The 57,671-nt window shown below is 48.7% G+C and carries 53 protein-coding genes and 1 riboswitch (2 of these 54 cut by a window edge); of the genes, 43 read left to right on the forward strand and 10 right to left on the reverse strand.

Translation table 11 applies throughout. The annotated features are described in order from the left end of the window. The 5 genes from ppsA to EV210_RS11390 all read left to right on the forward strand — a co-directional run. Positions 1-1,203, forward strand: partial view of a phosphoenolpyruvate synthase gene (gene ppsA, locus EV210_RS11370; RefSeq protein ID WP_132080250.1) — the end only. 1,416 nt of this gene lie to the left of the window's left edge; 1,203 of the gene's 2,619 nt are visible here — the last part of the coding sequence; its start codon lies beyond the left edge, outside the window; the stop codon is at positions 1,201-1,203. 96 nt (positions 1,204-1,299) lie between these two features. Next, positions 1,300-1,605, forward strand: a complete 306-nt coding sequence (locus EV210_RS11375) for a hypothetical protein (protein ID WP_132080253.1) — start codon at positions 1,300-1,302, stop codon at positions 1,603-1,605. Between the two features lie 180 nt (positions 1,606-1,785). Continuing rightward, positions 1,786-2,910 carry a radical SAM protein gene (locus tag EV210_RS11380; protein WP_132080256.1) on the forward strand — a complete coding sequence of 375 codons (1,125 nt, stop codon included), beginning with the start codon at positions 1,786-1,788 and terminating at the stop codon, positions 2,908-2,910. Positions 2,911-3,041: 131 nt separating this feature from the next. Next, positions 3,042-3,359 (forward strand): TIGR04076 family protein, encoded by a 318-nt coding sequence (locus EV210_RS11385; protein ID WP_132080260.1) that lies wholly within the window; start codon positions 3,042-3,044, stop codon positions 3,357-3,359. Positions 3,360-3,734: 375 nt separating this feature from the next. Further along, positions 3,735-4,613, forward strand: coding sequence for a damage-control phosphatase ARMT1 family protein (locus EV210_RS11390; protein ID WP_165898880.1), 879 nt, complete (start codon positions 3,735-3,737; stop codon positions 4,611-4,613). 70 nt (positions 4,614-4,683) lie between these two features. Here the strand turns inward: EV210_RS11390 and EV210_RS11395 are convergent, their stop codons facing one another. Continuing rightward, the gene (locus EV210_RS11395) at positions 4,684-5,481 is read right to left on the reverse strand and encodes an HAD-IIA family hydrolase (protein ID WP_132080266.1); all 798 of its coding nucleotides are present in this window, start codon (positions 5,479-5,481) and stop codon (positions 4,684-4,686) included. A gap of 32 nt (positions 5,482-5,513) precedes the next feature. Next, positions 5,514-6,866, reverse strand: coding sequence for an MFS transporter (locus EV210_RS11400; RefSeq protein WP_132080269.1), 1,353 nt, complete (start codon positions 6,864-6,866; stop codon positions 5,514-5,516). A gap of 196 nt (positions 6,867-7,062) precedes the next feature. Between EV210_RS11400 and EV210_RS11405 the strand changes: the two genes are divergently transcribed. The 8 genes from EV210_RS11405 to EV210_RS11440 all read left to right on the forward strand — a co-directional run bounded on the left by EV210_RS11405 (position 7,063) and on the right by EV210_RS11440 (position 17,739). Continuing rightward, positions 7,063-7,668 carry a dienelactone hydrolase family protein gene (locus EV210_RS11405; protein WP_165898881.1) on the forward strand — a complete coding sequence of 202 codons (606 nt, stop codon included), beginning with the start codon at positions 7,063-7,065 and terminating at the stop codon, positions 7,666-7,668. Positions 7,669-7,745: 77 nt separating this feature from the next. Next, positions 7,746-7,943 carry a hypothetical protein gene (locus EV210_RS11410; RefSeq protein WP_132080275.1) on the forward strand — a complete coding sequence of 66 codons (198 nt, stop codon included), beginning with the start codon at positions 7,746-7,748 and terminating at the stop codon, positions 7,941-7,943. Positions 7,944-7,972: 29 nt separating this feature from the next. Continuing rightward, positions 7,973-8,896: a GGDEF domain-containing protein gene (locus EV210_RS11415; RefSeq protein ID WP_132080278.1), complete on the forward strand. Its 924-nt coding sequence runs from the start codon at positions 7,973-7,975 to the stop codon at positions 8,894-8,896. Between the two features lie 120 nt (positions 8,897-9,016). Beyond that, the gene (locus EV210_RS11420) at positions 9,017-10,066 is read left to right on the forward strand and encodes a DUF2939 domain-containing protein (RefSeq protein ID WP_132080281.1); all 1,050 of its coding nucleotides are present in this window, start codon (positions 9,017-9,019) and stop codon (positions 10,064-10,066) included. A 552-nt stretch (positions 10,067-10,618) separates the two neighbouring features. Beyond that, on the forward strand, positions 10,619-13,876 hold the full coding sequence (gene hsdR, locus EV210_RS11425; RefSeq protein WP_132080284.1) for a type I restriction-modification system endonuclease: 3,258 nt from the start codon (positions 10,619-10,621) through the stop codon (positions 13,874-13,876). Positions 13,877-13,879: 3 nt separating this feature from the next. Continuing rightward, complete coding sequence (locus EV210_RS11430) at positions 13,880-15,298, forward strand: class I SAM-dependent DNA methyltransferase (protein WP_132080287.1); 1,419 nt, start codon at positions 13,880-13,882, stop codon at positions 15,296-15,298. Continuing rightward, complete coding sequence (locus tag EV210_RS22875; RefSeq protein WP_132080290.1) at positions 15,298-16,803, forward strand: restriction endonuclease subunit S; 1,506 nt, start codon at positions 15,298-15,300, stop codon at positions 16,801-16,803. Before EV210_RS11430 ends, EV210_RS22875 begins: the two co-directional genes overlap by 1 nt. 57 nt (positions 16,804-16,860) lie before the next feature. Next, entirely contained in the window at positions 16,861-17,739 is an 879-nt protein-coding gene (locus tag EV210_RS11440; protein ID WP_132080293.1) for a GIY-YIG nuclease family protein, read from the forward strand. Between the two features lie 223 nt (positions 17,740-17,962). Here EV210_RS11440 and EV210_RS11445 read toward each other — a convergent pair whose 3' ends face one another. Together EV210_RS11445 and EV210_RS11450 are read right to left on the reverse strand one after the other, a co-directional pair. Next, positions 17,963-18,190, reverse strand: coding sequence for a helix-turn-helix domain-containing protein (locus tag EV210_RS11445; RefSeq protein WP_132080296.1), 228 nt, complete (start codon positions 18,188-18,190; stop codon positions 17,963-17,965). A 154-nt stretch (positions 18,191-18,344) separates the two neighbouring features. Further along, entirely contained in the window at positions 18,345-18,674 is a 330-nt protein-coding gene (locus tag EV210_RS11450; RefSeq protein ID WP_243650523.1) for a helix-turn-helix domain-containing protein, read from the reverse strand. Between the two features lie 106 nt (positions 18,675-18,780). Between EV210_RS11450 and EV210_RS11455 the strand changes: the two genes are divergently transcribed. The 11 genes from EV210_RS11455 (at position 18,781) to EV210_RS11505 (ending at position 30,670) form a co-directional block, all read left to right on the forward strand. After that, positions 18,781-18,981, forward strand: coding sequence for a hypothetical protein (locus EV210_RS11455; RefSeq protein ID WP_132080299.1), 201 nt, complete (start codon positions 18,781-18,783; stop codon positions 18,979-18,981). A 48-nt stretch (positions 18,982-19,029) separates the two neighbouring features. Continuing rightward, a complete protein-coding gene (locus EV210_RS11460) occupies positions 19,030-20,268 on the forward strand; it encodes an aconitase X (protein ID WP_132080302.1) in 1,239 nt (412 codons plus the stop codon). 37 nt (positions 20,269-20,305) lie between these two features. Next, positions 20,306-21,661 carry a C4-dicarboxylate transporter DcuC gene (gene dcuC / locus EV210_RS11465; protein ID WP_243650524.1) on the forward strand — a complete coding sequence of 452 codons (1,356 nt, stop codon included), beginning with the start codon at positions 20,306-20,308 and terminating at the stop codon, positions 21,659-21,661. A gap of 12 nt (positions 21,662-21,673) precedes the next feature. Then, the gene (locus EV210_RS11470) at positions 21,674-22,267 is read left to right on the forward strand and encodes a DUF1847 domain-containing protein (RefSeq protein ID WP_132080308.1); all 594 of its coding nucleotides are present in this window, start codon (positions 21,674-21,676) and stop codon (positions 22,265-22,267) included. 31 nt (positions 22,268-22,298) lie between these two features. After that, positions 22,299-23,480 (forward strand): MalY/PatB family protein, encoded by a 1,182-nt coding sequence (locus tag EV210_RS11475; RefSeq protein WP_132080828.1) that lies wholly within the window; start codon positions 22,299-22,301, stop codon positions 23,478-23,480. A 267-nt stretch (positions 23,481-23,747) separates the two neighbouring features. Continuing rightward, positions 23,748-25,226: an Lsa family ABC-F type ribosomal protection protein gene (locus EV210_RS11480; RefSeq protein ID WP_132080311.1), complete on the forward strand. Its 1,479-nt coding sequence runs from the start codon at positions 23,748-23,750 to the stop codon at positions 25,224-25,226. 189 nt (positions 25,227-25,415) lie between these two features. After that, complete coding sequence (gene hpdB / locus EV210_RS11485) at positions 25,416-28,112, forward strand: 4-hydroxyphenylacetate decarboxylase large subunit (protein ID WP_132080314.1); 2,697 nt, start codon at positions 25,416-25,418, stop codon at positions 28,110-28,112. A gap of 12 nt (positions 28,113-28,124) precedes the next feature. Then, positions 28,125-28,388, forward strand: coding sequence for a 4-hydroxyphenylacetate decarboxylase small subunit (gene hpdC, locus EV210_RS11490; RefSeq protein ID WP_207900712.1), 264 nt, complete (start codon positions 28,125-28,127; stop codon positions 28,386-28,388). A 4-nt stretch (positions 28,389-28,392) separates the two neighbouring features. After that, positions 28,393-29,331, forward strand: a complete 939-nt coding sequence (gene hpdA / locus EV210_RS11495; protein WP_132080317.1) for a 4-hydroxyphenylacetate decarboxylase activase — start codon at positions 28,393-28,395, stop codon at positions 29,329-29,331. Positions 29,332-29,422: 91 nt separating this feature from the next. Further along, positions 29,423-29,779 (forward strand): DsrE family protein, encoded by a 357-nt coding sequence (locus EV210_RS11500; RefSeq protein ID WP_132080320.1) that lies wholly within the window; start codon positions 29,423-29,425, stop codon positions 29,777-29,779. Positions 29,780-29,884: 105 nt separating this feature from the next. Further along, positions 29,885-30,670: a C39 family peptidase gene (locus EV210_RS11505; protein ID WP_243650525.1), complete on the forward strand. Its 786-nt coding sequence runs from the start codon at positions 29,885-29,887 to the stop codon at positions 30,668-30,670. Between the two features lie 93 nt (positions 30,671-30,763). Here the strand turns inward: EV210_RS11505 and EV210_RS11510 are convergent, their stop codons facing one another. The 3 genes from EV210_RS11510 to EV210_RS11520 all read right to left on the reverse strand — a co-directional run bounded on the left by EV210_RS11510 (position 30,764) and on the right by EV210_RS11520 (position 34,888). Beyond that, the gene (locus EV210_RS11510) at positions 30,764-31,102 is read right to left on the reverse strand and encodes a phage holin family protein (RefSeq protein ID WP_132080323.1); all 339 of its coding nucleotides are present in this window, start codon (positions 31,100-31,102) and stop codon (positions 30,764-30,766) included. 117 nt (positions 31,103-31,219) lie between these two features. Continuing rightward, entirely contained in the window at positions 31,220-34,117 is a 2,898-nt protein-coding gene (locus EV210_RS11515; protein WP_132080326.1) for a collagen-like protein, read from the reverse strand. Between the two features lie 168 nt (positions 34,118-34,285). Beyond that, entirely contained in the window at positions 34,286-34,888 is a 603-nt protein-coding gene (locus tag EV210_RS11520) for a nitroreductase family protein (RefSeq protein WP_132080329.1), read from the reverse strand. A gap of 165 nt (positions 34,889-35,053) precedes the next feature. Here EV210_RS11520 and EV210_RS11525 point away from each other — a divergent pair, with 165 nt between their 5' ends. Further along, positions 35,054-35,401 carry a winged helix-turn-helix transcriptional regulator gene (locus EV210_RS11525; protein ID WP_132080332.1) on the forward strand — a complete coding sequence of 116 codons (348 nt, stop codon included), beginning with the start codon at positions 35,054-35,056 and terminating at the stop codon, positions 35,399-35,401. A 31-nt stretch (positions 35,402-35,432) separates the two neighbouring features. Here the strand turns inward: EV210_RS11525 and EV210_RS11530 are convergent, their stop codons facing one another. Then, positions 35,433-36,335, reverse strand: a complete 903-nt coding sequence (locus EV210_RS11530) for a LysR family transcriptional regulator (protein ID WP_132080335.1) — start codon at positions 36,333-36,335, stop codon at positions 35,433-35,435. 128 nt (positions 36,336-36,463) lie between these two features. Here EV210_RS11530 and EV210_RS11535 point away from each other — a divergent pair, with 128 nt between their 5' ends. The 6 genes from EV210_RS11535 (at position 36,464) to EV210_RS11560 (ending at position 41,580) form a co-directional block, all read left to right on the forward strand. Beyond that, positions 36,464-37,150, forward strand: coding sequence for an epoxyqueuosine reductase (locus tag EV210_RS11535; protein ID WP_132080338.1), 687 nt, complete (start codon positions 36,464-36,466; stop codon positions 37,148-37,150). Positions 37,151-37,325: 175 nt separating this feature from the next. Next, positions 37,326-38,171, forward strand: coding sequence for a transporter substrate-binding domain-containing protein (locus EV210_RS11540; protein ID WP_132080341.1), 846 nt, complete (start codon positions 37,326-37,328; stop codon positions 38,169-38,171). Between the two features lie 13 nt (positions 38,172-38,184). After that, complete coding sequence (locus EV210_RS11545; protein ID WP_132080343.1) at positions 38,185-38,880, forward strand: amino acid ABC transporter permease; 696 nt, start codon at positions 38,185-38,187, stop codon at positions 38,878-38,880. Between the two features lie 26 nt (positions 38,881-38,906). Next, positions 38,907-40,115: a M20 metallopeptidase family protein gene (locus EV210_RS11550; RefSeq protein WP_132080346.1), complete on the forward strand. Its 1,209-nt coding sequence runs from the start codon at positions 38,907-38,909 to the stop codon at positions 40,113-40,115. After that, positions 40,112-40,828, forward strand: coding sequence for an amino acid ABC transporter permease (locus tag EV210_RS11555; RefSeq protein ID WP_132080349.1), 717 nt, complete (start codon positions 40,112-40,114; stop codon positions 40,826-40,828). The genes EV210_RS11550 and EV210_RS11555 overlap by 4 nt, the downstream gene beginning before the upstream one ends. After that, on the forward strand, positions 40,825-41,580 hold the full coding sequence (locus tag EV210_RS11560) for an amino acid ABC transporter ATP-binding protein (RefSeq protein ID WP_132080351.1): 756 nt from the start codon (positions 40,825-40,827) through the stop codon (positions 41,578-41,580). Before EV210_RS11555 ends, EV210_RS11560 begins: the two co-directional genes overlap by 4 nt. Positions 41,581-41,636: 56 nt before the next feature. Here EV210_RS11560 and pdxR read toward each other — a convergent pair whose 3' ends face one another. Then, positions 41,637-43,034, reverse strand: coding sequence for a MocR-like pyridoxine biosynthesis transcription factor PdxR (gene pdxR, locus EV210_RS11565; RefSeq protein ID WP_132080354.1), 1,398 nt, complete (start codon positions 43,032-43,034; stop codon positions 41,637-41,639). A gap of 114 nt (positions 43,035-43,148) precedes the next feature. Between pdxR and EV210_RS11570 the strand changes: the two genes are divergently transcribed. The 4 genes from EV210_RS11570 to EV210_RS11585 all read left to right on the forward strand — a co-directional run bounded on the left by EV210_RS11570 (position 43,149) and on the right by EV210_RS11585 (position 48,107). Next, a complete protein-coding gene (locus EV210_RS11570) occupies positions 43,149-44,066 on the forward strand; it encodes a DMT family transporter (RefSeq protein WP_132080357.1) in 918 nt (305 codons plus the stop codon). An 80-nt stretch (positions 44,067-44,146) separates the two neighbouring features. Beyond that, positions 44,147-44,330: riboswitch (cobalamin riboswitch) on the forward strand. Positions 44,331-44,457: 127 nt separating this feature from the next. Continuing rightward, positions 44,458-46,428, forward strand: coding sequence for a TonB-dependent receptor plug domain-containing protein (locus EV210_RS11575; RefSeq protein ID WP_132080360.1), 1,971 nt, complete (start codon positions 44,458-44,460; stop codon positions 46,426-46,428). Positions 46,429-46,532: 104 nt separating this feature from the next. Continuing rightward, positions 46,533-47,444, forward strand: coding sequence for a 5'-nucleotidase (locus EV210_RS11580; protein WP_132080363.1), 912 nt, complete (start codon positions 46,533-46,535; stop codon positions 47,442-47,444). A gap of 24 nt (positions 47,445-47,468) precedes the next feature. After that, complete coding sequence (locus EV210_RS11585; protein WP_165898882.1) at positions 47,469-48,107, forward strand: tetratricopeptide repeat protein; 639 nt, start codon at positions 47,469-47,471, stop codon at positions 48,105-48,107. Positions 48,108-48,228: 121 nt separating this feature from the next. Here the strand turns inward: EV210_RS11585 and EV210_RS11590 are convergent, their stop codons facing one another. Next, on the reverse strand, positions 48,229-49,536 hold the full coding sequence (locus tag EV210_RS11590) for an MFS transporter (protein WP_132080369.1): 1,308 nt from the start codon (positions 49,534-49,536) through the stop codon (positions 48,229-48,231). Between the two features lie 700 nt (positions 49,537-50,236). Here EV210_RS11590 and EV210_RS11595 point away from each other — a divergent pair. The 8 genes from EV210_RS11595 to EV210_RS11630 all read left to right on the forward strand — a co-directional run. Continuing rightward, complete coding sequence (locus EV210_RS11595; RefSeq protein ID WP_132080372.1) at positions 50,237-51,316, forward strand: ABC transporter substrate-binding protein; 1,080 nt, start codon at positions 50,237-50,239, stop codon at positions 51,314-51,316. Beyond that, complete coding sequence (locus EV210_RS11600) at positions 51,316-52,329, forward strand: FecCD family ABC transporter permease (RefSeq protein ID WP_132080375.1); 1,014 nt, start codon at positions 51,316-51,318, stop codon at positions 52,327-52,329. Before EV210_RS11595 ends, EV210_RS11600 begins: the two co-directional genes overlap by 1 nt. Continuing rightward, positions 52,326-53,132, forward strand: a complete 807-nt coding sequence (locus EV210_RS11605; protein ID WP_132080378.1) for an ABC transporter ATP-binding protein — start codon at positions 52,326-52,328, stop codon at positions 53,130-53,132. The genes EV210_RS11600 and EV210_RS11605 overlap by 4 nt, the downstream gene beginning before the upstream one ends. Next, positions 53,125-53,868, forward strand: coding sequence for an ABC transporter ATP-binding protein (locus tag EV210_RS11610; protein ID WP_243650526.1), 744 nt, complete (start codon positions 53,125-53,127; stop codon positions 53,866-53,868). Before EV210_RS11605 ends, EV210_RS11610 begins: the two co-directional genes overlap by 8 nt. Next, entirely contained in the window at positions 53,868-54,602 is a 735-nt protein-coding gene (locus EV210_RS11615) for an ABC transporter permease (RefSeq protein WP_132080381.1), read from the forward strand. Before EV210_RS11610 ends, EV210_RS11615 begins: the two co-directional genes overlap by 1 nt. A 29-nt stretch (positions 54,603-54,631) precedes the next feature. Continuing rightward, entirely contained in the window at positions 54,632-55,153 is a 522-nt protein-coding gene (locus tag EV210_RS11620; RefSeq protein WP_132080384.1) for a flavodoxin family protein, read from the forward strand. After that, positions 55,150-56,556, forward strand: a complete 1,407-nt coding sequence (gene hutW, locus EV210_RS11625; RefSeq protein WP_132080386.1) for a heme anaerobic degradation radical SAM methyltransferase ChuW/HutW — start codon at positions 55,150-55,152, stop codon at positions 56,554-56,556. The genes EV210_RS11620 and hutW overlap by 4 nt, the downstream gene beginning before the upstream one ends. Before the next feature lie 195 nt (positions 56,557-56,751). Beyond that, a protein-coding gene (locus tag EV210_RS11630; RefSeq protein ID WP_243650527.1) for an ABC transporter substrate-binding protein crosses the window boundary here: on the forward strand, positions 56,752-57,671 show its 5' portion. The gene runs 43 nt beyond the window's last position; the window shows 920 of its 963 coding nt (coding positions 1-920); its start codon is at positions 56,752-56,754; its stop codon lies off the right edge, out of view.

Genomic DNA, 57,671 nt, shown 5'->3' on the forward strand with positions numbered 1-57,671 from the left:
CTGGAAGATCTGGAGCAGCTAAAGAAGTGGATAACAGATCCGCAAAATTTGGGTGTAATTATGGCGGCTATCGATGCTTCAACCTGGATCAATGAAAAAATGCACCTGTGGCTGGGAGAAAAAAACGCAGCAGACACGCTTTCCCAATCGGTACCGAACAATATTACGTCGGCAATGGGGCTGGAGCTATTGGATGTGGCAGATGTGATTCGTCCGTATCCGGAAGTCATTGCCTATTTGCAGCAGGTAAAAGAAGAGGGCTTCTTAGAACAATTAGATAAGCTTAAAGGCGGACCGGAAACCCGGAAGGCTATCGAAGCCTATCTCACTAAATACGGCATGCGCTGTGCCGGAGAAATTGATATTACAAAACCGCGCTGGCGGGAAAAACCAGCGACCCTTATTCCTATGATTCTGAGTAACCTGAAAAACTTTGCGCCTAATGCCAGCAAGCGGAAGTTTGAGCAAGGGCGGCAGGAAGCTTTACAAAAGGAACAAGAGCTAGTCGAACGGCTGAAACAGCTGCCGGAGGGGGAGCAGAAAGCCAAAGAAACTAAACACATGATTGACTTAATCCGGACGTTCATCGGCTATCGGGAATATCCCAAATACGGCATGATTAACCGCTACTTCGTCTATAAGCAGGCTTTGCTGCAAGAAGCGGAACAACTGGTGCAAGCAGGCGTCCTTCGTGAAAAAGAAGATAGCTATTACCTCACTTTTGAAGAACTGCGCGAAGCAGTACGCTCAAGGAAAGTGGATTACCAGGTCATTAGCAAACGGCAGGAAGAGTACCAAGGCTATGAGAAACTAACTCCTCCGCGTGTTCTCACATCGGATGGGGAAGTCGTTACCGGTAAGTACAAGCGGGAAAACCTTCCCGCTGAAGCGCTGGCCGGGCTAGCTGTTTCTGCCGGTGTGATAGAGGGACGGGCCCGTGTCATAGTCAACATAGCGGATGCTGACCTGTCAGAAGGCGATATATTAGTCACTGCCTTTACAGACCCCAGCTGGACCCCGTTGTTTGTATCGATAAAGGGCCTGGTCACCGAAGTGGGCGGACTGATGACCCATGGTGCCGTTATTGCCCGGGAATATGGGCTGCCGGCAGTTGTGGGAGTGGAAAATGCTACTAAGCTGATCAAGGATGGACAGCGCATCCGGGTGAATGGATCTGAAGGCTATGTAGAGACGTTAGGATAAAATAAAAGCGGCAGGCTTGGCTCCCGTGCTGAAAAATAGGTTATCCATTGGGGTAAGTCATCATATAGTTATAGAAACGGTTTATGGTGGGTTGCCATGGAAGAATCAATTTTCTATTCTCTGGACTCTGAACAGCAGGTACTGCTCGCAGCTTTACTCGCGATCATCGTATCGGAAAACCTTAACGAAAACCAGCTCAATATTTTGGGCAACTTTGTGGAAGCAGTGGGGCAGAACATTTTGCTGATCCAAGCGATTGTATCATCGAATCCGTCCACGACAGAACCGGATAGTTCTTCAACGACAGAAGTGCAAAATCTGCAAGAAAACATGAACCGGTTACAGCAGGAATTAGAAACTATGAAGTGCAAGTTAGCCGCCTTAGAAGGAAAACAGGAATAAGGTAGGTTGCTGCCAATCATGGAATATGGTTGGCAGCATTTTTTATACAATTGCAGGCAAATCAGGGGCTTTTTTGACATTACTGGCAACATTGTTGAAAACTGCTGCATAACCCAGTATAATTTAAAATGCTATAGAGATTGGTTAGCTACGTATATTAAATAGATAGGCGGATACATAATGAAAATTTCTAAGAATGATGCATTAATCTGGTTTGATTATTTTTCCCAAATGCCTGAGGATGAGGAAATTACCGTAAAACATGAAGAAATCATTTTCGCTACTTTTGCGCAGATTGAAGCAGCAGTTGAGCATAGAAATGAATTGCTAATAGCAGAAATTAAAGGCTTAAAGACGTTAGAAAACCGAACTTACTATGTGGGCAATGAAAGCAAATTCGCCCAGGGCTGTCGTTCCTGTCTGCTGGGCACTGGTTTGAGTGCCATCAGAAAAACGAACAAATGCAATTTAGAGTGCAAGTTCTGTTATAACTACGGCGAACTGGATGCCATTCATCCGGTTGGTGAAGGCATGTGGGAAATTGGCGGCACAAAGTTTTACGAGAAAGATATTGATCTGCTGCTGTCCATTCATCAAAAGCCTACCGGCATTTCTTACGTCTACTTAGAACCGTTTATGGAAATTGAAAAGTACTATTCGATGATAAAGAAGTTTCATGCTGCTGGCATTCATCAGCACTTATACACCAATGGCACATTAGCCACCGAAGAAACCTTGAAAGCCTTAGGCGAAGCCGGTTTGGATGAGATCCGTTTCAACCTGGGTGCTTCCAACTGTGCGGACAAAGTAATAGAGAATATTGGTTTAGCGAAAAAATACATTAAGAGCGTAGGAATTGAAACCCCGATGACGCCTGAGTTTTTCAAAGCGTTTTTTAAGAAACAGCAAGCCATCTTTGCAACAAAGCTTGATTTTATCAACTGTGCGGAATTGCATTTAAATGAGAATAACATCAACAATTACTATGGCGAGAACATGTATATTGCGCGCCAAGGCTATATATCGCCAATTTGGAGTCGGGAATTGACCCTGAAATTCATGAAAATAGCGGCAGAAGAAAACTGGGATATAGCAGTCCATGACTGCTCAAACTACACGAAGTTTGCCAGAAGCTTAAATCTGAGCAGCAAAACGGGCATGTGGTTTGGCGCCAGCAACTATGCCTGTGAATTCTCGATGATTCCTTACGAAATATTTTTACCGACCCTGAACGATGATGAGTTCGAATTTTTAGAGGAAGAAGAATTGCCTGAGGGCTATAAGCCGGAGCTTATGGAGTTTTAGCAGGGCAGCGTCACCCTGTACGCAGATGGGGTGACGCTTTTTTTGTTCAGAAGGAGCTTCAGTAGTCAGCAAAGAAATAGATATTCAGAATTCAGACATCAGTATAAAGAAGAGAAAAGGGGTAGTACATAATGGCAAGCACGACATACCGGGATGTAAAAATAACGGTGCTCAAAAAACTGGAAGTCCCAGATATTCATAAAGAGTATGCTGCTGAGGGGGTTCATACTCAATGTGCTAAGTATAAAGAAGGCCATGAGTATATCTGTAAAAACGTTGTCAAACCCGAAGGCTTTTGCTCCTGGGCCTGGGTGGCTGTGCAGGATAAGGTCGTCTTTTTAGCTTTAGGGCATGATTATCCCTGGGTAAAACAAGCCGGTACCGAGATCGTCTGCTGTGCTGACGGGCTGCATCCTGTTCTTTATAAGTTAGAGCGCATAGATAACTAAGTGGCGGTAACGACTTCTAGAAAATCCTAGTAAAGCTAGGATTTTTTTGTTTATCCCGCTGCGTTCCGGACATACTGGGAGATAGGAGCGTGAACGTACTCCAATTCGATGAGTAAGAAGGAATGCTAAGATGCTGACTGCCAGCAATGATACGGAACTCAGAGTATGTGATTCGTGTGGGAAAGAAAGAGAATGCTATGTGGAACGGAAGCTGGACACCGAACAGGCGCTGTGCGTATATTGCTTATCGACAATGTATTGCTTCTTCTAAGCTAGAGGAAAAGTGAAGTTCCTGCAAAGGCAAATGCCGCTTTGCAGGAACTCTTTTCTTGGATGGTAAATAGTGCATATATGCCAAAGAGGGAGAGTGGTAGGATGAACCTCAATCTGGAGTGCATTGTTTGCAATATCAGGCAAGTGCTAACGGTAACCGATCTGCTTGAATTAGATGCCGCTGCCAAAGAAAGCATTATGCGGGAGGTATTGGGCTATCTGCATTCAACCAACTATCAACGGTCGAATCCGGAAGTGATCCGCGGGACCTGGGAGATCATCACACGCCATATCAATGATCCTAATCCCTACAGGGAGATCAAGTGCTTGTACAATACCAAACTGCAGGACCTGGCTGCTAAAATCAGAACGCAGATTGACCTGTCACAAGATAAGCTGGATACGGCGCTCAAAATCGCGATCACGGCCAATCTGATTGATTTTGCCGCTAACCATACTGTGGATGAAGCGATGCTGCTGCAGAAAATCGCTGACGCCAACGAACAGCAGCTGGCGATTGATGATAGTAAACCATTGCTGGAGAGCTTGAAAACTGCCCGCACGCTTCTCTATTTGGGGGATAACTGTGGTGAGATCGCAATAGATAAGATCTTTATTGCCTACATAAAAGCAGCCTATCCTCATATCAAAGTGTATTTCGGGGTAAGAGGCAAGCCCATTGTCAATGATGTAACAGAAGATGACGCTGCGATGGTACAAATGCACGAAGCAGCTGAGGTGATCAGCAACGGCGACGGTTCGCTGGGGACGGTTGTAGCCAGGACGTCACCGGCTTTTCGGGAAGTTTTTTATCAGGCAGATGTAATCATTGCCAAAGGGCAGGGGAACTTTGAAAGCCTGAGCGAAATAGACCGGGGCAATATCTTCTTTCTGTTTATGGCCAAATGTGATGTCGTCGCAGGTTTGCTCCAGATACCAAAGCTATCCATTGTCTGTGCAAAAAATACCTACGATGCATGATTATCAAGATAAATACATAAATAGAACGGGCCAATTCTCCTGGAGAATTGACCCGTTTTTTCTATAAGCGCTATTCTTGCTGCAAAGCGGCAGCCAGTTCGCGGACACCGGCAAACACATAATCCGGCTGAACATCGGAACCGGTTAAATCAGCTTGCTTTGTTTCGCCGCTCAGGACTAGTATGCCGCAGATGTCGGCGTTTGCCGCCAGCTTGATATCCGTATACAGCCGGTCGCCCACCATGGCCGTTTCTTCGCGCGGGCAGTTTAGTTTGGCCACCAGGACATCGATAATTTCCTGATACGGTTTGCCAATAATCTTCGCCCGTTTGCCTGTGGAAGAGTAGATTAATTCCAGCATGGCCCCCACATCGGGAATGTAGCCGGACCGTTCATCAGTCGGGCAATTAATATCCGGATGAGTGGCAATGAGCGGCACACCTTCGCGAATCAAATGACAAGCTTCGGTCAGCTTGGCGTAGTTCAAAGTCTGATCAAAGCCCAGTACGACAAAATCAGGGGTAGAATTCGTCAGAGTAAAGCCGTGGGCGAGAAATTCCTGCTCCAAATCCGGTGTACCTAATAAAAAGATCCGGGCGTTCGGTTTGATACTGCTGAGGTATAAAGCGGTGGCTTCACCGGAAGTTAAGATTTGATCAATGGTAGCATCCAGGCCAAGCGCTTGCAGTTTGTTGACATAGCTTTGCTTGTTTTTGGAGGAGTTATTGGTCAGAAACACATACTTTCTACCGCTTTGCGCCAGGTAATCGAGAAACTCTTTAGCGCCTGGCAGCAGCTTTTGACCTAAATAAATCGTGCCATCCATATCTAAAGCAAAGTACTTTAACTGTTGTAAACCTGCAGGCATAGCAACCTCTCCTAACAGTTGGTAGCCGTAGCTTAATCTCCGGCTTTCACATTCCAAACCATAGCAGCTAATAGGAAGGACAGAACAGCTGAACCTACCCAGAAGTCGCCGGCCAAAGCAAAGTCATATATTTTTTTGCCGTTCACAATCGTCATATGGGCGTTGATTAGATAGCCGCTGACCATTTCCTGCAGAGCGGCGCCGAAATAACTGAGTAAGCCGATCATCCCCATGGCCGCGCCGGTAGCCCGTTTCGGACAGATATCAACAGCCATCAAACCGCCGAGGTAGCAGACCAGTGCACCCATCGTGAAGCCATACACACACATGCTGAGCATATCAGTAGTGGGATTAGCAGGTGCCCATAAGAAAGCGCCAATCGAAGCGGCATATAACACACCATAAATCAAGGCAGGCATATTGCGTTTGTGGTTGAAAAACTTGTCAGATACCAAACCACAGGTAAGAGCACCGAAGATCCCGGCAAACTGCATGACACTCAAAACGCCGCTGGCGCCGATCGTCGTGTAGCCCTTGGCTTCGGTCAGATAAATGATGCCCCAGCTTTCAATAGCATACCGGGCAATATAACAGCAGAGGCTGGATAAACCGAGAATCCATACGGCGGGACGTTTCACAACCGACCATTGTAAGGCGGAAATGGATTTTTCTTTTTCCGCTTTTATCAGTGCAAAACCTTCGGGGTTTTTATGCTCTTCCGCATTTGGCAGGCCATAGGATTCGGGGCGGTCATGCATAAAGAAGTAAATCAGGATAGAACCGATCAGGCAGAAGACACCAGGCATGATGAAGCCTAATTGCCAGCTGTAAGCAGTGACAATCGCGGCGGTCGCTAAATAGGTAAAGGCCGCACCAAGATTGTGGCTGGTAAACCAGATTCCATAATACGTGCCACGTTCTTTATTGGTAAACCATTGGTTCAAGGAAACGATGCAAGGACCGGCGCCAAAAGACTGGAACCAGCCATTGATGCCCCACAGCACCACTAAAGGCATAAACTGATTGGTAAAGCCCATGATTACGGTAATAATGGAGGACATAAACAGACCCATCGCAAAGAACCGCTTATTATTCATGCGGTCAGCCAGGAAGCTGTTCGTAAACTTACCAAGACCATAGGTAATAAAAAATACCGAACCCATAAGACCAAGTTGCTGCGCATTCAAGACACCGGCAGCCATCAGAGGCTTTTTAATAACAGAAAAATTAAGCCGTAAAACATAAAACAATGCATACCCTAAGGTGATAGAAGTGAAGACCTGCCAGCGTCTTTTGTTAAACTCTTTCGCAATGACTTCGCTGTTAAGGGACATTAACGCTCTGTCCGGGCCGGTGGCAAATACCTTCCAAAATAACTCTATCATAGTAAACCTCCTTATTTAATATCATCATGAATTATCGCACTATTTCAGCAATTGGACTATCAGAAAAAATCTGATATTGCTGTAGGAATTTTGCGATAGAGTTTAGCCCAGTACGCAATCGGGAGTATATTTGGGAAAGAGGTAATTCTACTCGATAGCAAGAATGTATTCGTATCTCGATGAAGTGTGGTGCGTTATGCTACAGCTACAGAATAACTCGGATACGGTCATCCTTGTATTGCATGAAATCTACGGGATTAATCGTCATATCAGCGGCATTTGCAATACGCTCGCTGATGGTAAAAATGATGTGCTGTGTCCGAATCTGCTACTGCCGAATCAAACGTTCAACCCCGGTGAAGAGGCTGCCGCTTACAGCAGCTTTATGCAAAATATCGGCTTGAGCGCTGCCCAGCAACAGATTGAAAAACTGTCGCGGGAAATTCAGAAGGATTACAAATACCGCTTCATCATTGGCTTCAGCATAGGTGCTACCTTAGCCTGGCTATGCAGCCAGCAGGCAGGCCTGTATAGTGGAGCCGTCGGCTTCTACGGTTCGCGAATCAGGGACTATACGAATGTCGTGCCTAAGTGCCCTGTTTTACTGTTCTTTCCGAGATGGGAAGAGTCGTTTGACGTAAATCATCTTATTCACGAGCTGTCAGGTAAAGACAATACCGGCATCGTCCAGGTAAATGCATTGCATGGCTTTACGAATCCACTGTCGGGTACATATTGCCCGGAGGCAAGCGAAGTGGCCATCACGCAAGCGATTGCGTTTTTTAACAGACAAAAACAATAACCGATTTTTCTTCTATCTAATCCGTTGCATAAGGCAGCCAGGATAGCAGAGCTAATATCTTTTCAGGAGATTGAAATATGGCATTGGACATGAGAACCTTACTAATTACCTCTATCATGGGAGTAATGATTAACGCCTTGGTGCTTGCGTTGGCCTGGTACTCGGAAAAGAAGCTGCGGCCGATAATCAGCTGCTGGTTTATTGGACAGGCTTCCCTGGGACTTGGCATGACCTCATTGTCCTCCAGGGAACGGTTGCCCAATTTTGGGGCGTAGTTCTATCTAATGTGTGTGTAGCCTGCGGAATGGTTGCCGAGCAGGAAGGGCTGTTTCGTTATACTAAAAAAAGACGGGGCTATTTGCGGCCGGTACTCTTTTTGCTTGTAATAGCCAGTGGAGCGGGGATGTGGTTTTTTAACTACATCTATCCCTCCCTGGCTTGCCGGATCATTGTTTTTAGTCTGGTATCCATGATCTTTTCCGTCATTTTTATCAATACACTATTTAAAAGCGATGAAATAAGCGAAGCGCCGATAAAGCTGCTGGCGACAGCTCATACTCTGCAATTTGGCGTCATGGGTGCGCGCGCTGCCTTGGCCTACTGGCAAGGTGGCTATGTTAATTCTTATTTGCATTTAGGTGGCATGCAAGCCGTATTGGTATTAGCTCTTTCCGCCTGCCATATTAGCCGTGCTGTGGGGTATTTTTGGTTAATTGTCCACCGGCTGGGCTTAGAGATCCAAAAACAAGCGGTCACGGATGAGCTGACGGGATTATACAACCGGCGTGCCTTCGGCGAATATCTGGAGCAGTTGACGGCCGAAGGAACAGGGGGATTTGGGATCGCGATGATTGATGTGGACAAGTTCAAATCCATCAATGACCAGCATGGTCATCTGGCTGGCGACCGTTATCTTATACAAATCAGTAATTTATTCAGAACGCAGCTGGGCGTACACAGCCGGATATTTCGCTATGGCGGTGATGAATTTATTGCCATTATTCCCAATGTTACCAAAGCAGAGTTGCTGCAAATGCTGGAGCGGGTACGGTGTGCTGCAGCTGACTTGAAAATTCCATGGGAAGAGAAAACCGTTCAATCTACACTTAGCATTGGAATCTCGCTGGCAGCAGCTGACGGGAATAGCCTGGATCAATTGCTCGCCGCGGCTGATAAAGCATTGTATGTTGTCAAGGAACAAGGCGGCAACCAAATTGCTATTTTATAAGAGCAGCGGGGATCGTTTTTCTTGGTGTGTTGGAGCTGTTCCACACTCTCATATGCTGCATACGCACTAGTAATAGGAAGTTTTTCTGCTTATAAAACAAAATGGGATGGAGGAATTCACATGGAACCTAATGTAAATCAAGATGTTGCAAGCAAGCTGACAACTAACAAGAAAAAAATAGTGCTGGCAGCGGTGGCTGCTGTAATCGTCATTGCTTTGCTGGGGTACTGGTATTGGACGAAGACGCCTCAGTACTCCTTGAAACAAATGCAAGAATCGGTTGCCAAACACGATTTGGCAGCATTCAATAAATATGTCGATATTGACAGTGTTACTTCACGGGCTATTGATCAATTGCTGGAGCTGAAATTGAACGATCCTAAGGACGTGCAAGATGATACTACGAAAAACTTTGCGGCAGGATTGATTAAGATCCTCAAACCACAGCTTGTCGCCGTTGCCAAAGAAGAAATTAAAACGTTTGTTGAGAAAGGAACGACCGAGCTTCCTGATAGTCAGTCCCCCAATAATCCGAAGATGAAAGAATTGCTGAATACCGGCAGTGGTAAAGCTGAATTTAAAGGCGTTGCCTATACTAATAAGGACGGCAAAATAGCAACCGTTGGTATCGACATGTTTTATCCTAAGCTAAACAGTACGACGGTGTTAGAAGTAAAAATGCGGGAAATGGACGGCTATTGGCAAATTGCCGAGATCAGCAATCTCGCCAGCTTTGTGAAAAAACTGGAGGAACTGGAGACGGCAAAATTAGCCGAAATCAACAAACAGACGATCGCCGAAATCAATAGTGCAATGCGCTTAGAAAGTATCACGATCACCAAGCAAAGCCTCAATCGCTATGCAAAGGTAGTTGCATTCCCAAGCCGCATCACTTTCCTAACGCAAAAGGACATACGTGAATTCCAGGGACTGATAACCGTAAAGACCCAGGACGGGAAACTACTGCTCAAAGATACTGTTCAGGCAAACGGAACAACAACCCCTGGGAAAGTAGTCGATATGACCTGGAGCAAAGAGGTTAATATGTTCAGCCAAGCCGATAATCTGATGTTCAACACGCCAGCGGATCAATTGGTTGTTTCGATGGAGTTTCAGAGACTGAAGTTCTCAGATGGAACTGAGTTGAAGATATTGGATAAGCTGCCTTAGTAGGGAGAGTGGTAGTGCTGATTTTATAATAGAAACCCTAGCCATGTGGCTAGGGTTTCTATTAGTACGTGTAATTGATTAAGCCTATATGAGGCTTGTATTAATTGAAAGGATATTGTAATATAAATACGTCGAAACATACTATGTTTACAGGAGATGGCTACCCTGTACTGATGATGACAGGCTTATTATCAATCAAAAATCTTATTAAGGTTCTTGGTGAGGGAGCGTGGTGCTATATCAATATTAATTTCTTTGTTCACTCATTAAACCATTTTTCGCTCTACTTTAGTTTTTTAGCCATCTCGCCTTATAGGCCAAGCCTACTGATGAGTCCGTGTAAGTCGGACGAAAAGGGTAAAAGACATCCGATGCTGGATGTCTTTTTTATTATATCAATCATTACCTTTAGCGTATGATTTTCCTCTATGCTTCTCGACGTAACAACACAGGAAGATGGCACTTTTTAGCGAAACATAAAGATATTGGTATATATCTTTTAGAGATGAATTTGCTTATCTGATGTTAATTTGCATTCGGAGGGTGACTTTTTTGAAATCTAACTTTTCTTTTTTAGAAGGACGATGGCCGCTTCTTGCTTCTATTGGGATGATGGCTGAACGATATATCCATACCGACTCAAATTCCTGCTTTATCAAGCTGGGGTTATTTGCCGAGTCTATGGTACGGTTGATCTTTACATTAGATCAGATCGAAGAACCGCAGGTCGATAATACGCATGCCAACCGGATTAGAATTCTCAAAAATGAAGGACTTCTTCCGAAAGATATTGATGATATTCTCTATGTGCTCAGACAGACGCGCAATAAAGCGGCCCATGATGGCTACGAATCAACTGAACAGGCCATGCTCTTAGTTCAGTTTGCCTATAAGCTTGGCGGCTGGTTCATGCAGACCTATGGAGACTGGAATTATGAGCCAGTAGCTTTTGTAAAACCTCATGCTATTGCGAATGACCTTGCTCTCAGTTCTGACAGCAAGCAGCAAGAAGAGCGCATCAAAGAACTCACCACGCAGATCAAGCAAGATGTTGCTGCTCTGCAGCCTATACCGCTTGCTGAACGACGAAAACAAAGCATTTCGTCAGCAGAAAAAATCAATCTTTCCGAAAAAGAAACCCGTTATCTCATCGACGAACAGCTCAGGCAAGTTGGCTGGGAAGCCGATTCCCTTCATATTCGCTACTCTAAGGGCATAAGACCACAACGCGGCAAAAATCTGGCTATCGCTGAATGGCCGACCGATTCAATGGTAGGCGGTAGAGGTTTTGTCGACTATGCGCTATTTGTTGGAACTCAATTGGTTGGTGTTGTTGAGGCCAAGCGTCATTTGACAGACGTCCCAGCCGTGATTGATTATCAATGCAAAGAGTATGCCCAAAAGATAAAAGCCGAGCATGCCGGGTATCGCATCCATCAATGGGGCGACTATCAGGTCCCGTTTCTCTTTGCCACCAATGGACGCAAGTATTTAAAACAGCTGGAAACAAAATCGGGTATTTGGTTTTTGGATGCCCGTAAACCCACTAATCTTGCTAAAGCGCTGCAAGGCTGGCCAAGTCCGCAGGGCTTGCTTGAACTCTTGGCACAGGATATAGATAAAGCCAATCAGGTATTGGCCAATACCAGCTATGATCTGTTGAGCGATAAGGATGGCTTGAACTTACGGGATTATCAAATAAAAGCCATTCAGTCGGCTGAGCAAGCCGTAGCCGAAGGTAAGCAGACTGTGTTATTGTCAATGGCCACCGGGACAGGGAAAACCCGGACGATTTTAGGTCTGATCTATCGCTTAATCAAAACTAGCCGTTTTAAACGAGTGCTATTTCTGGTTGATCGCACCGCGTTAGGGGAACAGGCTCAGGATGTCTTTAAGGAAGTCAAATTGGAAGACTTAATGACCCTAGATGAAATTTATAATATTAAAGGGTTGGAAGATAAGGAGATTGACAAAGAAACCAAAATCCACGTCGCCACAGTTCAGAGTCTTGTCAAAAGAATCCTGTATGCTGATGGTGAAAGCATGCCCGCTGTTACTGACTATGATTTGATTGTGATTGATGAAGCTCACCGGGGCTACATCCTGGACAAAGAAATGGGCGAAGAGGAACTGTTGTATCGGAATCAAGAGGATTATGTCAGTAAATACCGGACAGTCATTGAATATTTTGATGCTGTAAAAATAGCGCTTACCGCAACTCCGGCCCTCCATACCACAGAAATTTTCGGCACTCCTGTTTTTAACTATACCTATCGTGAAGCCGTCATTGAAGGCTATTTGGTTGATCATGATGCCCCCCATACCCTGAAAACCAAGCTGGCCATGGAAGGCATTCGTTATTGCAAAGGTGATATTGTTGCCTTATATGATCCGGTTACTGGAGAAATTACCAACAGTCATGAACTGGAAGACGAACTGAATTTTGATATTGAAAGTTTTAACCGGAAAGTTATTACCGAATCATTTAATAAAACGGTGTTAGAGGAAATTGCCAAATATATCAACCCGGACGGTCAGGGCAAAACTTTAATTTTTGCCGTGGATGATGCTCATGCCGATCTGATTGTCAAACTTCTGAAAGTAATCTATCAGGAATATGGCGTAGATCGGGATGCCATTATGAAAATCACCGGTTCGGTGGCTGGCGGCAACAAGAAGAAAGTACTGGAAGCCATTAAAAAGTTTAAAAATGAGAAATATCCCAATCTTGTTGTTACCGTTGACTTGCTGACAACTGGAATTGACGTTCCTGAAATATCCACCCTGGTGTTTATGCGCCGGGTAAAGTCAAGAATTCTGTTTGAACAGATGTTAGGCCGGGCAACCCGCCTATGTTCCGATATTGATAAGACACACTTTGAAATCTTTGACCCGGTAGGTGTGTACGAATCCTTAGAACCGTTAAGTACCATGAAGCCGGTAGTGGCCAATAAAGGTGCTACCTTTGCCGATCTGATCAACGGGCTGGAAGTGCTGGAAACCGAAGCCCAAAAGAAAAATCAGCTTGACCTGATTATCGCTAAGCTGCAGCGAGCCAAACGAAAAGTCAACAGCCAGCTGCTGGAACATTTTATTGACTTATCAGGCGGGCAAAATCCAGCCCAATTTATTGAAACCCTGCAAACGCTGACCATCGAGAAGGCTCAAGACCATATCCTGGAGCATAAACGCCTGTTCGAACTTCTGAATGAAGGTGGCTATCATCCGGGAAGAGCGACAGTTGTATCCTTTAAGGAAGACGAACTGCTCTATCATACCAGAGGCTATGGCAATGCCCAAAAACCGCAAGACTATTTGGAAGAATTCAAACGTTTTGTTGAAGACAATAAAGATAAAATTGCTGCGTTGAATATTGTCTGCACCAGACCCAAAGAGCTTACACGCGAGACTTTAAAAAGTCTAAAACTGGAGCTTGACCGTAATCGATTTACTGAGGTTCAACTCAATTCAGCCTGGAGAGAGATCCGGAATGAAGAGATTACGGCTGATATTATTACCTTTATTCGTCGGCTAACGCTGGGCTCACCCTTGATTAGCCACGAACAGCGAATCAAAAATGCTGTGAATAAGCTTAAGCAGAATCATCGCTTTAGTAAAATGGAGCTGGACTGGCTGGGACGGATTGAAAAGCATCTTTTGCATGAAAGCATTCTGGCGGTCGACACCTTTGAAACCGGCGCATTCAAATCAAAGGGCGGGTACAAAGTTATCAATAAAGTTTTTAGCAATAAATTGGAAGAAATTATCGCAGAACTTAATGATTATCTATATGACGATTGGAGCGCATAACGAGTGACAAATCAAGAAATCGTAGCCAAGCTGTGGAACTTATGCAACGTCCTGCGAGATGATGGCATCACCTATCATCAGTACGTGACGGAGCTTACTTATATTCTTTTTCTAAAAATGGCTAAAGAGACCGATACCGACAGTCAAATTCCTGCCGAGTACCGCTGGGATAAGTTGGCAGGACAACAAGGAACAGACCTAAAGAAATTCTATAACAGGCTGCTGAATGATTTAGGAGAAAATAGTACCGGCAGAGTCCGGGAGATTTATTCAGGAGCCCGCTCGAATATTGAAGAGCCGAAGAATCTGGAAAAGATCATTAAATCCATTGATGATCTGGACTGGTATTCGGCGAAAGAAGAGGGGCTTGGCAACCTCTATGAGGGACTGTTAGAGAAAAACGCCAACGAAAAGAAATCCGGGGCAGGTCAGTATTTTACCCCGCGAGTCTTGATTGATATTATGGTAAAACTCATAAATCCCAAGGTGGGCGAAGTTTGCAATGATCCTGCCTGTGGCACATTTGGCTTTATGATTGCTGCTGACCGGTATATCAAAGATCAGACTGACGGCTTGCTGGATTTGCCGGTAGATGTGCAGCTATTCCAGAAACAAAAGGCCTTCACTGGCTGCGAACTAGTACATGACACCCATCGTCTGGCGCTTATGAATGCCATGCTGCATGATATCGAAGGTGAAATCGTATTGGGAGATACCTTGTCCAATGCAGGTAAGAGTATGAAAGGCTATGACGTCGTGCTCACCAATCCGCCGTTTGGCACCAAGAAAGGCGGCGAGCGCACGAACCGCGACGATTTAGTCTATCCTAGTTCCAATAAGCAGTTAAACTTTCTCCAACATATTTATCGTTCGTTAAAGTCTGATAATCAGGCACGGGCGGCTGTGGTGCTGCCCGATAACGTACTGTTTGCTGACGGGGACGGAGCCAATATTCGTGAGGATCTGATGGATAAATGTAACCTGCATACTATCCTCAGATTACCTACCGGGATTTTCTATGCCCAGGGAGTAAAGACCAATGTATTATTCTTTACCCGGGGTGCTACTGACAAAGGGAATACCAAGCAAGTCTGGGTCTATGACTTACGCACCAACATGCCCAGTTTTGGCAAGACCACGCCGCTTAAAGTGGAGCATTTTGCTGGATTCATGCAGGCCTATACTGCCCAAGATCGTTCCTCTGTTCAGGACGAACGCTGGAACCTGTTCACTAGGGAGCAGATCACCGAAAAGGGTAACAGCCTGGATGTTGGCCTAATTCGTGATGACAGTGTACTCGACTATGAAGACCTGCAGGACCCGATAGAAAGCGGCGAGGAAGTAGTTGCTCAATTGGAAGAAGCCGTTGACCTCATTCTGAGTGTCGTCAAAGAACTGAAAAGTCTGGGCGGTGGCAAGTAATGGCGAAGAAAGAAAAGCTGTCGCTGTCGCCGGAGGAACTACTGGAGCAGGCTTTAGTTAAAGAAGAGGAGCAGCCTTATGCTGTGCCGGGTAATTGGGTGTGGACTAGGTTGGCAAGTTTGGTAAATATACACAGAGGCGTTTCATTCACAAAGAATGATGCAAAACTTAAAAAAGAAAATACTACTTGTCTAATTTTACGTGGTGGAAATATAAATGATGGAAAGCTAATATTCGATGATAATATTTATGTGAGTAAATCTTTAGTAAAAGAAGTACAGTTATTGAAAAAAAACGATATTATTATTGTTGCATCTACTGGCAGTACTAAAGTTATCGGAAAAGCGGCAATATCTGAAGAAAATTATGCAGATGTTGCATTTGGAGCTTTTATTACATTAGTAAGAGTTAAAGAGGATTTAAATCAAAAGTTTGTTGCCTTTTATTTTCTAAGTGAAATGTATAGAAGCTTAATTAGAAAATATGCAAAAGGTGTCAATATAAATAATATTAAGAACGAGCACATTTTATTTATGCCATTCGTTCTTCCCCCGCTCCCCGAACAGCAACGAATCGTTGCTGTAATCGAATCTCTTTTCGAAAAGCTCAACCGCGCCAAAGAACTGGCCCAAACCGCTCTAGACTCCTTTGAAAACAGAAAATCTGCTATATTGCATAAAGCCTTCACCGGGGAACTGACCAGAAAGTGGCGTGAGGAGAATACTTCAGAGCATAATAAGTTATTGGAAGTTATATTGGAATTTTATACAAATTCTTCAAAACTTAAAGATATAAGTATAATTAAAGAGTTTCAGGGAAAGGCCTCTGTTCTTAAAAACATTAAAAATAGTAAATGGTATAAGTGTCATATAGGGGCAATTGGAATAGTTTGTAATGGCAGTACCCCATCCCGAAAAGTTTTAAAATACTGGGGAGGCGAGATTTCTTGGGTTAGTTCTGGGGAGGTCCGGAACAATGTTATAAACTATACAAATGAAAAAATCACGACTGAGGGATATAATGCATCATCAGTAAGGATGTTGAATAAAGGTTCGATTCTTATTGCTATGATTGGAGAAGGTAAAACACGGGGGCAAACCGCGATATTAAATATTGATGCAACTATTAATCAAAATATCGCAGCTATAGATTTAAGTCACAAATGTGTGATTTCAAAATTTGTTTGGTATTGGTTGCAATATCAATATGAAAATAATCGTCAAGTAGGAAACGGCTCTGGCCCAAAAGCACTTAATTGTCATAAAATCCGAAATTTGGATTTTATTCTTCCCCCTCTTCTAGAACAACAAGAAATCGTCCGTATTCTCGATAACCTCCTGGAAAACGAGCAAAAAGCCAAAGATCTGTGTGATGTGATCGATAAAATTGACCATATGAAAAAATCCATCCTAGCCCGTGCTTTCCGAGGCGAGCTGGGTACTAACAATCCTGCTGAAGAAAGCGCTCTAGGGTTGTTGAAAGAAGTGCTGAAGGCTAAGGCTTAACCGTAAAAGGTATGTGGGGGATAATTTTAGGGAATTGGTAGAAGAGGATTGATGCACATGTCAGGCAAATTAATTCGCTTATTCTTAACTGATGGTCAGCCCAATGGGTTGCGGACAGTTGAAATTTCCAATATGACCATTCATGGAACGATTTTTCCCCGGACGCAATTAGAGGGTTTTATGAAGCGGGAGGCGGCTAATAAACCGGGGGTGTATATGCTCATTGGTCAGGACGAGCAGGATCTGGAAACTATTGCTTTATACATTGGACAAGGCGACCCGGTGTTGCCACGGTTACGGGATCATGCCCGGAACAAGGAGTTTTGGACCGAGGCTATCGTTTTTTCTTCGAAAGATGATTATCTAACCAAAACCCAGGTTAAATATCTGGAGGCAGACTTGTATGCCCTAGCGAAGGAAGCATATAGGGCCAAACTGGATAATACGCAAGCACCGACCAGGCCGAACATCTCGGAAGTGGATAAAGCCGAAGTCAATCAGTTCCTAGAGGCCATTAAACTGCTGCTATTGGCACTAGGCCGAGATATTTTAGAACCAAGGATCTTAACCGAAGCAAATACGGGCGTATCGGAAACCATATTTGAGTTGAAAAATAAGAATGCCTTTGCCCGTATGGCAGTTATCAATAATAAGTATGTGGTGCTCAAAGGCTCTACCGCTGTCCGCGAAAATCGGCGTTCTATAGCCCCGTTCCTGGTTAAACTTCGTCAAGATCTGGTGGATACTGGTATTATGGTTGAGACTGATGAAGAACTTTATACATTTATGCAGGATGCCACCTTTAATAGCCCAAGTTACGCAGCAGCGGCAATCGTGGGCGGTGCTGCCAATGGGCGGAGATTATGGAAGTACAACGGTAAGGCATTAAGAGAGTGGGATAATGAAATAGTAGATATCTGTGAAGATGACGATTAACAAAAGCTCTAAAAATTTCTTAACAAAGGATTTATTATAAAAGAACGCCTAAAGTAAGCCAGTTCCGCTTACTTTAGGCGTTCTTTTCTTTCAGCTATCCTTTAATCCATCTCTTCCCGCTTCCAAATCCCATGCTTATACAGCACAACCTCTCAATCAAGGCAATTTCTTTTTTATTTCCTCGGGCAGATTATACTTCTCATTATCCTCCCGAATGGCCTATTTACCTTCTTTTCGGATTATCAGATAAGCCAGCTAAATAATCTAATGACACATTAAAATACTCTGCTAAAGCCGTAGCCATATCAAGTGGAGGAAGTCGATCACCTTTCTCCCAATGGCTTACGGTTTGCTTTGTGACACTAAATTTTGCTCCTAATTGTTCAAGTGTTAAATTATTTTGTTGTCTCAGGTCTCTTAATCTTTTACAAAAAATTTCGTGTAAAAACATTAGAATACTCCTTGACAGTCAACTGAAAGTTGACTAGAATAAACATAGGCATTGAGTCAACTTTTAGTTGACAAACAAAAGGTTTATAAAGTAGGAAGAGGGTTGAACTAGAATATATAACGATGATTTATAAGAGCAAGTGACCTTATTCCGATTACTCCATCTCTTCCCGTTTCCGAATCCCATGCTTATACAGCACAAACTCCTCAATCAAAGCAATTTCCTTTTTGACTTCCTCGGGCAGGTTATATTTCTCATTATCTTCGCGAATGACTGGTACAGGTTTGGCTTCCGTGAAAAATTCAGCCAGAGAGATGTCCAGGGCCTGGCAGACTTTTTCCAGAGTTGTAACGTTAGGATTTTTTTTACCGATTTCAATATCCCGCAATGTAGCCTGGCCGATTCCGGCAAGCTGAGCGAGCTTGTTGGTTGAGTAATTCTTTTCTGTCCGCAACTGAATAATGCGTTTGGCAGTATTCATCATATTATATCCTCCAATTAACGCTAAAGCAATTATAGGTAAAAGGAATTCCAGATTAACTAACGCAAAAACATTGACAACTTAAAGCATTTGCATTAGAATGAAATGTATGAAAGGGGGAGTTGTTTTTTTTACCGAACGGAATCGTTCACAACAACCACATAAAGGAGTTGGTGAAGGCGTTGCAAAGAATCGGCAGCATTACTATGGGCGAATGCTGTTTATTTGTCATGCCCTGCATGCGTTGGCGCGCGTGCAGGAAGAGTGTGAGTTTCCAGAACAATCCATTTCCATTATAGCGCAACAATAAAAAAACGTAAACCTTTGTTAGGAAATCCCGGTAAGAGGAGGGATTAATATGAAGTTAACTATTGAGGAGCAAGCCATAGTAGGCGGCAGTGAAGGTACGGTCAGGCAAAAGGCGATGGAATTGCTTGTGCATTACGGAGGGGCAGTCGATGCAGAAAAACTCATTGACACGAACAATGTCTGCGGAGACATAAGGCTGGCTACGGTATTGCCAATGTTCAACCTGGAGCCTTCAGAGCTTAGTGGCTTCCCAACGGTCAAGGCATATTCTTGTCAAATGGGGACTGGCTTAGACTCTGAACAGTGGCAGCTCCAAGGCGTAACGCAAGAACAGTATGAAGAGCAGATAGCTGATGAAGCTTTTGCTGCTTCGATTGGCGTCAATCAGTTGTGCACCTGCGTACCTTATTTGGTTGGCAATGTACCTGTAAAAGGGGAGCATTGTGCCTGGATAAAGTCATCTGCGGTGGTGTATATCAACTCGGTATTAGGTGCCCGCACCAATGGGGAAAGCAGCGAGATTACGATAGCCGCTATGCTTACCGGTAAGACTCCCTACTGGGGACTGCATCTTCCCGAAAATCGTCTGGGCACGCATCTTATTAATGTTGAGTGGGAAGTAAAGAGTGCGCTGGACTGGGAGTTGTTAGGCTATTATACCGGACAACTGGTGAAAACAGGCAAGCCGGTTTTTTACAGCATTCAACATGTACCCAATCTGATGCGGCTGAAAGGTCTGAGTGCAGCCTTGCAAGCAGCGAGTGAGTGCGAGCTGTTTCATATCCCTGGCATTACCGCTGAAGCACGCAATCTAAATGAGGCCTTTGGCGGTAAACAGCCGCTGGATGTGCTGCGCTTCGGTAAGGCTGAGCGCATGCTGGCCTTTGATATGCTCAATGCCTGTGCCCATGACCGTACGGTGGACTGGGTGATTCTCGGTTGTCCCCCTTGTTCGCTGGAAGAATTGGGCGAGATTTGCCGCCTGCTTGCAGGTCGGAAAGTGCACGGTAATGTGAGGTTATGGATCGTTACGCCCCGTGCCTTAAAGACGGTGGCTGACCGCACTGGCTATACCCGCATTATCAGCGAAGCGGGAGGAGTATTAATAAGTGACACCTGTCCAGCCGAGGGCAGGGTGAAACCGCAAGATGCCAAGGTAGTGGCGACCAATTCAGCCAAGCAGGCGCACTGCCTGACTGGCCTACCTGGGTTGCAATGCTGGTTCGGCTCGACAGCAGATTGCATTACTGCTGCTGTGACCGGTAAGTGGCAGGGAGAGCTGAAATGATGTTACAAGCAAAGGGAGGCAGAGGGAGAACATGACCATGATGATCATTACAGGAATCGTCATTGCCTGGGTTGTCTATATGATTGTCAAAAAGTATTATCCTCAGGCGGTGCTGTTAACGGCAGGCATGATCCTGCTGCTGGCAGCGTGCCAGCTTAGCAATACGGTTCTGCTGGAAGGGAAACAATCCTCCGGTTCGGTCTTTTTAGATATTTTTCATACCGGCAGTGTTTTGCTCAGTTCCCGCGTTGCCGGGCTGGGGCTGACCATTATGTCTATTGCCGGGTTTGCCAGGTATATGGAGTATATCGGGGCGAGTAAAGCTTTATTTGCCGTAGTGGCCTCGCCGATTAAACATATTAAATCACCCTATTTGCTGCTGGTACTGAGCTTTTTTATGAGTCAGTTTTTGGTCTTGTTCATTCCCAGTCATGCCGGATTAGGACTCTTGCTCATGGTCATGTTGTATCCCGTTCTGATCCGGGCCGGTGTGAGTAAGCTGTCGGCACTCGGTGTTATCGGCTGCGCGCAGTACATGGATGTAGGCCCCGGTTCGGGCAATGCCATTCTGGCCGCGAATCTCTGTAAGCTTGATCCGGCGGTATACTTTGTCAATCACCAGCTGCCCATCTTTGTTGTCACCACCTTGCTGCTGGGGATTACTCACTATTTTGTGCAACAATGGTGGGACAAGAAAGAGGGCTTTACCGGTCATGATGCCTCGCTGGATTACGGGAAGGAGGAGGACAGCCGTCCGCCATTACTGTATGCGATTTTGCCCGTCATTCCCATGCTGCTCATCCTTGGCTTCAGCCCGCTGTTTAAAAGCAAAATTAAGATGGACGTTGTTACGGCGATGTTTGTCAGTACTTTTATCAGCATGGCCTTCGAGTATGTACGGACGAAAGATTTCCGTGCTGTCTTGCAGAGCCTAAAATATTTATACGAAGGTATGGGCAACAGCTTTGCGACGGTAGTCAGCTTGATCGTTGCCGGGGAAGTATTTGCTGCCGGTCTGATGAAGATCGGCGCCGTTGATGCGCTGACGGCAGGGGCACAGGAGCTGGGCCTGGGGGTACATGCGCTCATTATCCTGTTCTGTATTGTCATTGCCTGTTGTGCTTTTTTGATGGGGTCAGGCAATGCGGCGTTCTTCTCTTTTGCCGCGCTTACTCCGAAGATTGCGGCGGCACTGCATATTGAGGTGATTACGCTGCTGCTGCCGATGCAGATTATGACCAGCTTTGGCCGTGTGGTATCACCGATTACTGCCGCTATTGTGGCGATTGCCGGGGTGGCAGGCGTATCACCGGTGCAGGTGGTTAAGCGGACTGCCATTCCGATGGCAGTTGCGGCACTGGTCAATGTGGCCTTTGTTTTTATCAACTCATAAGGAGCTATTGCTATGAAGTGTGCGAAATGTACTCACCACAAGTGCTATCTGGCCGGGCAGAATTGTACGGGAATGACTGCTGATGCTGTGCAAGCAGCCTATACGGAGGAACATCTGACGATGATGCGGGCGGCGGCTTGCACGGAAGCCCGGTTTTATAATCAGCTAACCCGCTTAGAGGAGACAGCCGAGTTTTGCAAGCTTATGAACTATACAAAAATTGGTTTGGCTTTCTGTATCGGTCTGAGTGAGGAAGCGAAACTGATTGAAGCGTATTTTGCCAAAAGCTTTCAGGTCTATTCGGTGTGCTGCAAGGTATGCGGGATCGCCAAAGAGCAGCTGGTGCTGGAGCAGATCAAGGCCGGTGCCCGCGAAACGATGTGCAACCCGCTTATGCAGGCCAGACTGCTGCAGGCTAAAGCCGTTGAGTTTTGTGTTACGGTGGGCTTATGCGTCGGTCATGATGCCCTGTTTACCGGTGCCTGCCAGGTGCCTGTATCCTGTTTAGCGGCAAAGGACAGAGTGCTTGCTCATAACCCGCTGGGCGCTGTGTACTCACGCTATTGGCGCAGGAAGCTGGGGATTCAGCCGGAAGGACAAGTGTAGCTTGGGTAGTGAAATGGGAGAGGTGATTGTGATGATGAACCATGATTTTGACGAACGGATTGACCGGACAGGGACGGAATGCAAGAAATGGGATACGTATGCAGCGGATGTACTGCCGCTATGGATTGCCGACACCGATTTTAAATGCCCTCAGCCAATTATAGATGCTATGGTGAAACGGGCGCAGCATGGAATTTACGGGTATCCGGTCAATGATAAGAAGTTTGAGCAGTCGATTGTGAACTGGCAGAAGAAGCGCTTCAGCTGGGACGTTGATCCTGACTGGGTGGAATATACTCCGGCAGTTGTCCCGGCGATTATCTATGCTATGCGGGCCTTCACCAATCCGGGGGACAATGTTGTCATTCAGATGCCGGCGTACCATCCGTTTCATGAAATCATCCCCCATAACGGCAGGCACATCCTGGGCAATGAGCTTGTTTTGCAGCCGGACGGCAGCTATGCCATTGATTTTGCTAATCTGGAGCAGCTGCTGAGTCAAAAGCGGACAACCATGTTCCTATTGTGCAGCCCTCATAATCCTGTCGGCAAATGCTTTACCAGAGAAGAACTGACCCGCATGTCCGAGCTGTGTCTGAAGCATCATGTCATGGTGGTTTCTGATGAAATTCATTCGGATATTGTGTATGGTGACAATCGCCATATCCCCTTTGGCAGCCTATCACCGGAAGCTGCGAATAACTGCGTGGTTTGCGTGAATCCCAGTAAGACCTTCAATATTGCCGGGGTGCGGACTGGGGCGGCTATTATCCCGAACCGTCACAAGCATGACCGATTCTATGCTGCCCTGGCCGACAACAAAGCCTATGGCAGAACGGTATTTGGCACATTGCCAATTGAAGTGGCCTATAACGAATGCGATTATTATGCTGATCAATTGCTGGCCTATCTGGAAGCCAATTTGAACTACCTCAAAGAATTCGTTGCCGAACGGATACCCCAGATTAAGGTTAGCAATGTGCAGGCGACATATCTGATCTGGCTGGATTGCCGGGCACTGCAGATGCCGCCCAAGGAATTGCAGCAGTTTTTCCTGGAACAGGCCAAGGTGGCCATGAATGAAGGCTCTACTTTCGGTCCGGGAGGAGCGGGCTTTATGCGAATGAATATCGCCTGCCCACGTTCGCTGCTGACAGAGGCCTTAGAGCGGATTGCCGCCGCAGTTGCTGCCCTTCCAGCTTCTGACTATTGAGTCTGCCAACAAGACATGATATACTAGACACAAATAGATGATTGGAGTTGAAAAGATGATTATTCTTTCTTGCTAATTTCTGAGCATAATAGATTAGAGTGGTAAACCCCCTCTTGCTTTATTATGCCTGTGCAAGAAAGACACATTCTTTTCACTCACGGAATATATCCTTGTCGTGCCCGCTAAGGGCTTGGCTTTGCTGTATTTTATGAGCTGCAAGAATTGCTTTCTTGCAGCTCATTTCTTTTATACAGGAGGGCTACGATCATGTCTTTAATAAACGTTACCAATCTAACTTTTGGCTATGACGGCAGTTATGATAACATCTTCGAAAACGTGAGTTTTCAAATCGATACCGATTGGAAGCTGGGCTTCACCGGCAGGAACGGCCGAGGGAAAACGACCTTTCTGAATTTGCTGCTGGGCAAATACGAATACAGAGGCACGATTGCCGCGAAAACCAACTTCGAGTATTTCCCGTTCGCGGTAACCGAGCCGGAGAACCATACGATTGATGTCATTGAAAGCATTTACCCCGATTACGAGCTGTGGCAGGTGATGCGCGAGCTGTCACTGCTGCAGGTAGATGAGGATGTGCTGTACCGTCCCTTTGCTACGCTGTCCAACGGCGAGCAGACCAAGGTGCTGCTGGCGGCTTTGTTTTTGAAAGAGAACAGCTTCTTGCTGATAGATGAGCCGACGAATCACCTCGATATGGAAGCCAGAAAAGTGGTCAGTGATTATCTGAAGAGCAAGCGTGGCTTTATTCTCGTTTCCCATGACCGGGCGTTTTTGGATAATTGTATTGATCACGTTCTCTCGATTAACAAAACCAATATTGAGATTCAAAAAGGCAGCTTTTCCTCCTGGTGGGCCAACAAGCAAAGGCAGGACCACTTTGAACTGGCGGAAAATGAGAAGCTCCATAAAGACATTGCCCGCCTGCAAGCAGCAGCCAAACGTACCTCTGCCTGGTCTGAGCAGGTAGAGAAGACCAAGTTTGGCACACGGGATTCGGGGTTGCGGCCTGACCGGGGATATATCGGTCACAAAGCGGCGAAGATGATGCAGCGTTCCAAGTCCATTGAAACACGGCAGCAGACGGCGATTGAGGAAAAATCCAAGCTGCTCAAGAATATTGAGAGCGCCGATAAGCTGAAAATCGTGCAGGCCGACTTCTACACCGGCCGTCTGGTAGAGCTGCAGCAGGTTGCGATTTTCTATGGAGAGAAGCAGGCTTGCAAGGATGTCAGTTTCACCATCGAGCAGGGCGACCGGGTGGCGTTATACGGCAAAAATGGTTCAGGCAAATCGAGCCTGCTCAAGCTGCTGACCGGTGAGGAGCTAACGTATACAGGAACGCTGCGCAAAGCCAGTCAGCTGGTCATCTCTTATGTGCCGCAGAATACCGCTCATCTGAAAGGCAATTTAAGTGACTATGCCCGGGAGCATGGCATTGATGAAAGTATTTTTAAGGCCAACCTGCGCAAGCTGGATTTTTCCCGGCTGCAATTTGAGAAGGATATGGCCGATTTCAGTGCCGGACAGAAGAAGAAGGTGCTTATTGCGCGCAGCCTGTGCGAAAGAGCCCATCTGCACGTCTGGGATGAACCGCTCAACTATATTGATGTCATCTCGCGGATGCAAATCGAAGAACTGTTGCTCGAATATGCGCCGACTCTTTTATTTGTCGAACATGATAGTGAGTTCTGCAGCAACATTGCCACCAAGATCGTGGAGCTGTAAGCTCAGGCCGGGCGATAAAATAGCAGTAACAAAAGAGCAAGAGGGAATGTTAGCGGATAACATTGCCTCTTGCTCTTGTTTGTCTGTGCAGGTGGTATATAATTTAGGTATGGATTATTGGCGTGTAAGGACACGTTTGTTTTTGTTTATGTGCGGTAAAACAGCAACAGGAGATAAGGAGGGTGAGCAATGAAAGCGAACGAAAGCAAGCTGCAGGACATCTTAAAGCAGCGCGGCATTACCATGGGCAAAGTGGAGATGCTTGCCGAAAGCGATATCCCCGCAGCCAAGGAAAGCTCGCAGCGGCTGATGGAAACCTACTATACCCTAAAGGTTACGGCAGATATGGAAGCGCCGTACTGGTACAACCGGACGTGGTGGGAAAACGAAGGTGAGGTTGTTGAGGTCCGGCGGGCTAAGGCGATGGCCGCCTGTCTGGCTCATATGACGCCGACGATCCAGCCTTATGAAAAGCTGGTCATGAATAAAACGAAAAATGTGCGAGGCGGTTTTCCTTTCCCCTGGACGACGGCCAGCTTTTTTAATGCCCAGGCCGAAGCGTTGATGGCCGAGGTGGATGCTCCTGCTGAGAGTGAAGCCGATGCCGTCAGTGTGGTTGGTGCCGGCGGCGGCAATGTGACACAAAGCTACGGCGAAGTGGTTTCCATTGCCAAGAAGTTTGGCATGCGCAAGGAAGATATTCCCGTGCTGGTGAAGACATCACGGCCCTGGGCGGGAATTTCCGTGGAAGAACTGAGCGATAAATATTCGCGCATGACGCCTGGCTACGGTCAGTATAAGAATGTCATGGACAGCGTTATCTGTATGTTTGACTCCTTTGCCATTACGCAGGGGCGAGAGGTGGCCAACTATTATCTGCCGCTCCAGTATGGCTTTGACCGGATTATCGAATTGTGCGACGAAAAGATTGCCGAGCTGATGGGCGAAGCAGGTGGCGATGGCGAGTTTGGCATGAGCCGGGCCTACTATTATGTGGCCATGAAGGAAATGACCAAAGGCTTAAGCGCCTGGTGCGAAAACTATTCCCGCCAGGCGGCGTACTTAGCTTCCATTGAAACGGATGCAGCCCTAAAGGCCAATTATGAAAAGGTTTCCGAGGTGATGCATAAGGTTGCCCATCAGAAACCGGCCAGCTTCTGGGAAGCCATTCAAATGACGCTGTGCTGTCATTTGGGAGTAACCAATGAAGACGCCATGTCCGGTCTGTCGATCGGCAGGCTTGGTCAGATTCTCCAGCCCTATTACGCCAAGGATATCCGCGAAGGGGTGATGACTGATGAAGAGATCATCGAGCTGCTGGAGCTGTACCGGATTAAGATCAGCTGCATTGAGTGCTTTGCCTCAGCGGGGGTATCGGGCGGGGTGCTGTCAGGCAACACCTTTAACAACCTGTCGCTGGGTGGTCTGAATCACGATGGCTTGTCTGCCGTCACTCCGCTGGAGTACCTGATTATTGAGGCAGGCATGCGCAACCAGACACCGCAGCCGACCTTAAGCGTGCTGTACGATGAACGGACGCCGGAGGACTTTTTGATGAAGGCCGCCGCCTGTACCAAGCTGGGCCTCGGTTATCCGGCCTGGATGAACAATCAGGCCGGTATGAACTTCATGCTGCGCAATTACGGTCCGGAAGGGATGGATCTCATTGATGCCCGGGCCTGGTGCCTGGGCGGATGCCTCGAATCCGCTCCCGGCTGCTTCCAGCCGCTTGAATATGACGGCAAGGTGACGATGATCCCCGGCGGGGCTTCGCCGACCTGCGGCACCGGCGTGCATTTTATCGCCCTGCCGAAGGTGCTGGAGCTGGTGTTAACCAATGGCCAGGATAAGCGGACCGGTAAGCAAATCTATCCCGCTCACAACAGGCCGCTTGACTCATATGAAGCGGTGCTGGGCCAGTGGAAGGAATACCTGGAACTCACCACCGATGTGGTCAACCGCTGCAACAACATTCAGATGGATATTTGGCGCAAGCATTGTATGCCTGTGGTCAACTCGCTGTTAAAACCGGACTGCTTCACTAAAGGCAGGCATCTCGGCACAATGGGGGCCCGTTATAACGCATCCATTAACTTTGAGTCCTGCGGTACGATTACGCTGATCAATTCCTTAAGCTCCCTTAAGAAGAACGTCTTTGACGATAAGCGGTTTACCCTTGCCGAATTGACCGAGGCGATGCTGAATAATTATGGTTTTAAGACCGCCTATGAAACGGGTGTATTCTCACCTGACTTCCGGGAAAATACCGAAACGAGCGGGAGGTATGCGGACATCTTTGCCGCATGCCTTACAGCTCCTAAATACGGCAATGCCGATCCCTATGCCGATGCCATTTTACAAGAGTATGAGTACTATATGGCCGACATGGTGAAATCCTTTGAGTCTTATTACGGCAAACCGCTGTACCTGTGCCAGATCTCGGTATCGACGCACGGTCCCCAGGGCTTTGTTACGCTGGCTACGGCTGACGGCAGGCTGGCCGGTACCACCTATTCGGACGGATCACTGTCGGCGGCAGCAGGCACCGATAAGAATGGCTTGTATGCCATTTTTGAATCGGCTACCGTTTATGACCACTCGCTGCATCAGAATTCGCAGATGAACCTCAAGCTGCACCCCAGTGCAGTGCGGGGCCTCAACGGCACCCGGAAGCTGCTGGAGGTCGTCCGGGCCTATATGCGCAAAGGCGGCTTCCATGTGCAGTTTAATGTGGTGGATTCCCATACACTGCGCGAGGCTCAGCATGTACCGGAGAAACACCGCGATCTGATGGTGCGGGTAGCCGGTTTTACCCAGTACTGGTGCGAAATCGGCAAACCGATTCAGGACGAAGTCATTTTCCGTACCGAATATGATGAGGCATAGACTGGAGGTTGAATGATGAGACATTATGACTGCAAGAACTATATCAATCTCGATTGTGAAAAAGGCATGTGTGCTTTAAATAAGCAGGTTGTGCCGATTGATGGCGAGGGCAGTGCGGCCTGCCCTGCCTTCCGGCAGGCGGAGAAATGCGGCAACTGCAAGCATTTCCTGAAGCCTGATAAATACGGCATCGGCACCTGTACGGGGCTGGAAAAAGAAAACTGGGCTTATGCCACCTGTGGTGCTTTTGCCTGCCCGGGCTATCAGGCCGGTTAACCCGATGAATACCAAGGGCCTGGTTTTTGACATTCAAAGCTTTTCCGTCCATGATGGACCGGGCTGCCGGACGACGGTCTTTATGGCAGGCTGTCCGCTGCAGTGCGGCTGGTGCGCCAACCCCGAAAGCTGGGTAAGGAAAAAGCAGCTGCTATTTGCCGCTAAGGTGTGCAAATGGGCGAAAGGCTGCCGGGCTTGCGAAAACGCGTGTCCGCGCGGTTCGATTCAGTTCCCCGCTGAAGGGGAGCCGATCATTTCCTGGGAAATTTGCCGAACCTGTGAGAATTTTGACTGTGTAGCGCTGTGCCCTAATCAGGCGCTGAAGCAATGTGGGAGAGAGGTTACTGTTGAAGAGCTTACGGCCATCCTGCGCCGGGATTTCAATCATTGGGGCGCTGACGGAGGGGTAACCTTTTCCGGCGGAGAGCCGCTCCTGCAGCCGGAGTTTTTACTGGCTGTATTGCAGCAGTGTCATGCGCTGCAGATTGGTACGGCGATGGAAACCAGCGCCTATGCCCAGGCGGATGTATTTTTGGCCATTATGCAGTACATCCAGTTTGCCTTTATTGACGTGAAGCATATGGACCGGGAACAGCATAAAGCAGGCACCGGCGTGGATAACGATCGTATCCTGGCCAATATTGCCCTGCTCCGCCAGTCGGGCTGGCCGGGCAGGCTGGTGCTCCGCCAGCCGGTGATCAAGGGCTACAATGACAGTGCGGAGAATGCCCGGCAATTAATTGCATTCATGAACAAGCACGACTTATATGAACTTAATCTCCTAAGATTTCATAAACTGGGAATGACAAAGTGGAACCAATTAGGCAAGGAGTACGCCTACCGTGACCAGGGCGATGTGACCGATAAGAAGCTCGCCCAGCTGCAGGAGCTGTATCTGGATCATCAAATAGCTTGTTATATTGGTGATCATACACCCTTTTAGCCTGGGACAAGGGACCTGTCCCCTTGTCCCAGCCAGCTGTAATCTGATTGGGCGTGTTCGTTTCATTCATTATTGGGAGGGGATCTATTCTATGTGCGAAGCCAATAGCGATTCAGATGAGCTTTATGTACTATGGACGACTGGAGACCGAGAAACTGCGATCAGTATGGTCTTAATGTACACGCTTAATGCAAAGCTTAGAAACTGGTGGGAAGATGTTACTTTGATCATTTGGGGAGCATCAACAAAGTTAGTCCTTCAAGATGAAGAAATACAGGGACGTATTCAGCAGATGCTGGAAGTTGGAGTCCATGTTGAGGCCTGTGTAGCGTGTGCTGACATGTTTGGCGCTACCCCGCTATTAAAGAAGCTGGGTGTTGATGTCAAAGGGATGGGAACCCCGTTAACGCAATTATTGAAGGATGGTAAAAAAGTTCTTTCTGTCTAGTGAGCTTTATAAGCTTACGATTGTCACCATTATTGGAGCAGGACTTTTTCCTCTTCATGAGAAAAGATATCAGGTGTGATGACTTTCGCTAAAGGAGTGGTTGTGGTGAGGAAAAAGCTGACTCAATTCGTGCTTTGTGCTTTGCTGAGCATCAGTGTTAGTGCGGGAAATGTGGCTTTGGCGGTTGACAATGCAGGGGGCACCAGTCCGGTCATTCCCTATCCTGCCGGTTATGTGACGGATCAAGAAGGAGCTTCTTCTTATAACGGCCTTGGCAATGTTGCCCGGTCGCCTTATTTTACGGCTGTCGATTATTACAATCTCCAGTCTACCGCGACGCTGACGCTGCTGCCTCATTACCGGACTTATCAGCAGACGACCGAGATTACCTGCGGTCCGGCGGCGGCGTTAACGGTGCTTGCTCATTATCACAATACTGACTGGGATGAGCTTGCAATCGCCAAGATTATGGAGACGAAGCCGGAGGTCGGGACAGATACGAAAGGGATGGTCCGCTTCTTTCAACACATTGGCTGGAAGGTTTCCTCCAGTTTGACCAGTGCTGATAAGACCGGGAGTTCCTTTGCAACCGTCCATGACTTCAAGAATTTCGTACTGCACAACTTGGCTGCTAATACGCCTGTTATGGTGGAGAATATTGACTGGGGCGGACACTGGCGCGTTATTATCGGCTATGACACGATGGGTACGGAGACGACTGCCGATGATGTCATCATTCTCGCTGATCCGTACGATACGGCGGATCATTCCCAGGATGGCTATGTGGTCAATCCGGTGGAGAAGTTCTATTACATGTGGTTTGACGCGCATATGCTGCCCAAAGGACAGCAAAAGCAGCAGTGGCTGGTAGCAACTCCGCCGTTGTCTTAAACATAAAGAAAACAGACTGGACTGAGATTTGCTCAGCCAGTCTGTTTGTTTGCCATCCACCAGTTCAGAGTTGGATGAGCTGCAGGGCAGTTTTTAGTCAAATAAGCCGTTCATGATAATATTGGCCACGGAGATGATAAACGCTGTAGCAAATGCCAGCGCAAAGGACGGAATAGTAAGGCCGCTGATGAGGTGCTCTGTCATCATGACCAGCACCGTATTGATCACCAGTGTAAAGAGTCCCAAAGTAAGAAAGGTGATCGGCAGCGAGATGAAGACCAGCAGCGGCTTGATAAACAAGTTGAGCACGCCCAGGGCGATACCTGCCCAGAAAAAGCTCTCCAGGGAGGCGGCGTGGATGGCCGGAAACAAGGCGGCGGCTATGTAGAAGCCCAGCATATTGGCAAGGCAGCGGATTATTATCGTTTTCATCGGTTTGTCCTCCCCTATAGTTATTATACGATGACTATAATACAGAACCAGGGAGAAAACAATAGGTAAGTTGCAAGGACCTGCAATGCTGCAGGTCCTTTTAAGTGCTGCCAAAGGTTAGGGGGTCAGCTTCAGCGCCGTTATTGCGGCATTAACGCCTGCATTGATGGTTTGTGGGACTATTCGTAAATTGACTGTTCCGGGAGGTGTACCCAATGTGTTACTGGTGTGATTTCGTAAGGTTAAGGTATGGCCGGCAGCAACAGTGAGTATGATCATACCTGTAACCGTGTCAAAGGTACGTATATCGACGGTGCTGGAAGGAATAGCGGTGCCGTTATGGAAAAGCGTAAATTGGCTTTCTTCGTTTGTTGAGATGAAGAAGTTTATAAAATAGGTACCACTGCTTTCAAAGGTAAGAGTAGGTGAGCCCGGCAAGTGAGTAAAGCCAATTATGATACCATTCGCTTCAAAGTTAACATCGGTTTCGACTGGGACTGTTTGTGCACTTGTATTGTAAATATGAGCATAAGCGGCGAGGCCCTGTGGTGCAGTAGCCCCAGTAGCGCCAGTGAGGCCGGTAGCACCAGTAGCCCCAGTAGCGCCAGTGAGGCCGGTAGCACCAGTAGCCCCAGTAGCGCCAGTGAGGCCGGTAGCGCCAGTGGCTCCGGTAGCGCCAGTGAGGCCGGTAGCTCCAGTAGCGCCAGTGAGGCCGGTAGCTCCAGTAGCCCCGGTGGCTCCAGTAGCCCCAGTAAGGCCGGTAGCGCCAGTGAGGCCGGTGGCCCCGGTAGCACCAGTATCTCCAGTGGCCCCAGTGGCTCCAGTAGCGCCAGTGGCCCCGGTAGCTCCAGTGGCCCCAGTAGCTCCGGTGGCCCCGGTATCTCCAGTGGCCCCAGTGAGGCCGGTAGCGCCAGTGAGGCCGGTAGCTCCAGTAGCCCCGGTGGCTCCAGTAGCCCCAGTAAGGCCGGTAGCTCCGGTAGCGCCAGTGAGGCCGGTGGCTCCAGTAGCACCAGTGAGGCCGGTGGCCCCGGTGGCTCCTGTTGCACCAGTGAGGCCGGTAGCGCCAGTAGCGCCAGTGAGGCCGGTAGCCCCGGTGGCTCCTGTTGCACCAGTGAGGCCGGTAGCGCCAGTAGCGCCAGTGAGGCCGGTAGCCCCGGTGGCTCCTGTTGCACCAGTGAGGCCGGTAGCGCCAGTAGCGCCGGTAGCCCCGGTAGCCCCAGTGGCCCCGGTAGCGCCCGTAGCACCTGCGTCGCCAGTTGAGCCCGTCACTGCATCGATCGTTACAATAGTAGAACCAGGCGTAACTGTAATATCCAGCGTTGAAGTTTGGAATACGAGGTTTTCACCTTGGCTAACGGTCGCATTACCAACAGGTCCAATTACATTAAACAGAAAATCACCAGGTGCAAATGTGCCAGTAGGATCGGTGGCACCTGTAGCACCCGTAGAGCCAGTGGCTCCGGTAGCCCCAGTGAAACCAGTAGTTCCAGCAAGTCCTGCGGCGCCAGGATCGCCGGTAGCACCTGTAGCGCCAGTAAACCCGGTAGCTCCGGTAGCCCCAGTGGCCCCGGTAGCGCCCGTAGAGCCAGTGGCTCCGGTAGCCCCAGTGAAACCAGTAGTTCCGGTAAGTCCTGCAGTGCCAGGATCGCCAGTAGGACCGGTGGCACCTGTAGCACCCGTAGAGCCAGTGGCTCCGGTAGCCCCAGTGAAACCAGTAGTTCCAGTAAGTCCTGCGGCGCCAGGATCGCCGGTAGCTCCTGTTGCACCTGTAAACCCGGTAGCTCCGGTAGCCCCAGTGGCACCGGTAGCGCCATTGAGGCCGGTAGCTCCAGTAGCCCCGGTGGCGCCAGTAGCGCCGGTTGCCCCAGTAGCCCCGGTGGCTCCGGTAGCGCCATTGAGGCCGGTAGCTCCAGTAGCCCCGGTGGCGCCAGTAGCGCCGGTTGCCCCAGTAGCACCTGTAGCGCCGGTAGCCCCAGTCAGGCCGGTAGCGCCCGTAGCCCCCGTAGCCCCTGTATCACCTGGGTCGCCAGTTGCGCCCGTTGCTGTATCGATCGTTACAATAGTAGAACCAGGCGTAACTGTAATATCCAGCGTAGAAGTTTGGAATATGAGATTTTCCCCTTGGCCAACGGTCGCATTACCCACCGGTCCAATTACATTAAACAGAAAATCACCAGGTGCAAGTGTACCAGTAGGACCGGTCACACCAGCAGCCCCAGTGGAGCCAGTGAGGCCAGTTGCCCCAGTAGCGCCAGTAGTTCCGGTAAGTCCTGCAGCACCAGGATCGCCAGTTGCCCCAGTGGCACCTGTTGCTCCTGTAGCGCCAGTAAAGCCGACTGCCCCTGCAGCGCCGGGATCGCCAGTAGCTCCTGTTGCACCAGTAGCCCCGGTTGCGCCAGTGAGGCCGGTAGCTCCGGTAGCGCCAGTAGTTCCGAGTGCCCCTGCAGCGCCAGGATCGCCAGTGGCTCCTGTTGCACCTGTAGAACCGGTTGCGCCAGTGAGGCCAGTAGCTCCAGTAAAGCCGATTGCCCCTGCAACGCCGGTGGCTCCAGTTGCCCCAGTGGAACCAGTAGCTCCAGTAAGTCCTGCAGCGCCAGGATTGCCAGTGGCACCTGTTGCGCCCATAGAACCGGTGGCACCAGTGAGGCCGGTTGCCCCGGTAGCCCCAGTAGTTCCGGTAAATCCTGCGGCGCCAGGAGAGCCCGTGGCCCCTGTTGTTCCCGTAGAGCCAGTGGTTCCGATAGCCCCGGTGGACCCGGTAGCTCCAGTAATGCCAGGGGCCCCTGTTGTACCTGTAATGCCGGTTGCTCCCGTAGTACCGGTAGGGCCCGTCGTGCCTACCGTTCCAGGGTATGTACAGCGTTGTTCGCAAAGCTTCCAATAGTGCTCGCAAAGATCACAATAACGTTCGCAAGCCTCACATGCATCACAACTGTTTGAGGGATCTGCGCATTTGTCATAGATCACTTTGCAAATTTTTTCATAATTCACATTCGGTTTTTTTCTGCGAGGCATAGTTGCTCCTTTCCGGGTTAAAGTTATCAATAAGAAAATCCAAATTTATATATGTATATGGATTTATTGTTCAAGTGCAACTGGAAAGGGTAAGAACAATGAAAAAAGACCTGTGAATTATCTGATTATAATAATTCACAGGTCTTGTCTTTTAACGGCTGACCGTTGTTATTTAAATACTTTTACCCGGCTGTCAAGATCGGCTACTTGTTTTTCCGGGGGTGTAAATGCAGGTTTGCCAAAAGGCATCTGCGCTACCAGTTTCCAGGTGGCCGGAATATTCCATTCTGCCTGAACGGCGCTGTCGATAATGGGGTTATAGTGCTGCAGGCTGGCGCCGAGGCCTTCGGCTTCTAACGCTGCCCAGACTACCAGCTGGTGCATGGCATTGGTGTGCTGCGACCAGACGGGGAAGTTGTCGGCATACAGCGGGAAGCCTTTCATTAGGCCGTCTACCACTGTTTGATCTTCAAAGAATAACACTGTGCCATAGCCGGAAGCGAAAGCACCGTTTATTTTTTTCTCCGTTTCAATAAACTGCTCAGGGGTGACTAGCTTACGGAGCGTATCCAAGGTAATCTGCCATAATTTTTGGCTTTGCCCGCCAAAGAGTACGACAACTCGCGTGCTCTGGGAGTTAAAGGATGAAGGAGTGTATTTGACGGCATCTTTGACGATTTCTTCGATCCGTTCTTCAGCAACTATTTTTTCATTGCTTAAGCCATAGATACTCCGCCGGTTTTTGAGGGCATCCCAGAATGATTTTGACATATGATTCAGCTCCTTTATTTATTGCAGGGTAACGGCTATGCTACTCTGCATTTACAATATCCGTTTTATTGAATATAATACTATCATGGTACTTAGCAATGCACAAGTACTAAGGAATATATTATATACTAACAAAAAACTTACCATGCTAGTGAGGAGATTACGATGAGTAAGCGGGAGTTATCAACAATTCCCTGCCCGATTGAATATACCATAGAGCTATTAAGCGGCAAATGGAAAATGCATGTTATCTGGCAGGTGGGAAAACAGGGGGTCATCCGGTTTAATGAACTCCGGCGGCAGTTGAACGGTATTTCTAATGTTATGCTGACGCAGACACTGCAAGAACTGCAGGAGGCAGGTGTAATTCACCGCGAACAATATAACGAAGTGCCGCCAAGAGTGGAATATTCTTTAACGGAAATCGGCAAAGAACTTTTGCCGGTATTTACTGTTCTGGAGAAGTGGGGAAAGCTGTCGGGCTGGCGAAAGCCGGACCGGTATTCCTGCTGACAGAGAAAAGAGGAGAAGCGCAGTTGTCAATTCAGGACAACTGCGCTTCTCTTTTAAAGAACTGGAGTACCATGTCAATAAACGCTTTTAAAGCGGGTGACTGCCACTTATCTTTATGATAAATTAATTGGGCCGTTATGCCGAAGGACGGGCCTTGCCAGGGCAGTTCTACCAGTTGGCCGTTCAGCAGGTCCTGCTGCACAACGATTTGCGGCAAAAAGCCGATCCCCCAGCCATCGCAGACAAACCGTTTAATAACCTCATTGCTGCTTACGCCCATGATGGAGGCAGGCTTCACACCTGCCTGGGTGAGAATGCTCTCCAGGATACTCCGGTACGTACAGCCCGGTGAGGTTAGCACAAGCGTCTCACCGGTCAGGTCACACGGGGAGATACTGTGTTGCTGCGTAAGCCGGTGACCGGGAGCGGCAATGACTGACATCGTTTCTTCAAAGAGGACGTGCGTAATCAGGTCTTTTTCGTTGCAGGGGGCGTCGAGAAAGAAGACGACATCAATGACATTTTTGCGAAGTAAGGTCCGGTAATCTCCTCCTGCATCAAAATACAGCTTAATTTCCACTTGCGGATAGTCCCGCCGGAAGGCGTTGAACACTTCCGGCAGCCGGTGCAGACAGAGTGATTCGGCAGTACCGATTGTCAAGGCCCCTTTGGGGGTAAAGGAGCTGGCAATGACCGCTTTGGCCTCATCAGAAAGTGTTACAATCTGCGAAGCATACTCAAAGAGCGATTCTCCGTCTTTGGTCAGCTTGATTTGCTTGCCTAACCGCTCGAATAGCATGGTACCGAATTCTTCCTCCAGCAGCTGAATCTGCCCGGTAACGGACGACTGGGCATAACCCAGCTCATGGGCTGCTTTGGTGAAGCTGGCTAATTTTACGACGGTAAGAAATGTTTTTAGCTGGCGAAATTCCATGATTATCACCCATCAGTTTATTTGAATATGTTCATCAATACTATCAATTTTACCTATTGATAACTCTATGATAGTATATTTTCAAGCAAAGATCCAGCGAAAATGGTGGGTTAAGAGGAGGAAGAGTAATGAATCGAATTGATGCTGCCGAAGTTAAGCTTCGGGCAACTGAGCTGGGAATGGACTTATGCGGCATTGCGCCTGTCGGGCGTTTTGCCGATGCGCCCCAGGGCTTTCATCCCACGGACGTTAATAAGACCTGTAAAAGTGTGATTGTTCTTGCGGCCCGCTTTCCGGTCAGTTCGCTGGCCTCACCGTCAGCGGCGGCGTATACGTTTGTGCGCAATAAAGTGATGGATAAAGTGGACGCCGCTGCCTGCCAGCTGGCAGCCGAGCTGGAAATGCTGGGGGGAAATGCAGTACCAATTCCTTCCTCTGATCCCTATGAATACTGGGATGAGGAAAGAAGGCATGGTCAGGGCATATTATCGCTAAAGCATGCAGCTGTCCGGGCCGGGCTGGGACAGATGGGGAAAAATACGCTGTTAATCAATGACCGCCTGGGCAATATGCTGTGGCTGGGTGCCGTGCTGGTGGATCAGGAACTGGCTGCCGATGAGCCGGTAGGATATCAGGCCTGTATTTCCGGCTGCCGCATTTGTCTCAAGGCTTGTCCGGCACAAGCTCTGGATGGGACTACAATCGTGCAGAAGCAATGCCGGGCAGTATCTTACAAACAAACCGGCGGTGGTGGCGGAGTGTACGCCTGCAACCTGTGCCGCAAGCTTTGTCCGAGCCATAATGGAATCCAATAATTTTTACTCCTTGACAGTGAGTAAACAGCTATATATAATAAACCTAATATAAAAAGCGATGTTAGCGCATCTCTATAAAGCAGTAAGCCGATCAGAAAGCTGAAGGCTAATTTCTCTGGCAAAAGAGAAGTTAGCCTTCTTTTTATTTTGAAAAAACGCAAAGGGGTCTGAGAGAATGAAAACAGCAGTAATAAAGAAAACAGCAGCCAAGGTACTGTTAGCCGGTCTGGTAATAATGGGGTTAGCGTTTACGGCTGGCTGCGGCTCAACCGGCAGTGAACGCCAGGCTGCGGCTACAGGAGAGCAGGTGAAAACCTATTATGTGGGAACCCGGGGAACCTTTAAGCCGTTTACCTACATGAATGACAAAGATCAGTTAACCGGCTATGATATTGAAATTTTGAAAGAAGTGCAGAAACGCAATAAAGATATTCGGTTTGAGTTTAAAACAATGAGTATTGAAAGTGCCTTTGTCAGCTTGAGCTCCAAGCAGGTAGATCTTATTGCCAACCAGATGTCCCGCAATGAGGAACGGGCGGCAAAATATACTTTCACCACAGAAGTCAATAACTATACGCTGACCCGGCTAACGGTACGGGGGGACCGCAATGATATTCAGACGTTGGAAGATCTAAAAGGAAAAACCATGGTACTGGTACCGACCAGCGAAGTAGCGCGGGTAGTAAGGAAGTTTAATGAAACGGCAGAACCGAAAATTAACCTGATCTTTACCGATAAAGGTTCGGCGGAAACATTGAACCTGGTAGCCACCGGACGGGCCGATGCCAGCGGTGATTATGAGGTGGCGGTAACAGAAGCCAGAAAGACGCTGGGCCTTGATGTGAAAAGCGTCGGTGAAGTGATATCCAGTGTGCCTACGTATTTTATTTTACGCAAAGATACGGAAGGACAGCAGCTGGCCGATAAAATTGATGCCACTATCAAACAAATGAAAGCAGACGGAACGCTGAAAAAACTGTCGGAACAGTTTTTAGGTGCAGATTATACTGCCTCAAAATAAGGAGTGCCGCTGGATGGGAAATTATTTTGATCTGGCTTATCTGATCAAGTCCTTCCCGGTCATTTTGTCGTATGTGGATACAACGCTGATCATTACGCTGGTTGCGGCTGTCTTCGGGCTGGCAGCCGGCAGCCTGATTGCCTTGATCCGGATTCATCGCATAGCGGTTCTGGATAGGATCGCAGCCGTGTACATTTCATTTTTCCGGGGAACGCCTTTTTTAGTCCAATTATTTTTGGCCTACTTTGGTCTGCCTGAGTTGTTTCAGAAACTGGGCTACCAGGGAGTACGGGATATTGGACCGCTGTTTTATGTATTCATTGTCTTTTCGCTGCATTTTGGGGCATACAGTGCGGAAGTGATTCGCAGTGCGATACTTGCCGTCGATAAAGGGCAGCTTGAAGCGGCCTATTCGATTGGCATGACACCGGTTCAGGCGTATAGCCGCATCGTTTTGCCCCAGGCGTTTACTATGGCTATTCCGGCGATTTGCAATATTATTATTTCTACCCTCAAGGGAACGGCTCTGGTGTTTAATGTGGGCGTCATTGATATGATGCGCAAAGCCGACCTGCTGGGGGCGAACAGTCAGCGGAGCCTGGAGCTGTATATCGACGTGGCCATTATTTATATCCTGCTGGTCTTTATCATCGGCAGGCTGGGAGCTCTGCTGGAAAAGCAGGCAGCTTATTTTATGCCTCATGAGTAAGTATATAACGGGCAGGTGTGAGTGGCATGGCAACAGTTAATGAAACAATAAAAGCGCTGGCGGACGAGATTTACCCGGAATTGGTGATGCTTCGCCATACGATTCATGCAAATCCGGAGCTAAGTGAGCAGGAATTTGAAACGGCGGCATTAGTCGAAATGGTACTTACCCGCTGGGGTATTTCCTACACCCGGCTGCCGAACAGTACGGCAATTATTGCCCAAATCCGGGGTAACCGGGAAGGGGACGGCAGCATTGGCATCCGGGCGGACATGGATGCCCTGCCTGTTGAAGAAGATACAGGACTGACGTATGCCTCCCGGTACAAGGGCGTTATGCATGCCTGCGGCCATGATGTGCATACCGTGAATCTGTTAGGCACAGGTTATTTGCTGTCTAAACTTAAGGACCACTTTGCCGGGACGGTCAAGCTGGTGTTTCAACCGGCCGAAGAGACGGGCGGCGGTGCGCAGGACATCCTGAATTTTGGGGTATTGGAACAGCCCAAGGTCACTGCTTTTTTGGCTGCCCATGTTTCGGAAGAGGTTCAGACCGGAAGGATTCAGGTAAAAGCGGAGGAAGTGATGCTGGCTGCCAGTGAGTTTTCCATTACGCTTACCGGCAGGGGTGGGCATGGTTCAGCCCCGCATCGCACCGATGATATTATCCTGGCTGCCGCTAAAATTATTCTGGAGCTGCAGTCGATTACCAGCCGGAAAATCAATCATTTTGAACCGGCGGTGATTACGGTGGGCACCATTCACAGCGGTACGCGCAGCAATATTATTCCCCAGGAACTGAGGTTTACCGGGACGATCCGCACGCAAAACAGCAGTCTCCGTGAGGAGATTCATGAACATATTACGACCATTCTCCAGGCCAATGAACTTGTTACGGGCGTGAAGGCAGCTGCCGCGTTCCGTCTGGGGTCGGGAGCCGTTTATAATGACCCGGCACTGACCAGGGAATTTATTGCCGCTGCCTCTGCTGCCATTGGGCAGGAACAGGTGGAAATCACGAAATTTCCCGGCAATGGTTCAGAAAACTTTTACCGGTTTGCCAAAGCCGTGCCGTCGGTGTTTTTCCGGATTGGTGTGAATCCGAATCCGGCGGCGGGGATTGAACCGGCGCACAGTCCCCGGTTTACGGCCGATGATGAAGCCCTGAAAACCGGTGTGACAGTGACTACGGCGGCAGCACTCGCCTTTTTGCAAAAGGAGCGGAGGGCTGTATGAACAATATCCTGGAGTTCTCCTTCATGGCCACGACCTTTGTCGAACTGCTCAGCTATGTGCCGGTGACATTGTTTCTCGCAATCGTGAGTATGCTGCTGGCAAGCATCGTCGGTCTGGCATGCGCTATTGCCCAGATCCGCAGTATTCCGGTGCTTGCTCAGCTGTCCCGGGCCTATTTGCTGCTGGGCCGGGCAATACCGACAATGGTGATGCTCTATCTTGTCTATTTCGGGCTGCCTGTTTTGCTGATGGCGTTTACCGAGCGAACAGGCATTGAGACCGGTTACCGCCATGTGCCGCCAATGGTTTTTGCAATTGTGGGGCTTACGCTGCATACGGGAGCTTATTTAGCGGAGATATTCCGGGCAGCTTTGCTGTCTGTTGACAAGGGGCAGATGGAAGCGGCCCTGTCTGTCGGCATGACCTGGCTGCAGGGCTTTTACCGGATTGTGCTGCGCCAGGCGGCAGTGTTTGCTATGCCGCTGCTGGCGAATCAGTTTCTTGACTTGATTAAGGGAACATCGATTGTTTTTACGATTACAGTGATTGAACTTTTAGGGGCTGCAAAGATTGCCTGCGCTGAGCATTATCGCTATCTGGAAACTTATCTGGTAGTGGCGGTCATGTATTGGGGAATCAGCATTTGCTTTGAGAAGCTGTTCCATTTTGCCGAGCAGAAATTGGCACTCTTTAAAAAAGGAGTGATTTCATGATTGAATTTAGAAATATTCATAAATCCTTTGGGAAAACCGAAGTACTAAAAGGCATCAGCTGCACAATTCCGACCGGGTCTGTAACCGTTATTCTCGGACCAAGCGGCTCTGGTAAGACAACGCTGCTTCGTTCGGTTAACTTCTTGGAGAAGGCTGATCACGGTGAGATTATTCTCAACGAACTCCACATCAATGTGGAAAAAGCGTCGAATGCAGAGATTCATAAAATCCGACAGCATACGGCAATGGTTTTTCAAATGTATAACTTATTTAAGAATAAGACCGCCCTGGAAAACATTATGGAAGGTCTGACTGTGGTCAGGAAAATTCCCAAAGCCGAAGCAAAAGAAACAGCGTTGTACTATTTGGACAAGGTTGGTCTTGCCAATAAGGCGGATGCTTATCCTCATCAGCTGTCCGGCGGGCAGCAGCAGCGCATCGGCATTGCCCGGGCACTAGCGCTCAATCCCGATGTCATTCTTTTTGATGAACCGACCTCGGCACTTGATCCCGAGCTGGTCGGCGAGGTGCTGGAGGTTATGAAGAAGATTGCCCGGGAAGTGAAATGTACGCTGGTGGTGGTGACCCATGAAATTAACTTTGCCCGCGAAGTGGCTGATCAGATTATTTTTATGGATCACGGTGTCATTGTTGAGCAGGGAACACCTGAGCAAATTCTCAATAATCCGCAGGAAAGCCGTACAAAGCAGTTTTTGTCGCGCTATACCTCGTTTACCGAATATACGATATAAGCAGGATACGCTCCCCCTGGCTTTTGCCGTACTGAATGTGCGGTGGAAGCCATTTTTTATTGTTGGTCAAGGCAGTGGGCTAATAACGGAATGCCTTCTCTGATTTCCCGGGCATCGAGATGGCCATAGCCAAGCAGCAGCTTATTCAAGTGACGGCCTTTGACAATGCTATGCTCGTCTACAACGGCAATGCGCAGGCTGCGCTGCCGGCAAACGTTGACGAAGCTGTGATCAAAACATTTGCCTGGGTATTCCAGGGCCAGATGCAATCCGGCTGCATCGCCTATCGTCTGCCAGCCGGTCCCCAGTAGTTCGGTTAGTGCTTTTAGCAGCAGTTCCCGCCGCTGCCCGTACAGCCGCCGCATGCTTTGAATGTGGCGGTCCAGCTTGCGGGTGCGTAAAAACTCTGCCAGTGCCGCCTGTTCAAACGGCGGGTTTTGCACGTCTGTATATAAACGCAGGCGGCGCCAGGCAGGCTGCAGGGCGCGGGGGAGTATGACATAGCCGATCCTGAGGGCGGGAAAGAGAATTTTGCTGAAGGTGCCCACATAGATGACCCGCTGGGGATCTAACGAATAAAGCGGGGCAATGGGTGAACCTGCATAGCGGAATTCACTGTCATAGTCGTCTTCAATCAGGTACAAATCCTGTTTCCGGGCATATTGAACCAACGCGGTGCGTCGTCCTGCCGGTAATATGCCGCCAAGTGGAAACTGATGAGAAGGGGTAACGTATACGGCACAGGCATTTGCTGATGGCAGGGCAGCGGTAATCAGCCCCTGGTCATCGACCGGTACCGGCCGGATTGGAATCCTGTTGTGCCGTAAAGCGTTCAGCATTCCTAAATGGCAGGGATCTTCAACGAGGATTTCCGGTTTCTCTGCCGTTGGCAGCAGTCCGGCCAGGATATGCAGTGCATGGGTAGCACCGGCAGTAATATACACATCCTGTGCCTCAACCGCTATTCCTTTGCTGCGCAGCAGCCAGGCAGCGATTTGTTCGCGTAAAGCAATGAATCCTTCCGGTCCCGAATAGCCCCAATATTCCGGCGGCAGCTGGGCAGCAGCCTGCTGGACCTGCAGCAGCCAGCGCTGACGGGGGAAGTGGCGTAAATCCGGCTGGCCTGTGCGAAAATCAGCCTGGAAGCGCTCAGCAGTGTGTGCTGGCATTACCGGCAGCTGTGGGCTTGGCTGCTGGGGCGCTGCCAGTATAAGCTGTTGTGCTACCCGTGTCGGGGAGCCCTGGCGGCTGATAATATAGCCTTCCGCAGCCAGCATTTCGTAGGTCTCATAGACCGTATTGCGGGAAACGCCGAGCTGTTTGGCCAGTTCACGGGTTGAGGGAAGCGGATCGCCGCTTTGCAGCCCGCCCTGCAGCATTTGTTGCTGCAGCGCCTGATAGATCTGACGGGATAAGGTGATCTCCTTGTTACGGTCTAGCGTGATTCCCCACATAATTCCTCCAACTGGTACTGTTATAAATATGGTTAACTGGCTCTGTAACCAGACCAGTTTATTTGCTACCATTATAACATACCACGAGGATTGGAAGGAAAAGAGGGGGAGCAGATGAAGGCAACTTTTACCGGAATGCTGTATCTAACAGGGGCTTTCAGCCTCGCGGGAACTTCGGTCATTGCAGGCAGCCTGTTGTCCGGCAAGCTGGGAGTGTTCACAATTTCCGCAGTTAGCCTGCTGGTGGCCGTAGTGGGCTTACTGCCGTTTTGTGCTGCGAATTTGCGGGCAGTGCTGCCCTACCTGCCAGTGCGCCGCTGGCTGGAACTGTTTTTGCAGGCCTTGTTCGGTATTTTTCTTTTTCGCATGTTTTTATTGCAGGGCCTGTTAGGAACCAGTGCCGGGGAAGCAGGCATTTTAACGGGTGCTACTCCGGCAGCAACGGCACTATTGGCCTGGCTGTTAGTAAAAGAGCCGCTGGGGCCGGTGCGGGTAATCGGCATTGGGTGTACGGTAAGCGGCATCGCTGTCATTCAGGGATTATGGTACAGCGGCGCTTCCTTCGCTGCTCAGCATGCTGCCGGGAATATGCTGGTCCTCTGTGCGGCACTGAGTGAGTCTATCTTCAACGTGCTTTCCCGTCTGGCAAATGTAAGGGCTGCCAAAGAACAGGAGCGATTCCTCGAACCGGTTGCGCAAAGCGCGCTGGTAAGCGCAATGGCTATGCTGCTTTGTGTGCCGTTTGCGTTGGCTGAGCAGGCTGGTGCCAGGCTCGGCCAGCTGCAGGCAAGTGACTGGGCGGCTTTAATCTGGTATGGCCTGTTCGTAACTGCGTTGGCGTTCTTTTGCTGGTATGAGGGCATTAAGCGCTGCAAGGCCTCGGTTGCTGCCGCTTTTTCCGGTATGATGCCGGTTACGGCATTGCTCTTGTCGGTGCTGTTCTTAGGCGAGCAGGCGGATGCTGAGCGGTGGCTGGGAGCGGTACTGGTATTGGCAGGCATGGTATTCGTTGGGCGAAGCAATAACGCGTAAAAATTTATTTTTATTTGACAAATGCTGACAAGCAATGCTATCCTCTAGAAAGTAATATTTTGGATTCGAAATATACACAATAGAAAACGTTTCAATCAGGTGCCCGAAAGGGCTTAATAGGGAAGTCCGGTGTAAAACCGGCGCGGTCCCGCCACTGTAATGGGGAGTGAATTCGTAGGAATGCCACTGAAGCGGTTAGCTTTGGGAAGGCGCGAAGGAACAATGAACCAGAGCCAGGAGAACTGCCTGCTTGACAATCACCGTTGTACCCACGAGCGATGGGGAGGGGATTTGACAAGCATTTGTTTGCTTGCAGTCTTTGCCCTTCCTGAATTCAGGAAGGGCTTTTCGCTTTTAGATATTGTTACATTTAAAAGGGGAGATTGTAAGAATGAAAGTTAGAAAGCACAAGAAATGTACAAAGCTGGCTGCCCTTGTTTTAGCGGCGATGGCCATGACTTCCACTGCCTGGGCCGGCGTCGAGGAAGCAACGGAATACACCATGGATACCATAGTGGTTACTGCCCAGCGTTATGAGAAGAAGGATCTTGATATTGCAGCGGCAACCGATGTGTATACAAACGAGCAGCTGCGCAATACCGGTGCCAGAAACCTGCAAGAAGCATTGTCAAAAATGCCTGGTCTGCTATATGAAGCAAAAGGTCCGGGCGGGGGTTCAATGGGCTCAATGACCAGTAAGGTAAGCATGCGGGGCGTGCAAAATGGAACTCTGATACTAGTTAATGGTACACCTTTAAACTTACGAACCCTATTTAATTTAGAAGATATTCCCCTGGAAAATATTGAGCGGATTGAAATTGTCAAAGGCGGCGGCAGTGTATTGTACGGCAGTGAGGCTGCTGGCGGCGTTATCAATATAATAATGAAAAAAGAAATGGTGAATACCGTAACTGTCGGCGGCGGCAATTACGGACAGCAGAACTATGGTTTTACGGTACAGGCAGATAAATTGGGTGTAAGCTATACTTATGACAAATGGGGAGATACCGGCAAAAGCTCTTCAACATTAACGGAAGCGTCTGCTCCCACTGCCAAAGAAATGTATAACGTATTTAACGGTTCCGAAAAAAACAACGTTACGCTTAGCTATAAGTTCAGTGATAACGTCGACTTTCTGTATGGTCACAATGAATCGGCAAGCCGCTTTACTTATACATTTGGGAAAAACTATGCAGCAGCGTTCCTTGATCAAGTCCGTTATGACAGGAAGTATGACAATACAAAGGATTTTGTACAACTGAATATAAAAGACGGTGATGTAAAAGGCAATGTCTACTACAACGCCAATAGTCTGCATACTACAGGTAAGGACTATTATAAAGTTGAGACAGGAAAGGATCCTGTGAAAGAGTTTTCCATTAAAGATACGGAAGAAAAAAATAGAACTTATGGCTTTGACCTGCAAAAAGTGGGCAAAGAAAGGGGTTCAACTTGGCTCCTTGGTACTGCGTATCAAAATGAACAATTTATTGACGAAGTGAATGTAAGTTCAACGCGTGAGCGCAATAACTATTCCCTGTACGGTCAATGGGAAAACCCTTTGAATAATGTTGATACTTTAACGCTGAGTGGGCGCAAAAGCTGGACTACCGGTGCTGATGAAGATAAGAATTACAATAACTTTAGTGCTCAGGGGCAATTCGTTCATAAATTAAAAGAAAATGAAAGTGTCTACGCCAGCATTGGCCAATCTTATGTAATGCCGACTTTTAAGCAAATGTATGCTACAAGTGGGGCGGTTATCGGCGACCCAAATCTCAAGCCTCAGACCGGGATGCATTATGAATTGGGATGGAAAAAGAATCACGAGAATCATAAGTGGCGCGTAGCCTTGTTCAATTATAATATTAAGGATAATATTTCCTTCCAAAAGAAAGAACCTAACTTTTATGCTGTGAATGAGGACTTGAAAAACACTGGAATAGAGATCAGCGCTGATATTCAAGGCAATGACGGCTGGTCTTATCAATATGGAGTAACTTATAGCGATCCACAAGGCAAATCAAATTCGCAAAAACCAGGTGCAAAGCAATATTGGGACAGATATTTTGGCCGCTTGCAGCTTAACGGCGGAGCGACATATCAAAAAGAGAAATGGACAACGAGTTTAACCGCTACTTATTTGACAGAACGGGTATTGACACCAAGTGATAAACCTTCCTTTAAAACCAAGCCTTCTTTGCTGACAACTTTAAACGTGAAGTATGCTGTCGACAAGACGAGTGAAATCAATTTAAGCATCGACAATATACTGGATCGCCAGGATAATATTACTCATGCCAGCTCGGCTTATTATTCAACACCGATCAATTACATGCTCAGCTACAAATACAAATTCTAATTCTCAACCTTGTAAAATCCTGCTAACCGGTCTTGGTTTGCAGGATTTTTGCTGGCCGTATGGGAATGTAGCAGTAAACAAGTTCCTTAGAGGGAGGTGCTGGTATGGCGGTCTCATTGGACGGAAAGCTGGTTGTTGCTATCTCTTCACGGGCGCTTTTTAATTTGGATGAAAGCAATGCGATTTTTGAAGAGCAGGGCGAAGAAGTCTACCGGAAGTATCAGATTGAGCATGAAAACGAAATGCTGGAGCAAGGGATAGCCTTTCCTTTGATTAAGCGGCTGTTAGGGCTGCGCAATCCAATGACTAAGGAAGAAATGGTGGAAATTATTCTCGTATCGAAAAATGATCCGAATACAGGCTTGCGGGTATTCAATTCGATTGAGCATCACGGCTTACAAATCAGCAGGGCCGCCTTTACCAGAGGCCGGACGCCGTATAAATATTTAAAAGCCTTTCATGCCGATTTATTTTTATCCGCTAATCCGGAAGACGTGAAATTTGCGCTCGAAAATGGTCATGCCAGCGCCACGATTTATCCCGGCACTTTTTATAAAGAGGATGAGAACCTTGCGGAAATTCGCATCGCCTTTGACGGTGATGCCGTGATTTTCAGTGATGCCGCCGAAATCGTCTACCAGGAAAAGGGGCTGGAACAATTTCAGCAGCATGAAGTAGAGAACTGTGAAACACCATTAGAACCGGGTCCTTTTAAGAATTTCCTTGCTGCTATTAATAATTTGCAGGAAATCTATAAAAATGAAGAGATTAAACCAGTACGAACGGCATTGGTAACTGCCCGCAATGCCCCAGCTCATAAACGGGCGATCAAAACGCTCCGGGCCTGGGGAATCAGCGTGGATGAGGCCTTTTTCTTAGGGGGGCTGGATAAAGCGCCAATTTTGGAAAGCTTCAATCCGCATATCTTTTTTGATGATCAGCATACCTATTGTGTCAAAGCCGCCAAAGTTGTACCGACGGGTCATGTGCCAAACGGTGTGTTAAATACAAAATAAGTTGAAATAATGTGGAGTGAAATCATGCAAGGCAACAAACTAACAGTCATTCTATTGATCTTGCTAGGAGTACTGCTGCTACTGCCGGGCTGCAGCCAAAAGGCAGTTCCGGATAATAAGAGTCAAAACATACAGCCCCTGCCGGCGGCTCCTCCGCTTGATCCGGGGAAGAAGGAAGAGTCCGAACGTTTTTGGGCGCAGGGCTTGAAATTGTATGAGCAATATCAGTACAAAGAAGCGGCAGCCAACTTTGATAAGGCGATTGCTGCCGATCCTGATAACTATAAGGTGTATACGGCCAAAGGGATTTCCCTGTGCTTTGAGGGTGACTATGCAGGCGGCATGGCGCTGATTCAAAAGACACTGGACCGAAAGCCCGGCTATGTACCGGCTTTGTATGATATGGCGATGGCCTATAAGCTGCAAAATCAGCTGGACCAATCGTTAAGCTGGTTTGAAAAAACAATCCAGGGTGATCCGCAAAATACCTGGAGCTACTACGGCATTGCCACCATTTATGCCGACAAGGGGAAGACGCAGGAGTCTCTCAACTACTTGGAAAAGGCAGTTAAGCTAGACCCGGAGGTAAAAGCCGTAGCAAAAGAGCAGGACCATTTTGCCCAAATGCGTAAGCTGCCGGAATTTCAGGCCTTAGTGCGGTAGAAAATACGGTGCTCTTTTGGCATCGCCCAACAGTCTAGGCCTGTCTTCCAAAATACGAGCAAATTAATAGGCGGTACCCTTAGCGGGTACCGCCTATTTTCGTACAACTAGCAACCGGGAGTTAGGATTGTGACACTGCCTTGTTAGCTGAATTTTCAGGAGTAACAAGCGTTTTAGGAATAAGCGGACGCTCCGGTTTAACCATAATCCAGGCGGCCATGCCGATAACGGCGAAGGCCGAGGTTGCTGTAATGGCTGACTGCCAGCCGTACTGTGTTGCTATCCAGGCGGTGAGGATTGGCGCCACAACTCCGCCGAGGTTGCCCCAAAAATTCATCCAGCCCGAAACAGAGCCGGAGAATTTGCCGCCCAGATCGATGCAAGCTGCCCAGCCGGCATTGAAGGTAAGGCCCAGCGAGCCGAGGGACAGTGTCAGCCAGAACACGTTCATGGTGGGGGTGGTGGCAATTGCGCCTAAATAGAGGCCGGCACAGCATAAGGCGAGGCCAACTATGCCAGATACCGTGCGGACTTTATGCTTGGATGCTCCCGACATAATCAGCTTGTCGCTGAAATATCCGGTAGCGAAGGTGACCAAACAAAGTGCAGCCCAGGGAAAGGAGGCGGCTATCCCCATCTTTTGCAGGGAGAAATTTTGTGCTTCCATCAGGTATAAGGGCAGCCAGGCCAAAAATACATACATAATGTAGTCGGTGATGAAGAACTGAATACCGATTGCCCAGAACTGCGGGGAAGAAAGAAAGCTGCGCCAGGGGGCCATTTCTTTTTCTTGTTGCGCTGGCGTATCACTGCCTTCAATATGGGCAAGCTCGGCGGCATTGACAAATCTATTGCCCCGCGGCGATTCTGTGGCAAAATAATACCAGGCCGCAGCCAGTACAATACCGACTGCACCAAAAATCACAAATACCGAACGCCAGCCAAAAGCCAGCATGAGAGCAACCGTAGCGGCAGGTCCGACTACGGGACCAAAGAATACCCCGCCCAGCAGGAAAGACGAACCGCGGGCTTTTTCGTTTGCATTAAACCAGCGGTAAACGAAACGGGTAAAAGAAGGTGCTAACGGTCCTTCGCCAATACCGAACAGGGTCCGGACAACGGCAAACATCGGCAGGCTGGTACAGGCTGCGGTGAGCGCAGTGAATATCGACCAAAATGTTGCGGCTGTTGTAATGACCCGGCGGTGGCCAAATAACTCGGACATAATCCCGCCAGGGATTTGCATGAGGGAATAACCAACGAAAAAGGCTGTTTGCAAAAGACCGATTTGCATTTTGGTGAATTGGAATTCTTTCATAATTTCCGGAGTCGCCACTGATAAGTTTACGCGATCCATATAAGAGATAAAACAGATGAGGAACATGAGTACTGCCAGAAACCAGCGAAATTGAGACGGCTTTTCGTTCATAATAAACCTCCTAAATTGAATAAAAATATGAGAGCTGACTGGTAAAAGGGCTTAAAAAATATAAAAACCTCTTATTCCCCTTAGAATAAAGTGTAAGGGGCAAGAGGCTAATCTCGCGGTACCACCCTTATTAAACCGTTTCGATATAAACGGTTTATCTCGTCAGGTCTAACAACCTTAAGCAAATAACGGTTGCACTCGTTTGAGTCGAGGCCGGCGAAGCTTACTGGGCAAAGTTCCTTTGCTGTTAGGCTGTGCAGTTCGGGAGGGACTGGGCTGTACCGGTTTGTACTGACTCGCACCATCCGTCAGTTCTCTGAAACGCTCTCGATACGCTTTTCTCCGTCATCACTTTTATTGGTTTATTTTATTTTGTAAAGTTGTAAACTTACTTTAGATAAAGTATAGCTACTACCCCAATATTCGTCAAGTCCTTTTTTGTAAATAAAAAACAGTGTCCATTGTAAGAGGACGGGTGAGGGGGAAAGAGACACGGAAAAAATTTAATTAGACCGGCTAATACCACTTGACGATGATAATCATTATCATTATACTAATAGATGAGGACGATTAGTTTCATAAATGCTGGAAATAAAGTAAACAGAAAAAAGAGAGCCAAGAGCTCCGTTGCGCAACCTTAACGCACGGGGCTTTTATTTTTACAGCAGTGTTATGCTTTTTAAAGGAGTGAGGAAACAAGATGACCGGGTGCGAAAGAGTGGTAAGGGAGTTTCGGGGAGATCTGCCGTCTGTAAGGTGCGAATGCTGCAACCGTTTACTATTTCGCGGTGTTGTTGAAACAATTGAGATCAAGTGCCCAAAGTGTGGTGCCGTGCAAGTGCTGAACCGGGGGGAGCAGAGCTGGCTGAAACCCTACGGCCTGCCCAAAAACCGCAGACAGCAAAATCCAGGAGTTGGCATAGCCAGACGGGAGGTGACCGACAGTGCCGGCAGGCTGGTTGCTGTTCCGGGCAGACCGGAACGGGTAATTGCCTTAAATGCCTCCAATCTGGGGCTGTATTATGCGACAGGCGGTAAAGTGGTTGGCAGGGCGTCTACCGAGATGCTGCCGCCTGATATTCGGGAAATGGTCAAAAATATTCCCACGGTAGGTATGCCGCCTAACCCTGACCGGGAGCGGATTATGGCAATGAACCCGGATCTTGTGCTGGGGATGCATGTGCCGATGCATCTTGCTTTGGCCGCGGTTCTGGAAAAGGCGGGCATTCCTGTTTTGCTGCAAGCTTTAACTCATTACACCGACGTATTGGAGACTTTGCGTTTATATGGTGAATTGAGCGGCAATCCGGCTCAGGCCGCAGGAAAAATCCAGGCGATTGAGAACCGGCGCAAAGCAGTGCTCAATCAGCACGCCGGGCAGCCTTCGCCAAGAGTGCTGATTATCTGGGGAATTGCCGATGGATTGTATACTGCTCTTTCCAATAGCTTTGTCGGCGATCTGGTAAAACGGCTGGGCGGCGTTAATGTAGCCGATGTGGCAGCACCGATTGATGCCAATTTAAGTTACGCTCCCGTTGCGCCGGAACTGATTACCGGGTTTGAACCGGATGTAATTCTGCTGATCAGCCATAGCTTTCATGCAGCCGGTTGTGATCGTTTCCGCGCGGAATTAAACGGCCCGGCATGGCAGTCAATGCGGGCGGTACAGCAAAACCACGTTTATCAGCTGCCTTACCAGCTGTTTGCCGTAAACCCCGGACCGCAGCTGGAAGAGGCAATCACGGTGTTAGCCGATTACATGTATCGAGGTTCTCATTGATGAATAGTGTAACTAATGTTGTACGTGACAAGCAGGCTGTGCTGCGTAATGGTGTCAGCCTGGCTGCTTTGGCGGCGCTCATTTTGGTTGTCATAGCCGGAGTCATGCTAGGCTCGGTACCTATCAGCCTGCAGGAAACCTGGCAGTCGCTTACCGGTACTGCTGCCGGCGATGCCTATCAAATCATTCACAATATCCGCCTGCCCCGGGTACTGATCGGGGCGCTGGTGGGAATGAATCTGGCCCTGGCAGGCTGCATTCTGCAGGGCGTTCTGCGCAATCCGCTGGCGGACCCGGGAATCATCGGCGTATCGGCCGGGGCAGGTCTTGCTGCAATGGTGCTGATGATATTGTGGCCGGAATTAACGGCCTTTGTACCGCTGGCCGCGTTCTTTGGAGCAGTTGCCGCTTTAATCCTGGTGCTTGCCCTGGCCTGGAATAAGGGAATAGAACCATTGCCGATGGTACTGGCGGGAGTGGCAGTAGCTGCTTTATTCGGCGGTGCCATGAGTGCCTTGATGATCTTTCACTCCGATAAGATTCAGGGGACAGTTAACTGGATGGCAGGTGGTCTGCAGGGAAGGAGCTGGGGGCATATTCGTATGATCCTGCCGTACAGCATTGTCGGCATCCTGGGCGCTATGATATCGTACCGGTACTTGAACCTGCTCCAGCTTGGTGACGAGGTGGCCAAGGCTTTGGGAACAAGAGTACAGGCGGTGCGGTTTGCGCTGGTGATCCTTGCTGCCCTGCTGGCTGCATCGGCGGTTAGCGTAGCCGGTCTGTTAGGCTTTGTCGGACTCATTGTGCCGCATATTACCAGAATGATCATCGGTTCAGATTTTGAGTATTTGCTGCCCTGCTCAGCCCTGCTGGGAGCAATCACGATAGTTGGAGCCGATCTGGCCGCCCGTACGGTATTTAGTCCGGTTGAAATACCTGTCGGCATTTTTATGGCTTTCCTGGGAGCACCCTTCTTTATCTATCTGCTGAGAAAGGGGATGAGAACATGATTTCTTCCATTGAAGCTCGCCAGGTAGCCCTGGGCTACAGCGGGAAAATAATTTCCCCCTGCCTGGATCTCGCGATCAGCAAGCCGGAGATTATCTCGATCATCGGACCTAACGGCTCAGGCAAATCTACGTTTTTGAAAGCGCTCAGCCGGCTGCTGCCGCCTGAGGCAGGGTCAATCGTACTGAACGGCAAAGATATTCACCGGATGAAGCCGAATGAAGTGGCCCGTATGCTGGCCGTATTGCCCCAGTCCGTTCAGGCTCCGGGAGATATGCGGGTACAGGATCTTGTTGGCAACGGACGTTCCCCCTATATTGGCTTATTCGGACGTCCGGCAGCAGACGATCAGGCTGCTGTTCAGACGGCTATCGAAGCAACCGGAATTGGTGACTTGGCTCACCGCCGCCTGGATACGCTGTCCGGCGGAGAACGGCAGCGGGCCTGGCTGGCAATGGCTCTTGCCCAGCAGCCGCAAATTCTGATGCTCGATGAGCCAACCACGTATTTGGACGTCCATCACCAGCTGGAATTTATGAAGCTGGTCGAGAAACTGCACCGGGAAATGCAGCTGACGGTTGTTATGGTGCTGCATGACTTAAACCATGCCGCCCGTTTCAGCCACCGGGTCATTGCGATGAAACACGGGCAGATTTTTGCCGACGGAACGGCGCAGGAAGTGCTTACAACCGAGAATTTCCGCCTGCTTTATGGTGTGGAGGCTACGGTTATGACAATTGAACAGGGGGGAAGTGTGCATCTTGTCTGCTTGCCCCATGATATCTGCAGCTGTCCAGGTGCCTGATGCTGCCCTGGAGCTGAATAGGATATGCAAATATTATCAGGACAAAACGATAGTCGACCACCTGTCCCTGACAGTAAACAGCGGCGAAATTTTCGGTCTGGTGGGACCAAATGGTGCCGGTAAGACGACGTTAATGAAAATCATTGCCGGGCTCAGCCGTCCGGCGGCCGGTACTGTCCGGGTGTTCGGCAGGGATGCCGTCAGGGAGCATGCCGCTATTAAGCCCCTGATCGGCTGGGTACCGCAGGATAACAATCTGGAGCGGGAGCTGACAGTTGAGGAAGCTTTGTCTTTATATGCCCGCTTGTATGCTGTTCCTGAAGGCAGGATGAGAGTCAGGCAGGTTATGGCAGCGTTTAATCTGGAGGAGTTTGGCGAAAAAGAGATCGGTGTATTATCGGGCGGTATGGCCAGACGTGTGCTGATCGCCCGGGCAGTGCTGCCGGAGCCTGCTATGCTGCTGCTGGATGAGCCTACTGTCGGCCTTGATCCGGATGTCCGGCAGGATATCTGGCAGCTCATCCGCCGCTTGGCCAGTGACGAAAAAACCATTTTTATGACCACGCATTATATGGATGAGGCGGAACAGCTTTGTGACCGGCTGGCACTGTTAAAAGCAGGCAGAGTTGTTGCTTCCGGGACGCCGGTCATGCTGAAACAGCTTGCCGATGAAGCCGGGGACCGCGAAATTACTCTGGAAAAAGCATTTTTGCGCTTGATCAGGAGGGAAGCATAATGGGGTGGTATGTTGTCTTTTGCCGGGAGCTGGTTCTCATGCGAAAAAAAATGGGCAAACTGGGCTATGTTTTTTCGTCGGTGATGTTTCCGGTAATCTATTTGTTTGCTTTTAGCTGGGGCCTGGGATCACGATTGGAAATCAGCGGCGGATATATTCCTTTTCTGGCTAAAAGGATTCTCGGTGTGACCGTTATGCTCAATTCGTTTCAGCAGACTTCGCTCTCGACCAGTGTAGGACGGATCTACTTTAAAACATTGCAAACCCTGATCTTAAGCCCGATTCCCTTGCTTCAGGTTGCCAGCGGTTTGACGCTGGCCGGTGCCACCCGGGGTCTGGTGATGGGCGCCCTCGTCTATGGTGTTGCCTGGCTGTTCTTTTCTGTTCCGCTGTTATCTGCGGCAGCCGTGCTGGCGATGGTGTTAGCGGCATTTTTCTTTGCGGCATTAGGATTAGTAGTGGGACTATGGGTAAATGATCCGGATGAATTATCGCTGGTGAACAATTTCATCATGACGCCGATGATCTTTTTCGGCGGTTCGTTTTTCCCGGTAGAGCATTTGCCGGCACTGGTCAGAGATGTGGTAACGGTATTGCCGCTCAGCTTGGTAAACAGTCTGCTAAGAGTGACGGTTTGGAATGAAGCACCCATACTGAAAATGCTGCTCTTGAGTGGCTTTGCCTGCCTCATACTGCTGCTAGCCACACGCAGGCTGAGCGCCTATAATGAATAAGAAGAGATCGTAAAAAAGGAGAGGATTATATGAAAACATTAATTGTATACTCCAGCTTAACCGGTAATACCCGGCAGATAGCCGAAGCGATTTATGAGATTTTTGGCGAACAAGCGGATTTATTCCCTGTGGAAAAGGCTCCATCTGCAGACGGTTATGATCTGGTTGCCGTTGGTTTCTGGGTTGACCGGGGAACTGCCGATAAGAAAGCACAAGGGTATCTAGGTGGTTTGCGCAATCAGCAGGTTGCCCTATTTGCAACCCTGGGTGCTTATCCGGACTCGGAGCATGCTGCGAAAAGCATGGCTAATGCGGCAGCATTACTTGATGAAAGCAATCAGGTTGTCGGAACGTTTATCTGCCAGGGGAAAGTTGATCCACGGTTGATTGAACAATTCAAAAAGCTGCCTGAAGGGCATCCGCATGGCTTGAATGCCGAACGTCTTGCCCGCCACCAGGAAGCTGCCAAGCATCCCGATGCTGCAGATTTAAACAATGCCAAAGCGGTTTTCAGTGAAATTAAAGGGAAGCTGCAAGGAACTGCGCTATGAGGACAACACGTGCTTTCCGGGAAGTTCTCGATACGATGGAACCGGATATATTTGCTTTGGTCGTTGGTCAGGAAACGGACAATCCGCTAACGGATGCGTTTTCGACGAAACGGGTTTTGCATGCTGATGTCCGGGGCGCTATGCCTGACCGTACCAAATGGCCTGACCTGTGGCAGGCCGCACTGGAGCGGCGGGGCGCTGGCAGCAAAAGATCAGCCTATATTCACATCCCTTTTTGTCTAAAAAAATGCCTGTATTGCGGTTTTTTTCAAAACTACTGTCAGGATGATGCGGAAACAGCTTATATTGACCATCTCATTACAGAACTGAAAATGAATGCCGCCAGCCCCGGCTTTGCCGATCCAATTAACGCTGTGTTTATCGGTGGCGGTACACCCAGCTCGCTTTCGGCGGCGAATGCCGCCAGGATGCTAAAAGCGGTGCAAGAGTATTTGCCGTTGGCAAATGATTGTGAGTTGACTCTGGAAGGACGGGTCTATGATCTGATACCGGAAAAGATGGAAGCCTGGCTGGAGAACGGTGTTAACCGTATATCCCTTGGGGTGCAGTCTTTTGATACAAAAGTACGGCGGGCTGTAGGCCGGTTAGATGACCGGGAAACGGTTTTACGGCGGCTGGAAGCGTTATCTGCCTATAATCAGGCGGCCGTTATTGTAGACTTGATCTATGGATTGCCTTATCAAACCCCGGAGGTTTGGCAGGAAGATATTGCGACACTGAAGACGGCAGCGGTGGATGGCTGGGATTTGTATCAGCTAAATGTGTATGAGAACAGTGCGCTCAAAAAGGAAATTGATGCCGGACGCTTGCCGGCGGTGGCGACAATCCGGGAGCAGGCTAAGCTGTTTGCTGCCGCGCATGACACCATAGCGGGCTGGCCTGTTTCCCAAATCAGTGTCTGCCATTGGGCAAAAAGCAACCGGGAACGCAATATGTACAATATTATGGCACAGCAGGGGCATACCATGCTGCCGTTCGGCGCCGGTGCCGGAGGGAAGGTTGGCGGATTATCCCTGATGCAGGAACGGGATACAAGCCGTTACGTGCAGCGAGTCGCCAGTGGTGAAAAGCCAATCATGATGATGATGGCTGCCCATACATCCGCAGATCTCCATGATGCCATTAAAAATCAGCTGAAACTAGGCTATCTGGATATTGACCAGCTTGCCGGCAGGTTTGATCAGCGCATCAGCGAGCTGGAGGCGTTGCTGGCACTTTGGGAACAGCGGGGCCTGCTCAAGCGCGGTGCCGGTATCAGCCGGTTAACGGTTGCCGGACAATTCTGGTACGGCAACATTACGCAATCTGTATTGGAATGTATCAATACCTTGCTCCATGGGGAACGATCATGGAAGCAGGAGAAAATAGCAGCTCAGGGCTAACTGAATTAAAATAAATGTCGTAAGTTTTAAGTTGACAATGATAATCATTCTCACATATAATGAGGACATACGGCCGAAACAATAAAGAAATATTAACACAGAGAGCCCAGAGCTCCGTTGCTAAAGAACAATAGCGCGGGGTTTTTGTGTTTTCGGGGGAGAGTTACATTTTAGAAAAAGTGAGGGTTATGATGCATGATCAACAGAATCTCAGGCGCCGTCATTGTCATTTTGCTGCTCATCGGCGGGTTCATGCTGTTTGGTCAGGAAAGCCGGGAAGCAGTAAGTAAAGAGACGTTTCGCATTCTTACTGACGGTGCGGGGCGCCAGGTTTCCGTTCCGGTGCACCCGAAAAAGGTGGTTGCCCTGAATGCTTCCAGCATTGACTTGTTTACTTCAGCCGGTGGCAATCTGGCTGGCCGGGCTGCTACCGACACACTGCCGCCGGACGTTAAGGCTGCAGTGCAGCAGGTTCCAACTGTCGGGCTTACGCCCAATCCTGATATGGAACAAATTGTTGCGATGAAGCCCGATTTGGTTCTGGCCGCCAATATTCCCTATCACCATGCGCTGGTTCCGGTGTTGGAAAAGGCCGGTATCCCCATTTTGCTGCAGACGATAGACGGCTATCAGCAGATCGTGGATACGCTTCGCCTGTATGGTGAACTGACGGGGCAGCCGGACAAAGCGGCAGCCCGGATTGGTCAAATTGAAAACCAGGTTGCGGCAGCCGTCAATAATACTACCGGCAAACCGGCGCCTAAGGTACTGGTTCTGTGGGGGACCACCGAAAGCTTCAGCATGGCATTGTCAAGCAGTTTTACCGGTGATCTGGTCAAGCGGCTGGGCGGAATTAATGTTTCCGATCAGGCTGACAAAAGCGGGGCAATGGCGGGATATGTACCCCTAAGTCTGGAGTTCGTGGCCAAAGCAAGTCCTGATGTTATTTTATTTATTACTCACAGCTCAGATGAAAAGGTAGAAGAAAAATTCAAAAATGAGCTGGCCAGCCATCCCGCCTGGCAGGGAAGCCCCGCTGTACGCCAAAACCGTGTCCACAAGCTGCCGTACAATCTGTTTGCCGTTAATCCTGGTACCCAGGTTGGCAAAGCGAT

This window comes from Anaerospora hongkongensis (genome assembly GCF_004339805.1).
Lineage (GTDB): Bacteria > Bacillota > Negativicutes > Sporomusales > DSM-15969 > Anaerospora > Anaerospora hongkongensis.

Bases quoted from the DNA above. Each gene is read 5' to 3' on its own strand.
- EV210_RS11405 (WP_165898881.1), top strand. From the start codon at position 7,063: ATGCTACAGCTACAGAATAACTCGGATACGGTCATCCTTGTATTGCAT.
- EV210_RS11380 (WP_132080256.1), top strand. From the start codon at position 1,786: ATGAAAATTTCTAAGAATGATGCATTAATCTGGTTTGATTATTTTTCC.
- EV210_RS11420 (WP_132080281.1), top strand. From the start codon at position 9,017: ATGGAACCTAATGTAAATCAAGATGTTGCAAGCAAGCTGACAACTAAC.
- EV210_RS11580 (WP_132080363.1), top strand. From the start codon at position 46,533: ATGGCGGTCTCATTGGACGGAAAGCTGGTTGTTGCTATCTCTTCACGG.
- EV210_RS11550 (WP_132080346.1), top strand. From the start codon at position 38,907: ATGGCAACAGTTAATGAAACAATAAAAGCGCTGGCGGACGAGATTTAC.
- EV210_RS11575 (WP_132080360.1), top strand. From the start codon at position 44,458: ATGAAAGTTAGAAAGCACAAGAAATGTACAAAGCTGGCTGCCCTTGTT.
- EV210_RS11500 (WP_132080320.1), top strand. From the start codon at position 29,423: ATGTGCGAAGCCAATAGCGATTCAGATGAGCTTTATGTACTATGGACG.
- EV210_RS11455 (WP_132080299.1), top strand. From the start codon at position 18,781: ATGAAAGGGGGAGTTGTTTTTTTTACCGAACGGAATCGTTCACAACAA.
- EV210_RS11605 (WP_132080378.1), top strand. From the start codon at position 52,326: ATGATTTCTTCCATTGAAGCTCGCCAGGTAGCCCTGGGCTACAGCGGG.
- EV210_RS11545 (WP_132080343.1), top strand. From the start codon at position 38,185: ATGGGAAATTATTTTGATCTGGCTTATCTGATCAAGTCCTTCCCGGTC.
- EV210_RS11445 (WP_132080296.1), bottom strand. From the start codon at position 18,190: ATGTTTTTACACGAAATTTTTTGTAAAAGATTAAGAGACCTGAGACAA.
- EV210_RS11385 (WP_132080260.1), top strand. From the start codon at position 3,042: ATGGCAAGCACGACATACCGGGATGTAAAAATAACGGTGCTCAAAAAA.
- EV210_RS11415 (WP_132080278.1), top strand. From the start codon at position 7,973: ATGGTTGCCGAGCAGGAAGGGCTGTTTCGTTATACTAAAAAAAGACGG.
- EV210_RS11570 (WP_132080357.1), top strand. From the start codon at position 43,149: ATGAAGGCAACTTTTACCGGAATGCTGTATCTAACAGGGGCTTTCAGC.
- EV210_RS11510 (WP_132080323.1), bottom strand. From the start codon at position 31,102: ATGAAAACGATAATAATCCGCTGCCTTGCCAATATGCTGGGCTTCTAC.
- EV210_RS11555 (WP_132080349.1), top strand. From the start codon at position 40,112: ATGAACAATATCCTGGAGTTCTCCTTCATGGCCACGACCTTTGTCGAA.
- EV210_RS11515 (WP_132080326.1), bottom strand. From the start codon at position 34,117: ATGCCTCGCAGAAAAAAACCGAATGTGAATTATGAAAAAATTTGCAAA.
- EV210_RS11390 (WP_165898880.1), top strand. From the start codon at position 3,735: ATGAACCTCAATCTGGAGTGCATTGTTTGCAATATCAGGCAAGTGCTA.
- EV210_RS11470 (WP_132080308.1), top strand. From the start codon at position 21,674: ATGAAGTGTGCGAAATGTACTCACCACAAGTGCTATCTGGCCGGGCAG.
- EV210_RS11400 (WP_132080269.1), bottom strand. From the start codon at position 6,866: ATGATAGAGTTATTTTGGAAGGTATTTGCCACCGGCCCGGACAGAGCG.
- EV210_RS11525 (WP_132080332.1), top strand. From the start codon at position 35,054: ATGAGTAAGCGGGAGTTATCAACAATTCCCTGCCCGATTGAATATACC.
- EV210_RS11560 (WP_132080351.1), top strand. From the start codon at position 40,825: ATGATTGAATTTAGAAATATTCATAAATCCTTTGGGAAAACCGAAGTA.
- EV210_RS11615 (WP_132080381.1), top strand. From the start codon at position 53,868: ATGGGGTGGTATGTTGTCTTTTGCCGGGAGCTGGTTCTCATGCGAAAA.
- EV210_RS11480 (WP_132080311.1), top strand. From the start codon at position 23,748: ATGTCTTTAATAAACGTTACCAATCTAACTTTTGGCTATGACGGCAGT.
- EV210_RS11590 (WP_132080369.1), bottom strand. From the start codon at position 49,536: ATGAACGAAAAGCCGTCTCAATTTCGCTGGTTTCTGGCAGTACTCATG.
- EV210_RS11375 (WP_132080253.1), top strand. From the start codon at position 1,300: ATGGAAGAATCAATTTTCTATTCTCTGGACTCTGAACAGCAGGTACTG.
- hpdA (WP_132080317.1), top strand. From the start codon at position 28,393: ATGAATACCAAGGGCCTGGTTTTTGACATTCAAAGCTTTTCCGTCCAT.
- EV210_RS11530 (WP_132080335.1), bottom strand. From the start codon at position 36,335: ATGGAATTTCGCCAGCTAAAAACATTTCTTACCGTCGTAAAATTAGCC.
- dcuC (WP_243650524.1), top strand. From the start codon at position 20,306: ATGATGATCATTACAGGAATCGTCATTGCCTGGGTTGTCTATATGATT.
- EV210_RS11620 (WP_132080384.1), top strand. From the start codon at position 54,632: ATGAAAACATTAATTGTATACTCCAGCTTAACCGGTAATACCCGGCAG.
- EV210_RS11450 (WP_243650523.1), bottom strand. From the start codon at position 18,674: ATGATGAATACTGCCAAACGCATTATTCAGTTGCGGACAGAAAAGAAT.
- EV210_RS11460 (WP_132080302.1), top strand. From the start codon at position 19,030: ATGAAGTTAACTATTGAGGAGCAAGCCATAGTAGGCGGCAGTGAAGGT.
- pdxR (WP_132080354.1), bottom strand. From the start codon at position 43,034: ATGTGGGGAATCACGCTAGACCGTAACAAGGAGATCACCTTATCCCGT.
- EV210_RS22875 (WP_132080290.1), top strand. From the start codon at position 15,298: ATGGCGAAGAAAGAAAAGCTGTCGCTGTCGCCGGAGGAACTACTGGAG.
- EV210_RS11395 (WP_132080266.1), bottom strand. From the start codon at position 5,481: ATGCCTGCAGGTTTACAACAGTTAAAGTACTTTGCTTTAGATATGGAT.
- hpdB (WP_132080314.1), top strand. From the start codon at position 25,416: ATGAAAGCGAACGAAAGCAAGCTGCAGGACATCTTAAAGCAGCGCGGC.
- hpdC (WP_207900712.1), top strand. From the start codon at position 28,125: ATGATGAGACATTATGACTGCAAGAACTATATCAATCTCGATTGTGAA.
- EV210_RS11440 (WP_132080293.1), top strand. From the start codon at position 16,861: ATGTCAGGCAAATTAATTCGCTTATTCTTAACTGATGGTCAGCCCAAT.
- EV210_RS11410 (WP_132080275.1), top strand. From the start codon at position 7,746: ATGGCATTGGACATGAGAACCTTACTAATTACCTCTATCATGGGAGTA.
- hutW (WP_132080386.1), top strand. From the start codon at position 55,150: ATGAGGACAACACGTGCTTTCCGGGAAGTTCTCGATACGATGGAACCG.
- EV210_RS11595 (WP_132080372.1), top strand. From the start codon at position 50,237: ATGACCGGGTGCGAAAGAGTGGTAAGGGAGTTTCGGGGAGATCTGCCG.
- EV210_RS11475 (WP_132080828.1), top strand. From the start codon at position 22,299: ATGATGAACCATGATTTTGACGAACGGATTGACCGGACAGGGACGGAA.
- EV210_RS11600 (WP_132080375.1), top strand. From the start codon at position 51,316: ATGAATAGTGTAACTAATGTTGTACGTGACAAGCAGGCTGTGCTGCGT.
- EV210_RS11520 (WP_132080329.1), bottom strand. From the start codon at position 34,888: ATGTCAAAATCATTCTGGGATGCCCTCAAAAACCGGCGGAGTATCTAT.
- EV210_RS11540 (WP_132080341.1), top strand. From the start codon at position 37,326: ATGAAAACAGCAGTAATAAAGAAAACAGCAGCCAAGGTACTGTTAGCC.
- EV210_RS11535 (WP_132080338.1), top strand. From the start codon at position 36,464: ATGAATCGAATTGATGCTGCCGAAGTTAAGCTTCGGGCAACTGAGCTG.
- EV210_RS11585 (WP_165898882.1), top strand. From the start codon at position 47,469: ATGCAAGGCAACAAACTAACAGTCATTCTATTGATCTTGCTAGGAGTA.